Origin of the sequence: Amycolatopsis sp. FU40, assembly GCF_021903635.1 — a bacterium.
Lineage (GTDB): Bacteria > Actinomycetota > Actinomycetes > Mycobacteriales > Pseudonocardiaceae > Amycolatopsis > Amycolatopsis dendrobii.
On record NZ_CP091381.1, the window covers coordinates 9,033,021 to 9,087,670 of the forward strand.

The window sequence follows — 54,650 nt, forward strand, 5'->3', positions numbered from 1 at the left end:
CCACGAGGAGGTGAGAGGGCATGCGTGACAACAACTGGACGTGACCGAAGCCAGTCCCGCGGCGCACCCGTCCCGCGGATTACGGCGCGGGAGGTGGGGTGGCCCCGTCGAGGGGAGTTCGGCGGGGCCGCACCTCGCGGTCGGCTCGCACCGCCCGCGCCCATGCGGTCCCGGCCACCGCGGCGCACCCTGCCCCGGCTACGGCGGCGATCGCGACCACCGTCGTCGGCGCGAAGGCCAGCGCCAGCGCGCCCGCGGCCGCGATCGTCAGGCCCTGCGCCGCTCGCAACGCCGCGATCGCGACCCCGATCACCTGGCCGCGTTGTTCCGGCGGCGCGGCGAGGCTGTACTGCACCTGGGTGATCAAGTCGTGCGCGGAGAACATCCCGGACACTGTCCAGACCACGACGACCACCGGCAACGCGGGCGTCCAGCCGGTCGGCAGCAGCACGAGGCTGCTCGCCACCGCGAGCGGACCCAGCCACCGCACCTGCCGCGCTCGCGGCAACCGGCTGATCAGCAACGCGCCGAGCAGCGTCCCGACCGGGTTCGCCACCAGCAGCCAGCCGAGCACGCCCGTGCCGCCGAGTTGCGCGGCCACTGGCACCGCCAAACCCTCCGGCACGACGTAAAACCCGCAGCAGCACGCGATCGCCAGCAGCGACCGCAGTTTCCGGTCCCGCGCGACCAATCGGCACCCGGCCTTCAACGACGCCCACTGCGGCGCGTGTTCGGTCGCCTTCGAGACCGGGTACGGCCGCAAACCCCAGCGCAGCGCGGCTGCCGACACCGCGAACGTCACCGCGTCCGCCCACAGCGCGCCCGAAACCCCGAGCCACGCGACCACCGCGGCACCCGCGCCGAAGCCGATCACCAGCGCCGCCTGGTACGTCGAGGAGAGAATCGCTTGTCCGGTCGCCAGTTTCTCCTCGCCCAGCATGTCCGGAAGGACCGCTTGCCGAGCCGCCTGAAACGGGCCTGCCGCGAGTTGCACGATCACGAGCAGTCCCGCGGCGACCGGCCAAGGCATGCCGGGAATCGCCATCAACGCGACCAGCAGTGCGCGCACGACATCGGCGACCACGAGCACGGTGCGGCGCGGGAACCGGTCGGCGAGCCCGCCGAGTGCACCACCGAGCAGGTCCGGCAAATAGGTGAGCGCATACGTCCCAGCGGCCCAGCCCGCGGAGGCCGTTCGGTTGAACACCAACACAGTCAGCGCGACTCGTGCTAGTTGGTCACCTGCCACCGACAGCACGTGCGCGAGCCAAAGCGCACGAAATTCGCCTATCCGGAACATGCTCCGGAAAGACGGCGCTGTCGTGGTCATGTGCTCACCCTGTCGTGACTCGGCCACCCGGAGCAACCCGGGCCTGGCGCGGGTGGGTCGCGGATCCGGCTCCGGCCGTCCGTGGAAAACTGGGTGATCGCCGTCCGTGGATGATGTCGCACCGAAGGGTTTTCCGTTGACCGAGGAGAGCCGGCAGGTCGCCGGTCGCTACGAGCTCGTCGAACTGATCGGCAGCGGCGCGATGGGGATGGTCTGGCGCGGGGAGGACAAGATCCTCGGCCGCGTCGTCGCGGTGAAGGAACTCCTCATGCCCGTGAACCAGGGCGAGGACAAGGTCGAGGAAGCCCGCAACCGCGCCATGCGCGAGGCCCGCATCGCCGCCCGGCTGCAGCATCCGAACGCCATCTCGGTGTTCAACGTGGTCGAGCACGAGGACCGGCCATGGCTGATCATGGAGTACCTGCCCTCGCGCAGCCTCGCGGTGAAACTGCGCGAGGACGGCCCGCTGACCGTCGACGAGGCGATCCCGTTCGCGGTGCAGCTGGCCGGCGTGCTCGCCGCCGCGCACCGGGCGGGCATCGTGCACCGCGACGTCAAACCGGGCAACGTCCTGCTCGGCGACGACGGCAGCACGGTCAAGGTGACCGACTTCGGCATTTCGCGCGCGGTCGGCGACGTCACGCTCACCGCGACCGGCGAAATCTCCGGCACGCCCGCGTTCCTCGCGCCCGAGGTCGCCCGCGGCGAGGAGGCGACGTTCGCCTCCGACGTGTTCGCCCTCGGCGCGACGCTGTACATGGCGGTGGAGGGCGATCCGCCGTTCGGTACCGCGGACAACGCGATCGCCTTGCTGTACCGGGTTTCCAGCGGTTCGATCAACCCGCCGAAGCAGGCCGGGAAGCTGGAGCCGCTGCTGCTGAAGCTGCTGGAGCTCAAACCGGAGGACCGGCCGTCGATGGCCGAGGTCGTCACGGAACTGCGCGAACTCGACGGCGGCGTCACCCCGGTCGCGACCGTCCCGGAACCGCCGACGCTGCCGGAAGCCAAACCGCCGGTCGTGCCCACGACGGTCGCGGTTCCGGCCGCGGGTGCCCCCGCCGCGCCGCCCGCGGGCTCGGACCGAAGACGCCGCGGGATGATCTTCGCCGGGGCGGGCGCGCTGCTCGTCGTGATCGCCGTGATCGTCACCGTCGTCCTCACCCGCAACCACGGGGAGGAAAACCCGGCCGCGAACCCGCCGCCTGCTTCTGGAACTTCCGCACCTTCCAGCGCTCCGGCGACTTCATCCGCGTCGCAGCCTTCGCCGTCGACGCAGCCGTCCGCTCCGTCTTCGTCGAGTGCTCCTCCGTCTTCCAGTTCCGCGGCGAACTCTCCGGAGGCGATGGCTTCCGCGCTGCGCGCTTACTTCTCGTACCTGCCGGGCAATCTGGAAGCCGGCTGGGCGATGATCAGCGACAAGTTCCGCGCCGCGCACAAAAATCAGACTTTCGACGAGTACAAGGCGTGGTGGAGCCGGTTCAGTTCGGTGACCGCGAACGATGTGAAGGTCACCGGCGAGAACACGCTCACCGCGGTGATCACCTATCACCGCGCCGGCGGCAGCCCGACGACCGAGACGCACCGCTACACAATGTCGCAGCGCAACGGCACCTGGCAGATCGACGTGGAGAGCTAGCTCTCGAGCAGCAGCGCGATCGCGGCGGCGGTGTCGCGGTCCGGGCCGACTCGCACGGTGCGCAATCCGGCGGACCGTGCGGGTTCGACGTCCTCGCCGACGAGCCAGGCGTCGTCCAGGGTGGTTTCGCAGCGTTCGGCGGCGAGCGCGAACAGCTTCGGGTCCGATGTGGACAGTCCGTCCGGCCCGGCGAGCACCCAGCCGTCCACGAGCCCGGCGATTCCGGTGCACAGCAGCGTGGACAGCTGCGGTTCGCCCTCGCCGAGGACGCCGATCCGCCAGCCCGCCGCGCGCAGCCGGGGCAACCCGGACAGCACGCCGGGCGCGGCCGGGACGAGTGCGGGATGGCGTTCGCGGTAGGCGTCTTCGAGCTCGGGTTCTTGCAGGTCGAAGCGCTCGCGGAGGTTCTTGAAGAAAGCTGCCCGGTCGGCGCGCCCGCGGTCGTCGGCGGCGATGAGCCACGCGGCGTCCGCGTCGGCGAGCCGGTGCTCCGCGCAGAACTCCCACACCCAGCGGCGGAATCCCTCCGCGCGATCGACGAGCGTGGTGTCGAGGTCGAACAGGGCGAGCCGCACGGGGGAGAGATTAGCGTGTTCCGTTCGGGCTCCGGGAGATTTTTCTACTCCGTTCGAGTGAACAGATCGCGGTTTTTGTCGGTGTTCGATGCGAACATATGTTCGTGACGAGCGAAGGACCGATCCTCCACGCCGACCTCGACGCGTTCTACGCCTCGGTCGAGCAGCGCGACGATCCCCGGCTGCGCGGCAGGCCGGTGATCGTGGGCGGTGGCGTGGTGCTGGCCGCGAGCTACGAGGCCAAGGCGTTGGGCGTGCGCACCGCGATGGGCGGGGCGCAGGCCAGGCGGTTGTGCCCGCATGCCGTGGTGGTGCCGCCGCGGATGTCGGTCTACAGCGCGGCGAGCAAGGCGGTGTTCGAGGTGTTCCGGCGGACGACGCCGGCGGTGGAAGGAGTGTCTATCGACGAAGCTTTTTTGGACGTCGGCGGTCTGCGGCGAATCGCCGGACGTCCGTCGGAGATCGCGGCGGGCCTGCGCGCGGAGGTGCTGGCGCAGGTCGGGCTGCCGATCACGGTAGGGGTGGCGCGCACGAAGTTCCTCGCGAAGGTGGCGAGCGGCGTCGCGAAACCGGACGGTCTGCTGGTGGTGCCGCCGGAGCGAGAGCTGGAATTCCTGCACCCGCTGCCGGTGGAGCGGTTGTGGGGAGTGGGAAAGGTGACGTCGGCGAAGCTGCGGGAACGCGGCGTCCGCACCGTGCGCCAAGTCGCCGAACTGCCCGAGGCCGCGCTGATCTCCATGCTGGGCCCAGGTTCCGGACGCCACCTGCACGCCCTGGCGCACGGCCGCGACCCACGCACGGTGCAACCAGGGAAACGCCGCCGCTCGATCGGCTCGCAACGCGCCCTTGGCCGCCGCTCTCGCTCTCCCGCCGAGCTGGACGAGATCGTAGTGTCCATTGTGGACCGGCTGGCGCGCCGGTTGCGCGGCGCGTCGCGGGTCTGCCGGACGGTGGTGCTGCGCATGCGCTTCGCGGACTTCACCCGCGTCACGAGGTCGCACACGCTCGCCGACAGCACCGACCACACGGAAACCCTGCTGTGCACCGCCCGCGGTCTGCTGTCCGCGGCGCAACCGCTGGTGTACGACCGGGGTTTGACGTTGCTGGGCCTGTCGTTCTCAAACCTCGACAGCCATGGCGCGGTGCAGTTGGCACTGCCACTGGACCAACCGTCCAGCCCGGCGATGTCCGCGGAGGCGACTGCGCTGGACTCAGCAGTCGACGCCCTGCGCAACCGCTTCGGCGCGGCCGCGCTGACTCGGGCGGCTTTGCTGAGTCATGAGGCGGGGATGGAGATGCCTATGCTGCCGGATTGATCGGATGCGGTGGTCCCGCGGGCGCTTCACTGCGGTTCGGACGACTTTGCGCGTAAGTGCGGGAAGTCGTTGGCCAGCATCAGGGAACGAGATGCTGGTGGTGCCGGGCCGGTCGGGTGTGGTGGTTTCGTGAGGGCTGGTTCCTGGGCCGGGTGGGTGATCCTGGTGGGTTGGGCTGGTGGTGCCGGGCCGGTCGGGTGTGGTGGTTCCGTGAGGGCTGGTTCCCGGGCCGGGTGGGTGATCCCGGTGGGCCGGGCTGGTGATCCCGGTGGGTTGGGCTGATGGTGCCGGAGCGGTCGGGTGCGGTGGTTCCGTGCGGCCGGTGTTCGAGTCGGCGGGCTGATCCTGGTGCGTTGGGCATCCGCGAGGCGGTGCCGATTGGGCACCGTGGTCCGTGCGGGCTGGCTCCCGGGCTGGGTTGGGTGATCCGGGCGGGCGCTGAGGGTGCCGGGCCGTTTGGGTGCGGTGTTGCGCGAGGGCTGCTCCCGAGGCGGGTCGGGTGAGTCCGGCGGGTTGGATGCTGGGCGGAAGTCCGGCGGGTTGGATGCTGCGCGGAAGTCGGCGGGTTGGATGCTGCGCGGAAGTCCGGCCAGCCCGGGCCGAGGTGGGACGCTGCGGGTTCCGTCTCCCTGGTGCGGCTCTGGCCCAAGGCTCGTGACCCTCGCACCGCGCGCAGCAGCGGCCGGTGGAGATCGCGGCGGCTTGCTTCCTCGTTGAAACCGGAGCCGACGCTCTCGCCGGGAAGCGCCGGCCCAGGCGGGCGGAAACGCCGGGAGCTCAGCCGAGTGCGCGAGTCTCAGTCGCTGGCTTCTCCTGACTGGCCGCCCACGACGCCAAGAGGGCCAGACCGTCCGCGGTCGTGGTGCCGGCCGGGGCGGTGTAGACGTTCAGGATCAGACCGGGGTCGGTGGGCAGGTCCATTGACTCGACGTCCAGGTCGAGGCGGCCCACGACGGGATGGTGCAAGCGTTTGCGTCCGGAGCGGTGAAGCCGCACGTCCTGGGATGCCCATCGCTGCCGGAAAAGGTCGCTGCGTGTCGATAGTTCGCCGACGAGCGCGATCAGTTCCTCGTCGTGCGGATCGCGGCCTGCTTCCATGCGCAGTTTCGCGGCCACGTCGGAGGCGACCCGGTCGTAGTCGACGAAGAACGTTTGGGCTGCTTCGGGTTCCAGGTACACGAACCGTGCGGTGTTCGTTGGACGGCGCGGGTTGGCGAGCATGGGGGAATACAGTGCGCGGGCGAGGTGGTTCGTGGCCAGTACGTCGTAGTGGCCGTTGCAGATCCACGCTGGGGCGTCGGTGATGGCGGCGAGCACCTGCTGAAGCGCCGGGCGCACCGTCGCGGTGGGGCGTCGGCGGCGTGGGCTGCCGGGGGTCCTCGATTGCCGGGCGAGTTGGAACAGGTGATCCCGTTCGGCTTCGTCGAGGTGCAGGGCGGTGGCCACCGCGTTGAGTACGCCGTCGGAGGCGCCGGTGAGGCTGCCGCGTTCCATGCGCACGTAGTAGTCGACCGAGACTCCCGCCAGCAGGGCTACTTCTTCGCGGCGCAGGCCTTTGACCCGGCGGTTGCCGCCGTAGGCGGGGAGACCGGCTTGTTCGGGCGTGATCCGGGCACGGCGGGAGCTCAGGAACTCCTTGATCTCGGTGCGCAGATCGGTCATGGCCACCTCGTCACCGTAGCTGTTGTGCGCGGGCGGAGGGAGGTACTGCTAGTGCCCCGATGTGGCAGGGAAAAGGGTCTAGGTGCCTGACGCGGTCGTGGCGGTGCCGCCGTCGACCGGGATGACGGCGCCGGTCAGGTATGACCCGGCTCGGCTGGCGAGGAATACTGCGACGCCTGCCATGTCGTCGTCGCGGCCGAGTCGGCGGAGAGGGGCTTTCGCTGCGATCTGGTCGCCGATGGCATCGATCGTGGCTGCCATCATCTGCGACGGGAACACTCCTGGGGCTACCGCGTTCACCGTGATGTGCTGTGGGCCCAGTTCCCTGGCGAGCACCCTGGTGAGTTGATGGAGTGCCGCTTTGCTGCTGGCGTACGAGTAGTTGGGTGCCTCGGCGACGTGGATGGCGGCGATGCTGCCGATGTTGATGATGCGTGCGGGGTCGTCGGCGGTGCTTGCTTCGCGCAGTGCGGGGAGAAGCGCTTGGGTCAGCCAGAAGGGTGACTTGAGATTGAGGTCGAGCACGGCGTCCCAGCCCTCGGCCGGGAACGTCTCCAGCGGTTCGCGCCACATCGCCCCGGCGTTGTTGACGAGGATGTCCAAGCGGTTCGAGCCGGCCTTGACCAGATCGGCTAGCCGTTGGCATTCGTCGTACCTGGACAGGTCGGCGGGGACCGCTTGAACGTCGCCGAATTCGGACAGGAGACGTTCTGCCTCCGCGCACGCGTCTGGCTTGCGTGAGCTGACAATCACGCGGGCACCCGCCTGCAAAAGGCCGCGCGCGATCATCATTCCAATGCCTCTGGTGCCGCCAGTGACAAGTGCGTATTTCCCGCTCAGGTCGAAAAGGTCTGAGTGAGTGTTCGCCATTGGTCTTCGGTCCTTTTGTCGTGGAAGCCGTACGCGGCTGGGAGCCGACTCGAACAAGGTTGACAGGCTTCCTGGACCTCAGGGAGACCCTGGTGATACCGGTACTGGCAGATCCTCCCTTGCTACTTCAGATCGGCGAGCAGACCGTCCAGGGCTTGCGTGAGTGCGGCGGCATTGGCGGGATCGAACCACGTGGTGCGGATTCGTTCATTGTTTCCCTTCGGGGTTTCGTGGTCGGCGGCAAGCTGATCCAGGGAGCGGCTTTCGTCATTCAGTGCGCGGCCGACGTTCTGGAAGAGGCCGCGGACGTACCGTTCGGCGACGTCGGTGGTGATGCCGTGGTTGGCGGCCCATGAGGTAAGCGTCGCGAGGTAGGCGTAGTGAGCGGTGAGGGTCCCGGTCAGTGCGGAGAAGACGTTGAAGGCGTCCTCGTCGGCGACCGGCAACGAGCCGCCCAGTTGGTCGAAGAGCGCGTCCACCGCTGGGTGCGGAGGTGCGGTCACGGTGACGGAGCGCCGCTCGCGTACGGCGGGCAGTGGGATGGCGCGGACGATCGGGGCGTTGGTGTCGAGGGTGCGGCGCAAGGCGTCGATGGCGACGCCGGCCATCAAGCTGAGCACGGTCTTGTCGTCGGCCACCGTTAGGCCGTCGAGTGCATCGTGGTGGTCTTGGCGGCGTACGGCGATGATCACCAAGTCTGCCCGGTCCACGACCTCCTGGTTGTCGGCGCACACGTGGACGCCCTCGAAGCGTTCGGACAGTTCGGCGGCGACATGGGCTCCCCGCGGGGAGAGGAAGATTTCTGGCGACGCACTGCCATCGAGGCGTAGGCCTTCGACCAGGGCTTTGCCGATTTCGCCTACGCCGATGATGCCGATGTGCTGCATTGTGTTGTCCTCCATGGGTTACGCGGGTTCCTGTCCACGGTAAAGCGACCGCGAGAATGCTTGCCGGACAAATCCGGTTCCGACAGGGGTTCCTCCGTCAATTCGCCAGAGCCGCGTCGAGGAATGCGAGGATTTCCGCCTGGGCGGCTTTGGCCTGCGGCTCCAAGCCGGGCAGGGTGAGGAATGCGTGCTTCGCGCCCGGGTATTCGGTGAGCTGCACGGAGGTTCCGGCCTCGCGCAGCCGTTCGGCGTAGCGGCGGCCGTGGTCGGCGACGGCGTCCTGAGTGGGTACCACCACTAGTGCGGGGGCGAGGCCATGCAGGTTGGTGGCGTGCAGCGGCGAGACGGACCTGGCATCGGCTCCCGGTGGGACGGCGAGCCGTTGGAAGAGTTGCAGCAGAGGCAGTGCTCGGGACGGGCTGTAGGCGTATTCGGTGATGGACGGGTATTCGAACATCGTCTCGGTTACGTCGGCGACTGGGTTGACCAGCACTTGTGCCCTGAGCTTCAGGCCAGTCTTCTTGGCGCGGACGGCGGTCAGTGCGCTGATCAGCGCACCGCAGCTTTCGCCGAAGACGGCCACGCGCGTCGGGTCGATGCCCCACGCCGAGGCTTGCCGCACCACGTTTTCGAGCACGTCCCAGCCGTCGGCAGCGGCGTTCGCTAGGGCGCTGTCGGGGGCGAGGAGGCGGTGTTCGACGGAGACGACGACGGCTGGCAGCCGTGCGGCGAGGTGGCTGTTGGTCCAATCGCACTGCGCTGCTGTGCCTACGAAGCCGCCTCCGTGGACATGGATCACCAACGGCAGCACGGCTTCCGACCTCGGCCGGTAGACCCGGACTGGGAGCTCGCGGCCGGGCAGCGTGATCTCTCGCCACTCGAGCACGGCGTCAGGGGTCGGCTCTCCGATGATCGGGTACGCCGCGCTGGAGGCCCGGAAACGGTTCTCCGCCTCGCGGTAGGCGAGCAGTCCGGCGGGCGTGATCGTCGAGAAGTCCGGCTCCGGCGGCCTCGTCGGAGCAGCGGGTTCGCTCATGGTTCCTTCTTTCCCCAGTGACTTGTCCTCATTATGCACACACTGTGTGCATTGCCAAGTGCATAAGTTATGCTGGTCCGGACGGAAGGGGTGCGATGACTGGTCGCAGGCGATGGTCGACCGACGAAATCCTGGACACGGCGGAAGACCTGCTGCGCACGAGCGACGCCGAGTCGTTCAGCGTGCGCAAGCTCGCCGCGGCGCTCGGGACCGACCCGTCCAGCCTTTACCGGCACTTCCGCAACAAGACCGAACTGCTGCGTGCCGTCGCCGACCGGATCCTGCTGGCCGCCATGGACGGTTACCGTCCGGAAGGCGCCTGGAAGCAGCGCATCACCGCGTTGGCCCTGCGCCTGCACGAGGCCTTCGGCGAGCAGCCCCAGCTCGCCACGGTGTGGGGGCGCTACGCGTCCGGCGGCACCGGATCTCGTCTGGTCATGGAGGAATTGCTGCAGGCGCTGCGCGCGTCCGGTCTGCCGGACGAGCAAATTCCGGTGCGCTACCACCGCATCGTGCTCCTCGTCGCCGCGCTGATCGCCGCCGAGGCGGGCATCAGCAGCATCACCGCCGAGGAGTACGAGCAGGGACTGGAGCAGTTCCGCGTCGCGGTGCTCGGGGCCGATCCGGAACGCTTTCCTGCCTTGGCTTTCTTCGCCCGCGACGTCCGTCCGCTCGGAGCGGATCGACGCGCTGCGTTCGAAGAAATCCTCGCCGGCCACCTCGCGCAGATCGAGGCGCTGATACCCGCGGTCAGCCGCTGATAGCGCTGGCTTTGTCGCGGAGTGCGGAAAGACCTGCACTGATCAGAGGGTGTCCGCTGCTGCCCCGGCGCACGGCGGTCAGCAATTGGCGGGTAGGAATAAACTTTCCCAGCAACGGAATCCGCATAACCGCGTGCTCGGGCAGCGGCACGATCCTCGGCACCAGGCACACGCCGAGGCCTTCCGCGACGAGCGCTGAGACTGCGTACCATTCCTTGACTTCGTGCACTATCCGCGGCGTGAACCCGGCGGCGGCGCATGCTGCGGTCACCAATGGATAGGTGTCGTTGTTGTGTTTCTTGACGATCCACGGTTGATCGGCCGCCTCGGCGAGTTCGATTCCCTTGTGGCGGGCCAAGGGGTGGGTTGCGGCGACAAGCAGGTCTTGGCGGTCGGTCGTCAACGAAGCCTGTTCGAAGCGGGAATCGGTGACTGGCGGTGCCTCTGGGCCGGGCAGCACGAGGGCGATGTCGGCCTCGTCGGCGAGCAGAAGACGGTAGCAGTCGGCGCTTTCCTCTTCGGTGATTTGTATTTCTGCCAACGGATGCGTCTCGCGCAGGCTGGCGACAGCGGGGGCGGCGAGAGTCGCTAGCGCGGAGGAGACGCCGCACAGGCGCAGCGTTCCGCGGAGCTCGGCACCCTCTGCGGCGAGTTCCGCGCGAGCCGCTTCCCATTGCAGCCGCAGCGCGTCGGCGTGTCGGAGCACGATGCGTGCGGCGGGAGTCAACTGCACTCGACGGCCTTGCGGCGCGAGCAGTTCCACCTCCAAATCCCGCGCCAGCAAACGTAATTGCTGCGAAACGGCGGAGGGGGTCAGGTGCAGTGCGGCGGCGGTCGCGGTCACCGTGCCGTACTCGGCGAGGGTTCGCAGGACGTGCAACCGGTGGTCAATCATGTAGTCCAGGCTAAACGGTTTCGTGCGGAAAGATTCGTTAGACGTGCACGCTTTCAGCGGCGAACCTGGAGACATGAGGGATCTGCCTGCGCCCGCGCTGATGGTGGGGAGCGTGCTGAGCGTCCAATTCGGGCAGGCGTTCGGGAAACAGCTTTCCGAGGACGTCGGCGCGTCCGGCGTGGTGGCGTTGCGGCTCGGCCTGGCTGCCGCGGTCCTGCTGGTGCTGTACCGGCCCGCGGTTCCGCGCAGCTGGGCGGAAAGAAGGGTGGTCCTCGGCTTCGGCACCGCCATCGCGGGGATGAATTTGATCTATCCCGCGTTGACCTTCCTGCCGTTGGGGCTGGCGAGTGCATTGCAGCTGCTGGGGCCGATTTCGTTGGCGTTGTTCAGTTCGCACCGTCTCCGCGACGTGGCCTGTGCTGTCTTGGCCGGAGGCGGGGTGTGGCTGTTCTACGCCCCGCGCGACGTCAGCTTTCCGCTCGGCGGCGTGGCTCTCGCATTAGCGTCCGGCGCTTGCATGGCCGGTTACTTCCTGCTCAGCAAACGCGCCGGTGCCAAGAGCGCGGGAGGAGGCCCGCTTGCGCTGGCGTTGGCTTGGGCTGCCGTACTTTCGGTGCCCCTGGGCGTCATCGACCAGGGCACCCGGCTGGCGACGCCTCGGGTGTTGCTGGCCGGCGTAGTGGTGGCCGCGTTGTCGGCGGTGGTGCCGTATTCCTTGGAGCTGGCGGCTTTGCGACGGCTGCCTGCCCGGACGGTCGGGGTGCTGGCCAGCCTTGAGCCAGCGAGTGCGGGGCTGGCCGGGGTGCTGGTCCTCGGCGAGCATTTGCGCGCGCTGCAGTGGGTGGCGCTGGCGTGTGTGGGCCTCGCGAGCGCCGGGGCGGTGTTGGGGCGGAAGGACGCTACTCAGCGGAGCGGTTGACGAGTGCGGCGATGCCTTCGATCAGGCGGTCCAGCCCGAACGCGTACTCGTGGTCGAGGCTGTACGGAGCCTGGTGCGTTTGCCCGGCGGCGGCGCCGACTCGATCCGCGACCGGGAAGCGTCGCGGTTCGTAGACCTCCGCCAGCGCGGGTGCGGTCGCGGCCCACCATTGCTGGTCGGTCATCCCGGTTTGCCGCACGACGCGCGCGGCCTCGACCTTGCGCCGCGCCAGGCCTTCGACGTGGGTGGTCACCAGGGTGATCGTCGAGTCCATTTCGACGTCGGACAGGCCGACGCCGTCGATGACCGCCAGTTCCAGGTCGTACTTCGCGATCGCGTTCGGGCCAAGCGTCGGACGGCCGGTGAAGACTTGCAGCAGCCATGGATGCCGCAGGTGCATCGCCCAGTTGACGGCGGCGACGCGGCGGAGGCCGTCGCGCCAGTCGTCGGCGTCTATTTCGGACAGTTCGGCTACTGCCTCGCCGTACACCGCGTCGACCATCGCTTCGACCAGTTCCGCGCGCGACGAAACGTAGGTGTAGAGCGACATCGTCCCGACGCCCAGCGATTCGGCGACCCGGCGCATCGACAGTGTCGCCAGGTCCTGTTCGGTGTCCGCGACCTCGACCGCCGCGTCGACGATCCGGGCCGGGGTCAGCCCGTGCTTCGGGCCGCGCCGCGGCAGCTGGCGGGTGCCCCACAGCAGCGCGATCGTCGCGGCGGGGTCGCCGGGGTTGCCGTCAGTCGTCACGTGACCAGCATAGGAACTTAACTCCGTAGGCAATACGGAGTCTTATGCTAGTCTTCTTCGTATGGCATACGGAGTAGATGGCCTCCTGGCTCGCGGGGTGCGGAAGCGGTACGGCGCACGGGCCGCGCTGGACGGCTTCGACCTGCGGGTGGAGCCGGGGACGGTGTGCGGCCTGCTGGGGCCTAACGGCGCGGGAAAGACGACCGCGGTGCGGATCCTGACCACGTTGCTGCGTCCGGACGCGGGCGAGGTGCGGGTGGCCGGTTTCGACGCGGTCGCCGAGCCGGACGAGGTGCGGCGGCGGATCGGGCTGGTCGGGCAGAACGCCTCGGTCGACGAGATCCTGACCGGCAGGCAGAACCTCGAACTGTTCGGCAGGCTCGGCGGATTGCCCTCGCGGGCGGCCCGGGCCCGAGCGGCGGAACTGCTGGAACGGTTCGGGCTCGCCGAAGCCGCGGGCCGGTCCGTCTCCGGTTACTCCGGCGGCATGCGGCGCAAGCTTGACCTGGCCGCCGGGCTGCTGCTGAACCCGGCGGTGCTGTTCCTCGACGAGCCGACGACCGGACTCGACCCGGCCGCGCGCATCGACGTCTGGGCGGACGTCCGCGCGCTGGCCGGCACCGGGACCACGGTGCTGCTGACCACGCAGTACCTGGAGGAGGCGGATCAGCTCGCCGACCGGATCGCGGTCCTCGACGCGGGCCGGGTCGTCGCCGCGGGCACGCCGGACGAGCTGAAGGCGAAGGTCGGGCCGGACCGGGTCGAGACGGTCGTCCGGAAGCCGACGCTCGACGAGGTCTTCCTGCACCTGACCGGGCACGCGACCGCGGCGGCGGGGGAGGCTCGATGACCGTCCCTGCCGCAGCATCCGGAAACGTGTCCTGGCTGGTGCACACGGCTGTCCTGGCCCGGCGGATCCTGATGCACTGGAAGCAACGTCCGGTCTCGATCGCGGTCACGCTGCTGTTCCCGGTCCTGATCGTGGTGATGTTCGGTCAGCTTTTCGGCGGCGCGATGGCCATCCGGGACGGTGCCTACATCGATTTCCTCATCCCCGGCATGCTCGCGATGACCATGTTGTTCGGGCTGGAATCCACTGTCCTCGCAGTGACTTCCGACGCCGCGAAGGGCGTCACCGAGCGGATCCGCGCGATGCCGGTCAGCGGGCTGGCCGTGTTGACCGGACGCTGTCTCGCCGACTTGATCAGCGCGGTCGCCGGGCTGGTCGTGATGATGGGAGCGGGGCTGGCGCTGGGATGGCGTCCGCAGCAGGCGTCCGTGCTGGGCGCGGTCGGGTTGCTGCTGTGGCTGCGGTTCGCCTTTGTCTGGATCGGGATCTGGCTCGGACTGCTGCTGAAGACCCCGGAATCGGCGGTTTCGGTGCAGGTGCTGGTGTGGCCGGTCGGCTTCCTGTCCGGCGTTTTCGTTTCCCCCGACACCATGCCTGCCTGGCTGAGCGCGGTCGCGACCTGGAATCCGCTCACCGCAACGGCTTCCGCGGTGCGCGAGCTGGCGGGCAATCCGGCGTGGGCCGCGAACGGCTGGGCGGCGGAGCATTCCGTGCTGCTCGCGCTGGGCTGGCCCGCGGTGCTGACCGCGGTCTTCCTGCCGCTCGCCACCCGGCAGTACCGCTTGCTGGGACGGTAAAAAACAGCCGGGCGGCAAGGGAAATCCCCTGCCGCCCGGCCGCACCCCGAGAGGAAATTCAGGCACGTGCCTTCGCATGCGTCCGCCCGCGCAGGTCGAGTTCGATTTCCTCCAGCGTCCGGCCCTTGGTTTCCGGGACGAGCCACTTCGTGAGGAAGAACAGGACCACGTTGATGCCCGCGAACAGGAACATCGAGCCGCCGAGGCCGAGTGCGCCGGGATCGGAGATGATCGGGAACACGGCGCTGATGATGCCGGTCGCGGCCCACAGCACGACGCTGCTCACGCCCATGCCCGCGGCGCGGACCTTCAGCGGGAACACCTCGGCCATCATGACCCACACGACCGCGCCCCAGCCCAGTTCGTAGCCGACCAGGTACAGCACCATCGCGACGAGCATCAGAATGCCCTTGGTCGCGGTGTCGTGGACCTCCAGCACGATGAACCCGGCCGCCACCAGGGTGATCACCATCAGCACGTTGCCGATCAGCAGCAGCGGCTTGCGGCCCCACCGGTCGACCACGAACACGACCCACGCGGTGAACAGGAACTTGGTCACGCCGAGCAGCACGCCGGACAGCAGCGCCGCCTGGGTCGCGAAGCCGAGGCCGATCAGCATCGTCGGGAAGTACGCGTTCACCGCGTTCACGCCGCTGAACTGCTGGCCGATCGCGAGCAGCAGGGCCACCACGAGCATCGGGCGCACGGTCGGCGTCAGCAGGTCACGGAAGCGGGTCTTCGCCGATTCCGAGTCGAGCCGGATCACCTCGCGGATCGTGCCGATCTCCTCGTCGACGTTCACGCCGCCGCCGTGCGAACTGAGCAGGACCGCGCGGGCCTGCTCCTCCTGGCCGTTCGCGACGAGCCAGCGCGGCGTTTCGGGCAGGAACACCAGTCCCGCCAGCAGGATCACCGCGGGCACGATCGCGCCGGCGAACATCAGCCGCCAGTTGCCCGAGGTGCCGAGGCCGTAGCTGACCAGGAACGCGATCAGGATGCCGAGCACGATGAAGATCTGGTTCAGCGCGCCCATCGCCCCGCGCAGCCGGGCCGGGGCGAGTTCCGACAGGTACGTCGGGACTGTCGAGGACGACAGCCCGATTCCGATGCCGATCACCAGCCGGGAAATGATCAGCAACGCGAACGTCGGCGAAAAGGTGGCCGCGAGCGTGCCGATGATGACGACGACCGCGGCCGCCATGATCGTCCGGCGGCGGCCGAGCCTTTCGTTGAGCCGGGAGGAAAAACTGGCGCCGACGATCGCACCGATCGAAATGCTCGCGGTGATGACGCCTTTGTCCCAGCCGGACAGGCCCCAGAGTTTCCCGATGAACGGCAACACCCCGGAAATGACGCCGAGGTCGTAACCGAACAGGATGCCGCCGAGGGCACCGAAGAAATACAGCGTCGTTCTGCCGATGGGCCGCCGCGCCGCGGCTGTCTGTGTCATTGCCGAGCCGTCTCTTTCCGGGATGGCCGGCCGGTCCTGGTCCGCTGCCCGCGAGGTCAGCGCCGTCCTGGCCGGACGAATGGGGGTCGAGGGGACAAGGACTGCCGGACTGGTCCAGCACTGGGGAACGGCCGAACCCGCCGTCGCGCCGGCGCCTTTCCTCGCCGTGCGCCGGCCCCGCCCGCTCCGGTTCGAACTTCGCCGTACACAGTCACACGCTGGTCACCGGCGGGCAAGACGCGGGCTGATAACTATTCAGTCACGTGACTAGCGTTCACATATGTGGACAGGGTAGGCGGGCGTTTGTGCAGGTCAAAGCCTTGCCGACGAGATCTTGCCAAGAGTTTCCGCGAAGGTCGAACTGTCGGGAACCGGCTGCCGCGGACGTCCGTCGTACGGGTCGTCCGGACGCCGCGGTGGGGGGAGATGCGCATGGGAACGGGTTTCGAGGTCGCTCCGGGGGAGGTCGCGACCGCGGCCGGACGGGCGCACGAGGCGGCGGCGACCGTGCGGACGGTCGACCTCGCGGGCGCGCTCGCCGGGGTCGGGCTGTCCGGCGGCACGAGCGTGGCCGCGGCGGATCGCCTGTCCGGCGCCTGGGGCCGCGCCGTTCCGAAGTGGACAGCCGGCACCGAGGCCTACGCGGGCAACCTCGACCAGGCCGCGGCCGGCTATCGCGGCTCCGACCGGAACGCGACCGGCGAGATCGCGGCGGCGGGCCGATGATCACCTGGGGAGACGTCCGGCGCTGGAATCCCGCAGGCCTCGCCGCGGCGGTCGACGCGCTCGGCATCCGGGCCGCCCGGCTCACCGCGGCGAACGACGACGCCGACGCCATGACGAAGTTCGGTGCCTGGCAAGGCGACGCGGCGGTCGCCGCGACCGCCAAAGGCACCGCGCTCACAACGGAATTGCGGCAGCTGACCACTGACGTATCGGCGGTCCGGCGCGGGGTGCACGACGCGCAGCTGGCGGTCGAGCGGATCAGTGCGGCGGTGCGCGACGTCGACGATTTCGCCTCGCGCAACGGAATGCGGATCGACGACGGCGGCGGGGTCAGCGGGGAGCCCGAGCGGCAGGCCGAAGTCGCCGACCGCGTCGGCCAGATTCTCCGTGACGCCACCGAAGCCGACGCTGACCTCACTGTCGTGCTCGATCGCGCGGTGCAGGGCGAAAGCGGTGGGACGGGCGTCGTCGCGCTGGCGATGGCGACCAGCAGCCAGCCGAAACCGAACGGCACTCCGGCGGAGAACCGGGCGTGGTGGGACAGTCTGTCCGATTCCGCGCAATCCTCGATCCTGCGCGACAACCCGGACCTGATCCGCAACCTCGACGGCATCCCGGTGGTCGATCGCGACGCGGCGAATCGCGTTGTGCTGCAACAGGAAATCGACAAGCGCAAGGGCGACGACGCGCAACTGCGCGGCCTCACCGCGATCCGCGACCGGCTCGCGGCCACCGGAGACGGCAAACCGCCCGCCTTCCTGATCTCGCTCGACGTCAGCGGCGACGGCACCGCGGTGGTCGCGGCCGGAAACCCGGACACCGCGGCGAACGTCGCGACCTACGTGCCCGGCACCGGCAGCGAGCTGGCCAAGATCGGCGGCGACCTCGGCCGGTCGGACAAGATGTGGCAGTCGGCGACGATGGCGGGCTCGCCGTCGACGTCGGTGATCACCTGGGTCGGCTACGACGCGCCAGATGAACTCGTCAACGCTGCCAGCGAGAAATACGCCGACGGCGGCAAAGAGGCGTTGTCGAAATTCGAGGACGGCCTGCGGGCTTCGCACGAAGGCACGCCGTCGCACAACACCGTGCTCGGCCACAGCTACGGCACGACGGTGATCGGCCACGCGGCTCGCGACGGCGGGCTCAATGCCGACGACCTGATCTTCGCCGGCAGCCCGGGCGTCGGCGTCGAGCACGCGAACCAGTTGCACCTCGACGGCGTCCCGCAGGATCAGGTCGCCCAGCACGTGCACTCGACGGTCGCCGAACACGACCTCATCAAGATCACCAACATCGGCGTCGGCGGCCACGACCCGCTCGGCCCGAGCCCGGCGGGCGACGGATTCGGCGGCCAGGTCTTCGAATCCGCGCCGGGCGACAAGGGCCCGTGGTACGAGGGCGGCCTGTCCGGGGCCGCGCACAGCCAATACTGGGAGGACAACAACCCGTCGCTGCGCAGCTTCGGCCGGATCATCGCCGGGCTGCCGGCGTGACGGCGCGCCGCACCGCGCTGGCCTGCCTCGCCGCCCTTCCCCTCGTAGCCTGCTCCCCAGGAGGTGGAGCCATGACCCCCACGATCACCGAAACCGAAGCCCGCGACCAGGTCGAGGACTACGTGCGCGGCGCGTTTTCCGCGCTGCCCGCGCCCGCCGGACGGGAACTTTTCTCCCGCAACCGTTCCGAATGCACCGATCCGACCGACAACGGTCCGGCCGGACGGTACGAAATCTCCGCCACCTACGAGGTGACCGGCCTCGAACCGGGCACCTTCACGGCGCAGTTCGAGGCCGTCGTGAAGTGGTGGCAGGGGCACGGTTTCACGGTGCTGACCGACCGGCGGCCCACCGACCAGTACGTCTTCGCGCGCAACGAGCGGGACGGCTTCGACATGTCGTTGCAGGCCAACGAACTCGGAAAGCTCTATCTGGGTGCGACTTCGCCGTGCATCTGGCCGAAAAGCACTCCTGAGGCTGAGCCCGAGGCCGTCGTGGAGGAGGAGGTCGCGGAAGCCCCGGAGCCCGAGCGTCCTCGACCGCGCCGCGCGCCGGTGGACGACGAGGATTTCGGCCAGACGTCCTGGTCGGACGGAGGGACCGCGTTCTGATCGCCCGCGGGTAGAGTGGACTCGCAGGTCCAATCGGGAGGCAGGCGATGACGCTCACGCGCAAGGGCGAGGCCACGCGACAGCGGATCGTGGAGGGCGCGGCCGAGGTGATCCGCGAGCGCGGCGTGCTCGCGACGACGCTGGACGACGTCCGTGCGCAGACCGGGACCAGCAAAAGCCAGCTGTTCCACTATTTCCCGGACGGCAAGGAAGAACTGCTGCTGGCCGTCGCGCGCTGGGAGGCGGACCGGGTGCTGGAGGTGCAGCAGCCGTCGCTCGGCGCGCTGCGCACCTGGGACGACTTCCGGACCTGGCAGCAGGTGGTGCTCGGGCACTACACCGAGCAGGGCAGGCATTGCCCGCTGAACGTGGTGATGTCGCAGATCGGCCGCAACACGCCGGGCGCGCAGGCGGTGGTGACGCAGCTGATGCAGCGGTGGCTGTGCGAGTTGACCGCGGGGATCGAGAACCTGCGGGCGGCCGGGGAGATCCGGCCCGGATTGGATCCGAAGCAGGCCGCGTCCGCACTGCTGGCCGGGGTGCAAGGCGGGGTGTTGATGCTGTTGACGACCGGCGAACCGCAACACCTCGAAGCCGCGCTAGAGGTGGGTATCGCCGGTCTGCGCGCGGCCTAGCGAAAGCACGTGAGGGGAACCCTGACGGAATCAGACTCCCTCAGGGTTCCCTTCGCGGACAGCCGGGGTGGTTCAGGCGTTCTTGATCGCGGAGATCTCGAACTCGAGGGTGATCTTGTCCGAGACCAGCACGCCGCCGGTTTCGAGCGCGGCGTTGAAGGTGACGCCGTAGTCGCTGCGGTTGATCGTGGTCGAGCCCTCGAAGCCGACGCGGTCGTTGCCGAACGGGTCCTTCGCGGCGCCGCCGAACTCGAACGGGATGGTGACCTGCTTGGTGACGTCCTTGACGGTCAGGTCGCCGGTCACGTCGAAGGTGTCCTCGCCGGTCTGCTTGATCCCGGTGGAGGTGAAGGTGATGGTCGGGAACTGCTCGACGGACAGGAAGTCGTTGGTGCGCAGGTGGCCGTCGCGGTCGGCGTTGCGGGTGTCGACGCTCTTGGTCTGGATGGTGACGTTCGCGCTCGAGTTGGCCGGGTTCTCGCCGTCCAGGGTGAACGAGCCCTCGAACTCGTTGAAGGAGCCGCGGACCTTGGTGACCATGGCGTGGCGGGCGACGAAGCCGATCCGGCTGTGCGAACCGTCGATCGTGTAGGTGCCGGTCAGGTGGGCGTAGGTGGTCGCGCTGGTCATGAGTTCCGTTCCTTCGGGTCCTTGGTTGAGTGTTCAACTAGCACTGTAGCCCACAATAACTGATTGCGCGAGCAAGTGTCGGATATACTCCCCCTCTGTGGTGAACAGAACCCCGCTGACCAGTGAAGAAGAGGCAGTGTGGCGTCCGCTGATGCGGGTCGTCACAGTCCTGCCGCGGGCTCTCGACGACCAGTTCGCGCACGACAACGGTGTCTCGCTGACGGATTACACCGTGCTCGTGTCGCTCTCGGAAGCGCCCGAAGGCAGGCTGCGGCTCACCGATCTGGCGGAGTCCACGGCGCTGTCGCTGAGCCGGATCAGCCGGGTCGTGGAGGCGATGGTGCGCCGCGGCCTGGTCAAGAAGGTGAAATGCCCGCAGGACCGGCGGGCCGCGCACGCGACGCTCACCGAATTGGGTCGGGCGAAGTTAGCCGCCGCGTATCCCGGGCATCTCGAACGGGTGCGCACGTTCCTGTTCGACCACCTCTCGCCCGAGGAGGTCCGCGCCGCGGGCCCGATCCTCGCCCGGCTGGCCGCCGCGCTGGAGCCGCCGGACGGTCCGGGCTGCCCGGACGACCAGACCTGACTCCCGACGAAAGGCTTCCGATGCTCGACCAGGGTGAGTTCAAACGCGACACGAACTACATCTCCGACCGCATCACCGCCGACGGCCGCGACGGCTGGCCGGTGGAGCCGGGCCGCTACCGCCTGGTGATCGCGCGCGCGTGCCCGTGGGCGAACCGCGCGTCGATCGTGCGCAGGCTGCTCGGCCTCGAAGAGGCGCTGTCGATGGGCCTGTGCGGCCCCACGCACGACGAACGCAGCTGGACCTTCGACCTCGACCCCGGCGGCCGCGACCCGGTGCTCGGCATCGAACGGTTGCAGGAGGCGTTTTTCGCGCGGTACCCGGACTATCCGCGCGGGATTACCGTTCCCTCCATTGTGGATGTCCCGAGTGGACAGGTGGTGACCAACGACTTCAAGCAGATCACTGTCGACCTGTCGCTGGAATGGGGCGCCTATCACCGCGACGGCGCGCCCGAGCTGTATCCGGAACGGCTGCGCGACGAGATCGAGGACGTCGCGGAGAAGGTCTTCCGGGACGTGAACAACGGCGTGTACAAGGCGGGTTTCGCCACTTCGCAGGAGGCTTACGAGGAGGCGTACCGCGCGTTGTTCTCCCGGCTGGACTGGCTGTCCGAGCGGCTGGCAGGCCAGCGGTACCTGGTAGGCGACACGATCACCGAGGCAGACGTTCGGCTGTTCACCACGCTGGTCCGCTTCGACGCGGTGTACCACGGGCATTTCAAGTGCAACCGGCAGAAGCTGACGGAGATGCCGGTGCTGTGGGCGTATGCGCGGGATCTGTTCCAGACGCCCGGTTTCGGGGACACGATCGATTTCGGGCAGATCAAGGAGCATTACTACGTGGTGCACCGGAACGTGAATCCGACCGGGATCGTGCCGCTGGGGCCGGAGCTGGCCGGGTGGCTGACGCCGCACGGGCGGGAGGAGCTGGGCGGGCGTCCGTTCGGGGACGGGACGCCGCCTGGGCCGCCGCCGGCGGGGGAGCGGGTGCCTGAGCTGGGAAGGTGACGGCGTGAGGGGTGCCTCGCATGCTGCATCAGATGAACTGGTTTCTGCGGAGATGAGATTATCAGTTTGATTCCGTCCCGCACCTGATTCCGTCAAAGGGAAAACTGTCGAAAGAACTCAGCGGCGAGAACAGGGAAATAAGAAACAGTGACCTTGTTCACTTCTTGATGTGCATCATCGGCAGCTGGGGGCGACGATTAGGTTCTTGATTATTGCAGTTTTTTGCACTGTGGTCGTGGGTGTTTTGATTTGGCTGTCAGGAATGAATGTGGAATTTGGCCCAATGTGAACTGCTCGGAAGTAATCACTTTTTCATCGGGGGTGCGGGTGTTCGGGATTGGCCGCATCGGCGGCTGAACGATCAGGTTGCGTCTAATCCTCGCCGGCGTCCAGAAGGATCCGCAGCAGTTCGTCCGGCGCGTCCCGCATCAGGTCGTGCTTGCTGTCCAGCGCGTGGACATTCCACTGTGGATCGTCGACGAGCCGCCGGTAAGTCGGCTCGAATGGCGACCCGCCGTCCCACATCGTCGCGTACACGTAGTCCCGGCGGCGGAACCGGCTCAAGTCTCCGTCCAGCCGGATCGACTGCAGCAGCGTCGCCAGCGGGTGCGCCGACGCGCGCGGGTCGAAGAACGGCAGCGGCGGGACGGCGTATCCGGTCTCGCCGACGCTCAGGTACCACTCGCGCTGCCGGTCGTCGGTCAGGCTCCAGCAGGAGTCGCCGTTTTCCGGGACGAAAGCGTCGAGGTACACCAGCGCGTCGACCAGTTCCGGGACCCGGTCGGCGGCACCGGTGATGACCATCCCGCCGTAGCTGTGGCCGACCAGCACGGCGTGTTCGACCTGTTCGGCCCGCAGCGCGCGGACGAGGTCCTCGATGTGGGTGTCGAGGTTGACCCCGGAGTGCAGCAGGTGCTGCCGCTCGCTGAGCCCGGTGAGCGTCAGCGGGAGCACGCCGTGGCCGCGGTCGCGCAGTTGGCCGGTCAGCCGGTCGAAGCACCAGCCGCCGTGGCAGGCGCCGGGGACGAGGACGTAGGTGGTCATGGACGCAACGCTAGAAGCAGCGCGGCGATAGGTCCAAGAGCTAGTTGTTCCGTACTCCAGAAGCGTTGGTTATGCCCGGGCAGGGAGCGGCAGGTCGTGCGCTTTGCGGAAGTCGGTCAAGGCGGCCCAGGCGAGGTGCGGGTCCAGCGCGAGCCGCCGACGGGCGACGGCCAGTTCGTGCAGGCTCGGCGTGAGGCGGGACTGGGTGAGCGCGTCGGTGAATATGTCCAGGACGGTGGCGCAGAAGAGGACGAACGCGCTGCTGTGCAGGCGCAGCCGGTTGACCGCGTCGGCGAGGTCGGGGGTCGCGCCTTCGTGCAGTTCGGCGGCGAGTTCGGCGAGTTCCACCGCTTCGCGGGTGTCGGGGATGCGAAGCAGTTTGGGCCACAGTTCGGTCAGCTCCGGCGTCTGCGCGAGCCCGCGAGCTTGTCCGGTGAAGCCGCTGGCTTTGGCGGTTAGGTCGGCGCGGACCAGGATGCCGGTGACCATCGACAGCGACGGTTCGTAGTGCTCGATCGTCACGTCCACCATGTCGATCGTGGTGCGGCGCAGGTCGCGGGGCAGGCCGCCGGATAGGCAGTGGCCGAGGTAGCAGAACTGCTCCGGGACACCAGGCAGCCGTTGCGCGATCCACAGCCTGCTTTCGTCCAGTGTGAACGATTCCAGGCGCACCACTTCGGAAAACGCGCTGTCGAACGCGTCGCGGACGGCCAGTCCGCGTTGCTCGAAGCTGAGCACCGCGTCGTCGGACACCGCCACGAAGTACAGGCAGCCGGGCACGCCGAAGATGCCCTTGATGTCGTTCACCAGTTGCTGGGCCTTGTCCTGCTCGCCGATCTTGTCGAGTTCGTCGATGGCGACCACGACCCGGTCGGTGATTCCCTCCTCGCGCAAGGATTCGGCGGTCAGCTGCGCGAACGCGCGGAACTCGTCGACGACTTCCGGATGCGTCAGCTGCTGTTCGGCCCGTTGCGTGGTGCGCGTGCGGCCCAGTTCGCCGCCCGCCGGGACGGCGAGCTTGCCGGACCAGCCGGTGGTGTAGGTCAGGAGGTACTGGATCCGGTGTAACTGCCGCCGTGCTTCGGCTTCGAGCGCGCGCGGTCCGGCGGACGATTTGCGGCGGAAGACGAGCAGTACCGCGCCGGTCGCGGACGCGAGGATTTTCCACACCCAGCGGAGCGCGAGAGCGGTGACCACGGCCAACGCGATCCGGTTGCTCACGGGCTGGTTAGTCCACAGCGGACCCAGCAAGTCCGGGAATCGCACCTGGTTGATGGCCTGCCACAGTTCGACAGGAAACTGCGTGAACTTTCCGTTCCACAGCAGTCCGCCGATCGCCCAGCCGAGCGCGGCGGAGACGGCGAGGTCGGCCGATCCGCGCCAGAACCGGCGGGCCCACCAGCGCCAGCCGAGGTCTGGACCCAGCGTCTGCCGGACCCGCGCGAGGACGGCCTGGCACAGCAGTTTGTGCAGGTGCAGCACGAAATCACGGGCGTCGTAGGTGGCCGGGGCGGAGGCGACCACGACCAGCGGCGCGGGATTCTCGCTGCCGTGCAGCAGACCTCGCTGCATGGAACGGATCGCGGTGGTTTTGCCGGACCCGCGTTGCCCGCCGAGCGCGACCGCGCCGGAACCCGCGCGTTCGAGCACGCGCCGGATCCGTTTCGCCGCCGCGGTCGGCACGATCCGGCTGCTGTCCTCCTCGCCGAGGTCGTGCTGCTGGTCGAAAACGAGCGTCGTGCCGAAGTGCAGCCGCCGGTGCGCGGAGATGACGTCGCGGACCTCGGGCAGCACGATCTCGCGCGCGGCGAACGAACGTCGCGGGCCGAGGCCGAATTGCTCCTCGTGGAACTGCATGGCGTCCGGGTTCATCCACTCGCGCAACGAAGTGACCTTGCGGACCGCGAGCGCGCCGGTGGCGAACAGGACGCACGGCATCATCATCCCGGCGAAAATCCGGAAGAACAGCGGAAGCTGACTCCACGCGGCGCTCATCAGGCTGAGGTAGGCGAGCCCGAGCAGCACCGCGACGAACAGCCAGACCACCTCGCGCGGCGACACCGCCCGGTTGCGCGGACGGAAACCGCGGTCGCCCTCGGCCATGACCTGGTCCTGCAGCGTCCGGATCTTCGCGAGCAGTGTTTCGTTCGCGAAAAGCTCCTCGCGCACGACTTCGGTGCGCAGCGATTCGCGGGCGAGCAGGCGGGTGACTTCGGGCGAGCTGAGGGTCTCGTCGATGAGGGAGGCCAGCGCGGCCTGCGCGGTCCACGAATCGAAATCTTCGAGGTCTTCCGCCTCGATGGAGTGTGGGTCGCTCCGCTCGCCGGTCACCGGCGGATGATGCCATACGCGGGGCTTCGGACAGGGCGGTTTCGGCACCGGTTAGCGCGAAGCGAGCAGCCGCAGCGCATCCCGGGAAGCCGCGTCGCGCGGGGTGCAAGCCTCCAGCCGATGATCAGGGCTGTCCGGCTGGAGCCAAACCTGATAGTCGACATCCACGCGGCCCAGCGTCGGATGGCGCAGGTCCATCGGCACTGTGGTCCGCAAGACAGGACCGGCGTGAACTGCTGCCGCCGGCGCGGACATTCGCCGACTGGAAGGCCGCCGCTGTCGAGGCTGGGCTGCAGGTCAACGACAAGGACCGATGGCGAATCAAAGTCGGCCAAGACGGTGATCTGGAGGCTTTCAGCCACACGAACGTCGTCAGAGCCGTCTTCGGAACGGCCGGTGCTGACTTCTACGGATTGTGGAGCGGCGTCGCACACCAAGCGGCATGGGCACTCGCCGAGTGGAGTGCCTTCGAGACGGCGAAGGAAGCTCAAGTGACCGGACTGCACGTCGCGATGAGTATTGCGGCGGTGCTCTGCGCGGGGCTGGGAGTGCTCGCGCTGCGATGGCTCCCGAGGGATTCGTCAGCTGAGGACGTCGTAAGCGAGAGCGACCGGGTCGTCGACCGTGCCTGACGGCTGGGCCTGTACGGCGGCTGCGGCGGCGGTCGCGTCGGGAAGGGCCAGGTGCGGGCCACCGCGGACGTGGTCGGCGGCGGCCAGCAGGTCGGCGGCGGCGACCGGGCGGTCCAGACGCACAGCGTGGTCGGCGATGCCCACGAGGACGATCGACAGATACAGCACCTCGCCGGACGCATCGGCCAAGGCCAGTGCTTCACGGCGGCGGTTCCGGGCCGTGGGCAGGTCGCCGAGCTGCGCGTCCAGGTAGGCGTGCGAATGGTGGATCATCGCGCGGAACAACGGATGCGGCTCGGATTCGCTCAGCAACGCTTCGGCACGGTTCAGCTCCACGCGGGCTTCCGCCAGATCTCCGCGCCAGCGGGCCAGATCCGCTTTGGTGTGGGCCAGAAACGCGAGCGAATCCGGGAACGGCACGGTCCGCGCGTCACGTTCGGCGGCGGCTGCCGCGGCCTTCGCGGCTGCCGTGTCGCCGAGTTGCCAGAACAGGTGCGCTTGCCGTCCTCGCGCGAAGAGAACGTCTTCGGCCGAACCGATTTCCGAGACGACCTGGATGGATTCCTCATAGCACGAAACGGCTTCCTCCAGTTCGCCGCGACGGCTGACGACCTCGGCGAGGCTGTTCAGCGCCAGCGACAGGCCCCAGCGTTCCCCGCTCTGCCGGAACAGCCGGACGGCCTCGCGGGTGTCGGCTTCCTGCGCGGCCGAGTCGTGCCGGAGGTTCAGCTGTGCCCGCGCGCGGTGCAGCCGGGCATGGGCGCGCAGCCACGGGTCCTCATCGGACAGCAACTTGTCCAATGTGGACTTCATGGCGCTGGTGTCCCCGCTTTGCGTGAACACCGGGATGATGGAGCGCAGCAAGGAATTCTGGCTGTCGCGGCTGAGTTCGAGCGCTTTGCGGCCGAGTTCGTCGGCGGAGGTTTCGGAGGACATTCCGATGGTCAGCAACAACGCGGCCATCGCGTACCCCATCGCGCGCAGTTCGCGATCCACCTCGCCGGGCAACGCGAGCGCCGCCTCGATTACTTCCTGTGCCTCGGTTTTGTGCCCGGTCAGCATCCAGAACCACGCGCACGACGTCGCCAGCCGCAGTGCCGTCGTGGCTTCGCCCGCGGCGATGGCACCGCGCACGGCGGACATCAGATTGCCGTGCTCGGCGGCGAAACGCGCCAGCCACTCGATCTGCTCGGCGCGGCGCAGGTATTTGTCGCCGGTCTCGGCGAAGGAGGCGAACCACTCGGCGTGCGCTTGGCGCAGTTCCTCGCGCTCGTCGGCCACGGTGAGCTGTTCCAGCCCGTACGCCTTGATCGTCTCGAGCATCCGGTAGCGCGGCTCGGCGTCCTCGGAGACGGCCAGTAGCGATTTGTCGACTAATGCGCTGAGCAGCTCGGGTGTACCACCGCAGACCGCTTCGGCGGCATCCGCGGTCGCGCCGCCGGAGAACACCGACAACCGGCGCAGCAGCCGCCGTTCTTCCGGTTCCAGCAGATCCCAGCTCCAGTCGACGACCGCGCGCAGCGTGCGGTGCCGCGGCAGCGCGGTCCGGCTGCCCGCAGTGAGCAGGCGGAACCGATCGTCGAGCCGGGCGGCCAATTGCGACACGCTCATCGACCGCAACCGCGCCGCGGCGAGTTCGACCGCGAGCGGCATTCCGTCGAGCGCCCGGCAGATCCGCACCACTTCGTCCACAGTGGACTCGTCAACGGCGAACCCCGGCCGCACCGCCGCGGCACGATCGGCCAGCAGCCGGACCGAAGCACACGACATCGCTTCGACGGACGTCGCGCCCTCCGCGGGCAGCGTCAGCGGTTCGACTGGCCAAAGCGCCTCGCCGGTCAGCGCCAACGGCTCCCGGCTGGTCGCGAGAATGCGCAGTCGCGGGCATTCGCCGAGCAGGTGGTCGGCCAGTTCCGCGGCGGCTTCGATGACGTGCTCGCAATTGTCGAGCACCAGCAACGCGTCCCGATTGCGCAACGCTCTGGTCGCCCGCTCGCGCGGGGTGCCGCTGGCGCGGGATCCGGTGTACATCTGCTCGCGCAGGCCCAAGGCGTCGAGCACGGCCTGCGCAACGTCCGCGCCGTTGGTGACCGAGGCCAGTTCGGCGAACCACACGCCGCCGCGTCCGGTCAGCAGATGCCGTCCGGTTTCCGTGGCCAGCCGCGTCTTTCCGGCCCCGCCGGGCCCGGTCAGCGTGGTGAGCCGGTACTCGCCGACCAGCTTGGCTACGCGCGTGACCTCAGTGTTCCGGCCGACGAAACTCGTCAACCCGGCCCGTAGGTTCGTGCGCGCGACATCCTCGTCGGAGACCGTCTCGCGGAGAATTTTGGTGTGTGCGGCGGACAGTTCGGCGGCCGGGTCGGCGCCGAGTTCGTCCGCCAGTGCCATCCGGATCCGCGTGAACACCTGAAGCGCTTCGGCCGGTCGTCCGGCGGCTTGCAGCGAGAGCATCAACGACGCGGCCAGCCGTTCCCGCAGCGGATGTTCGGACAGCAGCTTCGACAGCTCTTCGGTGAGATCCGCGCCGTGCCCCAGCCGGATCGCGGCTTCGGCGTACTCCTCGGTGGCCGAAAGCCGTAGCTCGTTCAGCCGCGCTATGTGGCCTTGGAAGAACTGCGCGTCTGAGACGTCACCGAGCGCCGGGCCGCGCCACAGATTGAGTGCCTCGCGAAGCAGCACGACACGCTTCTCGTCAGATGCTGTCCGCGAGGCGGTGACCAGCTCCTCGAACCGGGCCGCATCGACGGTCGCCTCGGGCAGCCGGTAGCCGGACGGGGTGGAGTCGAGCCGCGTGCCGATCCGGCGCAGCCGCGAGACGAGCGCCTGCAACGCGTTGGCCGTGGCCGGCGGACGCGTCCCCCAGACGGCGTCGACCAGCTGCCCGGCCGAGACGACCCGGCCGGGCTCGAGCGCGAGGGCGCTCAGCAGCGTCCGCAATCGGGCTCCGGTGATCTCGACCGCGGCACCGTCGTCGTTCCGGACCTCCAGCGGGCCCAGCAAGCCGATCCGCACCTGGTCGATGATGCCGTGCCGGCGGCCGTCCCGTCCTCCGGGATCTCCCCGATATCCAGGAGACGGGGCCAGAATAATGCAGTCGACACCAAGTTTGCAGTCTGCTTCACTTTTCGGCGTGGGACTTCGAGAGCGGAAGAGGCAGGAGACGGTGCGGCGCATCGCGGATACCGCGCTGCGGATGTTCGTCGACCGCGGATTCGAGGCGGTGACCATCGCCGAGGTGGCCGAGGCCGCCGACGTCGCGGTCAACACGGTCTACAACCATTTCCGGGTCAAGGAAGACCTGGTGCTGCCGCCGTCGGAGGCCTCGGCGGGACGGCTGGCCGGGATCGTGCGGGCGCGCGGGACGGGAGTGTCCGCGGCGCACGCGGTGCTGGACCACCTGCGCGGCGAGATCCGGCAGCGCTCGCGCTCGATCGGGCTCAGCCCTGGGTTCGGCCGGGTGTTGCCGATGATGCTGGCCGCGCCCACGCTCGCCGCCCGGCTGCAGGACCTCGGTCAGCAGATGGTCGCCGAACTCGCCGACCTGCTGATCGCGGAAACCGGTGCGGCGCAGGGAGATCCAGTGCCCGGACTGGTCGCCGCGCAGATCGGCTGGGTGCACAGCCTGCTGTACGGCGAGATCGGCAAACGCACCGTCGACGGCGAGGCGTCCGACGACATCGCGGAGGCGGCGCTGACGCTCCTCGACGCGGTGGAAGGCCTGCTCAGCGAGCAAGTACTGACTTATGCGATCCGGAAGGACACCTGACATGGACGCGTTCCGCGTGATCATCCGCGGCAAATTCGCCGCTCTCGACGAGAGCGCTCGCGCGTTGCTGGAGACCAAGACCGACGTCGCCTTTACCGAAGAAGGCACCTTCACGCACGACGTCAACGCGACGGCGTTCACCTTCCGCTGCCAGGTCCCGGCCGGTCCGGACGACGACGAACGCGCGGCCAAAGACGGCGCGGCCGCCGCATTGGCCGCGCATGGCCTGCCGTACCGGGACCTGAACTACGCGGTCACCGACCTGCGGACGATCAAGATCCGGCGCAAGAACCGCTAGCGACCTCCGCCAGTGCGGTCGCCGCGCGCCAGCAGTCGTGGAAGGTGGAGTACATCGGCACTGGCGCTAGGCGGATGACGTCGGGGCGGCGGGCGTCGGCGACAACACCGTGCTGGGTCCGCAACGCGGCGCTGACCGTGTCGGCGTCCAAACCGTGCAGGCGAACGGAAAGCTGCGCACCCCGACGGTCCGGGTCCCGGGGCGTGAGCACCTCCAGCGGACGTCCCGCGCAGACCTCGCCGAGCAGCGTTTCCAGGTACCCGGTCAGCCGAATGCTCTTGGCGCGCAAGGCAGCCATGCCCACCGCGTCGAACATCGCCAGCGAGGCTCGCACCGGGGCCATCGCGAGGATCGGCGGGTTCGACAGCTGCCACGAGTCGGCGGTGTCGACCGGAGTGACGGTCGGCTGCATGCGGAACCGCACGTCCGGGTCGGTGCTCCACCAGCCCGCCAGTTTCGGCAGCGAACGATCCGCGAGATGCCGCTCGTGCACGAACGCGCCGGCGATCGCGCCCGGTCCGCTGTTGAGATATTTGTAGGTGCACCAAGCAGCCCAGTCGACGTTCCAGTCGTGCAGCCGCAGCGGCACGTTGCCCGCCGCGTGCGCGAGATCCCAGCCCACGATCGCTCCGGCGGCGTGCCCGGCGCGGGTGATCGCCGGGATGTCGAGCAGTTCCCCGCTGTAGTAGTTGACCCCGCCCAGCAGGACGAGCGCGACCCTATGCCCGTGCTCGGCAAGCCAGCCGACGACGTCCTCGCTGCGCAACGTCGATTCCCCGGGACGCGGCGAAAGCCGGACGACGGCTTCGTCCGGGTCGTAGCCGTGGAACGCGACCTGGCTGCGCACCGCATAGCTGTCGGACGGGAACGCGGTGTCCTCGATGACGATCGCGTGCCGGTCCGCGGTCGGCCGGTAGAAGCTGACCATCATCAGGTGCAGATTGACCGTCAGCGAGTTCATCATCACGACCTCGGCCGGTCGCGCGCCGACGAGCCGCGCGGCTGGATCGCGTAGCTGCTGGTGGTAGGAAACCCACGGACGCGCTGCTTCGAGGTGGCCTTCGACGCCCAGCCGGGCCCAGTCGGCGAGTTCCGCGTCCAGCGCGGCGCGGGTCGTGGCCGGTTGGAGGCCGAGGGAGTTCCCGGCGAAGTAGGCCGTCTCGGCGTAGCCGCCGCCCGTCGCGGGCGGGACGTGGAACTGCGCGCGCAACGTCGGCAACGGGTCCTGGGCGTCGAGATCGCGGGCGGCCGCTTCGGCGAGGGCCACGGTCATGAGAACTCCACAAAGTCGGAAGCGTGGGCTCCTCATCGTTCTTGCCGGACGCCATGCCCGTCCAATGCTTGATTCGCTCGTTCCCATGCCCGCCTGGCTATCCCGGCGGTATTCCCGAACGGCTATGCCAGGGCGGGTATTCGGTATTTCCGAAGCGTCGCGGATTGGGTCACGCTGTGCCGATCGACAACGGCCAGCAGAAGGCAGTGATCACGATGCCGACCGAAGCAGACGCGAACCTCAAGCGAAGCATCTCCCTTTTCCAAGCCGTCGGAGTCTCGTTCCACCAGGTAGTCGGCGGCGGGGTCGTCGCGTTGATGGGCACCGCCATCGCGCTGACCGGGGCAGGCGCGCCGATCGCCTTCGCCGTCGCGGCACTCGCGGTGATCGTTTACTCGCTGCCGATCGCGTCGCTCGGCAGCGCGATGCCGGTCACCGGCGGCCGCTACACCTACGCCGCGCGGCTGATCTCGCCCGCTGCCGGGTTCGCGTCGATGTGGCTTTCGGCCGTGTCGGTCATCCAGCTCAGCCTGATGGCGCTGGCCGGGGCGAACTACGTCAGCGCGCTCGTGCCGGGAGTTCCGGTGCGGCCGCTGGCGATCGCCCTGATCACGGTGTTCTTCCTGACGAACCTGGCGGGCGCGACGTTCTCCAGCCGGGTCGGCATCGTGCTCGCCGTCGTCATGCTCGCCGCCTTCCTGCTGTACGGGATCGCGGGCGCCGGGCAAGTGCGATGGAGCGAATTCGGGAACCTGACCCCGCACGGCATCGGCGGTTTGCTCAACGCGGCGGCCATGCTCACGTTCGCCACCACCGGTGCCTTCCTCATCGCCGACATCGGCGGCGAGATGAAGCGGCCGGGACGCGACATCCCGCTGTCCGTCGTCGGCGGCACTCTCGTCGCGGCGGTGATTTACGTGGTCGTGGCGATCCCGTCGGTAGGCGTGCTCGGGGCGGCGGCGTCCGCGGGCAAGCCGATGTCGGACGTCGCCCGCCACATCCTTTCGCCAGGCGGTTTCGCGTTCTTCATCCTCGGCGGCGCGATGGCGTCGGTGATCGGCCACATCAATTCGCTCCTGCTGGCCGCGACGAAACCCGTGCTGGCCGCGACCGGCGACGGCTGGCTGCCCGCCGGGCTCGGCGCGGTGAACCGCCGGTTCGGCACCCCGCACTGGCTGCTGGCGATCCTTTACCTGATCGGCGTGGTCCCGGTGCTCGCCGGCTTCAGCGTCGCGAACATCGCGGCCATGACGTCGATCGTCACCGGGCCGTTGCTCACCCTGCTGATCATCGCGTCGTGGCGGGTGCGCCGGCAGCGTCCGGAACTGCACGCCGCGGCCCCGTTCCGGATGCGCCGGACTTCGCACGCCGTGTTGTCCGTGCTCGGCGTCGCGATCCTCGCGGTGCAGACTTGGTTGCTGCTCAAACAGATCACGCTGCCGGCGTTGCTCGCGCTGGCAGCCTGGAGCGGGCTGGGTCTCGTCGTGTGGCTGACGCGCCGTTCTGCTTCCCTCAACCTCGAAAGCGAGTACGCATGACCACGCAGCTCATCCTCCTCGGCACCGCGGGCGGTCCCGCACCGAAACGCACCCGGAGCGCTCCGGCGCAGGCGATCGTCGTCAACGGAGCCACTTACCTGATCGACTGCGGCAACGGCGTGGCCCGGCAGCTGGTGCACGCGGGCATCCCGCTCGACTCGCTGCGCGCGGTCGGCATCACGCATCACCATTCCGACCACAACGCCGACTACGGCAACCTCTACCTGCTGGCCTGGGCCGCCAACCTGGAACGGCAGGTCCCCGCGTTCGGGCCGCCGCCGCTGGCGGACATGACCCGGCATTTCCTGGCGATGAACCGATTCGACATCGACACGCGGGTCGGCGACGAGGGTCTGCGTCCGCTGGACGAACTGCTCGATCCGCACGAGGTCACGGCGGACGGCGTGGTCTTCGAGGACGAGAACGTCCGAATCACCGCGGCCCGCGTAGACCATCCGCCGATCGCGGACGCCTTCGCCTACCGCGTGGACACCGCGGACCGGTCCATCGTGATTTCCGGCGACACCGCGCCGTGCGAGAACCTGGTGCGGCTCGCTGCCGGTGCGGATGTGCTGGTGCACGAGGTCATGTACGTGCCCGCGGTCGATGCCATGGTGAGCCGGTACAACGGCACGACGTTGCGGGACCATCTGCTGGCGAGCCACACGAGTGTCGAGCGGGTCGGTGCGTTGGCCAAGGAAGCCGGGGTGGGGACTCTCGTGCTGTCGCATTTCGTTCCGACCGACGCGGACATCGCCGACGAGGTCTGGCGTGAGCACGCCGCTGCCGGGTTCGACGGCGAGGTGGTCGTCGGGAAGGACCTGCTGCGCCTCTGACTGGTTCCGCCCGAAGTCGCGTCGTTCCCCGGGTTCCGCGCGCTTCGTACCTACAGTGGCCAGGTGACTACGCCTGCCGAGGACCAGCGCGACCACGTGATGGCGCGCGCGTCCGCGCTCCGCCGTGAGCTTCGCGCGGGTCTGGCGCAGCTGCCGGACCAGGCGGAAGACGAACGCACGCAGACGCTCGACGCCCTGGTCGAGCGGGCGGAGGCGCTGCTGAGCACCGAGAAGGAGGTCGACGCCGCGGTCGAGCAGGTGCGGCTCGCCCGGCTGGAGGCGAAGCGCGGGAAGGTGCAGCGGACGACGCTGTACCTGGCGGTCGCGCCGGTCGCGGTCGGGATGGTGAGCGGGGCGATGATGCTGTTCGGCGCGCTCAACGCGGTCTGGCTGCTGCTCGCGTTGCCGCTGCTGGGCGCGGGACTGCGGATCGCGTTCGGGCCGCTCGGGCCGACGCCGCTGATGGTCAACCGGCGGCAGCGGGCCGCGTACAGCGGGGCCCTGGCGGCGATCTTCACCGCGGTCGCGCTCATCGGGGCCGGGCCGACCGCCCAGCCGATCATGGTCGTCCTGGCCGCGCTCACCACGGTGGCGACCCTGGCGTTCCTGGTGCAGGAGGCGCGGTGACCTACTCCGAGTACTACCGCGACACCGAGTACTACCCGGCCGAGGAGGAGCCAGAGTCCGATCCGGAACTGCTCGCCCTCACCGACACCGTCGGCGGCATGCGGGAAACCGTCGACGATCTGGAAAACCGCACCGTCCGCGAGCTTTCCGAACTGCGCGAGACGGTCGAGTCGTTCACCGAAACCCATTCCCGGCACGAAACCCGCTTGGACCACACGGCCCGGCAGCTCGAACGGCTCCGGCAGCGGCTGCTGGTGCTCGAACGCGCGGTCCGGGTGTCGGAGAAGGTCCCGGTGGTCGACCTGGACAATGTCGGCCCGCGGCTGCGGCAGCTGGCCGCGGAGGCAGAGCGGCGGCACAGTCTGGCCGCACAGTTGCTCACGCCGACCCAGCGCCGACCGTACGAAGAGGACGTCGCACGGCTGCCGCAGGCGCGCGAGGCGTTGGGGCAGAGCGAAGAAGCGTTGATCGCCGTGCTGGAGGTGCTGGCGAAAGCCGAGCGTGGCACGCCGGAACGGGACGACGCGGAGTCGCGACTGTCCGAAGTGGTCGCTCGGCGGCGGGGAGTGCTGGATCGTCAGTTGCCCGCCGCGCAGCAGGATGCCGAAGCGGCGCAACAGGTTCTGGCCGCGGACGAGGTAACGCGGAGCCGGGTCCTGCCGCAAATCGAGAAGTGCGAACGGGATTGGGAAGAACTGCATTCCCGGCTGCGCGAGCGGATCACCGACGCGATCGGGTCGAGCGCGTTGCTGCCGGTGTGGTTCACGCACGCGTTCGGAGTCGCGCCGCCGTCCGGTGCGGCAGGCGACAAATGGATCCGGGCAGCGACATCCGCGCTGGCCTACCGGGTGACCCACGGCGTGGTCGATCCCGCGCTGCCGCTGGGGGAGCCGCCGCCGTCGGACACCGACTGGACCGAACCGAAGTGGTCCTGGCGGGCCCGGCTGGAACACGACATCGAGGAACTCGACCTCGGGATGGATTAGCGGGGTTCCTCCGGTGTGTCGTCTGATGCGGGGACGAGTTCTCGCTGCATCCAGGTGACGTCGCGCCAGGCTCCGTGTTTCCAGCCGATCCGCCGCCAAGTCCCGATGAGTTCGAAGCCCATCGCCTTGTGCAGTCCGACGCTGGGTTCGTTCGGCTGCGTCATCCCGGCGACGGCCATGCGGAAGCCGCGTTCCGCGAGCCGGGCGAAAAGGGCTTCGTACAAGGCTTTTCCGCCGCCCGCGCGTCGACGATCCTGCGCCAGGTAGACGCTGACCTCGCACGACCAACGATAAGCCGCACGCTCCTTGTACGGGCTGCCGTACGCGTATCCCGCCACTGAGCCGTCGATTTCCAGCACCAGCCACGCGTGCGACTTCGTCGCCTTCGCGATCCGGGCGGCCATTTCCGTCGGCGTCGGCGGTTCGGTCTCAAAGCTGATCGTGGTGTCCCGGACGTACGGCGCGTAGATCGCCGCGCACGCCTCGGCGTCCCGTTCTTCGGCAGGTCGGATCAACATGTCCCCGATAGTAGACACGATCCGCTGCTATAGTCGACCACTGTGACCGATCCCCTCTCCGCCTCGCTCGCCGCGGCGGTGCGTGAAGCCCGGCAGGACCGTGCGCTGTCCGCGGGCGTGCTCGCTGAACGTTCCGGAGTTTCCCGCGCCATGATCGGGAAAATCGAGCGCGGTGAAGCGCAGCCGACGGCCGTGCTGTTGAGCCGGCTCGCCACCGCGCTCGGGCTCACGCTGTCCGAACTCATCGCCCGCGCGGAGGGCGACGACCGCCGCCTCGCGCGTCGTGAAGACCAGCCGACCTGGCAGGACCCGGTCACCGGCTATGTGCGCCGCGCTGTTTCGCCTCCCGGGCACGGGGCTACTGAGCTGGTCGAAGTCGACCTGCCGCCCGGTGCGAAAGCCGGATTCCCGGCCAGTTCCTACGCCTTCGCCGACCATCAGGTCTGGGTGCTGTCCGGCCAATTGCGGTTCCACGAAGGCGAAGTCGTGCACGAACTCGCCGAGGGCGACTGTCTTCAGCTGGGCCGCCCGGTCGACTGCGCGTACGAGAACCCTGGAAACCAGCCGTGCCGTTATCTGGTGGTGCTCACCAAGGTGTGACTCAGTTCACGCCTGATTTGTCTGATTGCTGGGGCCTCCCGCCCGGACATGATGCGACCGCACAGCATCCGGGAGGAGAAGCAAAGTGGGTTCGTGGCGCGAATTGGGAGCGCATTTCAGCACCGCGGTCGTGCTGGCCGGCGGTGTGCTCGTCGGCGCGGTCAACATCTATGTGGCGGCCAGCCTTTTGCCGACCGCGGTCGCCGGCATCGGCGGGGAGCGGCTCTACGCGTGGAACATGACGGCGTTCCTGGTCGCGCAGGTCGTCGCGACGATGTTCGTCAGCCGGGCGCTCGCCCGCCTCGGCAACGCGACGGCGTACTACCTCGGATTCGGCGTTTTCGCGACGGGCTCGGTGGTGTGCGCGGTGAGCCCGGCGATGCCGGTGCTGCTGGCCGGCCGCGGAGTGCAGGGCTTGGGCGCGGGATTGCTCACCGGGCTGGGTTTCGCGGTGATTCACTCGGCGCTGCCGCGGCAGTTGTGGGCACGGGGGAGCGCGTTGATCTCGGCGATGTTCGGCGTCGGCAACCTCGTCGGCCCGGCGCTCGGCGGGTTGTTCGCGCAATTCGGTTCGTGGCGGGCGGCGTTCGTCGTGCTGGCTGGTGCAGCGGTCGTGATCGCGGCGCAGGTGCCGCGGGCGCTTCCGCGCAGCGAGCGAAGCCCCTCCGCTCCCGTTCCGTCCTTCGCGTTGACAGCCGTGGTGGGTGCGGTCGGGGCGGTGAGCATCGCCGGGATCTTGACCAGCATCCTAGCGATGGCAGCGTTCATCGTGCTGGGATTCGGTTTCGTCGTGGCGTTTCTGCTCGTTGAGAAGCGTGCCGCGGTCCGAGTCCTGCCCGCTGAAGCCTACGAGTCCGGCTCGCCGCTGCGCTGGATCTACCTGACCATCATGTGCCTCGCCGCCGGAGTCTCGGTCGAGGCGTTCCTGCCGCTGTTCAGTCAGCATCTCGGCGGATTACCGCCTGCGGCAGCGGGTTTCTTCTCCGCCGCACTGTCCTTCGGCTGGTCCGCCGGGCAGATCGTCAGCTCGTCCGCCCGTCGCGTCCGGCTGCTCTGCCTGGCCGGACCGACTCTGCTGGCTGCTGCCTTCGTCGTACTTGCCTTGCTGCAGAGGGAAAACGCCTCGGTACTGGCGTGGCTGGCGGTCCTTCTCGCCGGTGGTACCGGGATCGGCATCGCCATGCCGCACCTGTCGGTAGCCGCGATGGCCAGCGGTCAGCAAGCGGCTGCCGCAATCGCGACAGTGCTCACGATGGCGACTGCGTTCGGTGCCTCGATAGCCGGGCTGTTGGTGAACTTGGGCGCACCGTCGATGGTGACGTCCGCGCGCTACCTGCTGATCGGCTTCGCCGTCGTGGCCGCGGCGGGGGTTTTCACGACAGCTGCGGCAGGCGTTGGTGCACGTCCAGCAGTTGCGCGAACGGATCTCCCGCCTTCGCCACACGATCGAGCACCGTCCGGATCGTCCATCGATCCGGAGTGAGGTCGGGGTCGTCGAGTTCGTCCCACTCCAGCGGGACAGACACCGGCGCCCCCGGCTTCGGCCGCACGCTGTACGGCGCGACGAGGGTTTTGTTCAGCACGTTCTGCGTGTAGTCGAGCCGTGCCAGCCCGCCGCGGCGATCCTTCTGCCACGCCCAGCTCACCAGGTCCGGCACGATCTTGCCGATCGACTTCGACACGGTTTCCGCCCACGCCCGGGTCTGCGCGTACGTGTACCGCGGCTCAACCGGCACCCAAATCTGGATCCCGCGCTGCCCGGTCGTCTTCGGCCGCCCGATGAGCCCGAAGTGATCGAGTGCGGTGCGGTGCAACCGGGCGAGCGCGAGCACGTCGTCGAACGAGGTTTCCGAACCGGGGTCGATGTCGAACAGCAACCAGGTCGGGTGCTCGACATCGGACGTGCGCGACGTCCACGCGTGCAGTTCCAACGCGGCGAAATTGGCCAGCCAAGCCAGATCCGCCACGCCGGAGGGCACGAGGTACTGCTGCACGTCGCCGGGGTCGGCTCCTTCGTAATGCCAGCGGTGCAGCCACTCCGGCGCGTGGTCGGGGACTTCCTTGTGCCAGAACCCGGGTTTGCCGACGCCGCCCGGGAACCGGTTGGTGTTGAGCGCGCGGCCGGCGAGGTAGGGAAGCATCGTCGGCGCGATCCGGGTGTAGTACTCGATCAGTTCCCGTTTGGTGATCGGCGCTTCGCCGTCGCGGCCGGGGATCAGCGTCTTGTCGAGATTGGTGACCTTCACCTGCCGCCCGGCGACCGTCCACGTGCCCTGCTTGCCCAGTTCGCTCAGTGCTTCGAGCTCGTCCTCCGACGCCGGCTCGAACACTGGATGCAACGGCACTTCCGCCTCGGTCGCAGGCAGATCGCCGCGCCACAACGCCGGGGGAGCGGCCGCGATCTCGTCATTGGTGAGCCCGCTTTTCACCGACTTCGGATGCTCCTCCGCGTCCCAGCCGGCGGTGGCGTGGTCGTCCTGCTTGTGCAGCAGAAACCATTGCTTCCCGTCCTCGTCCTTCTTGGGACGGATCAGCACGAAGCGCCCGGCCAGCTTCTCGCCGTACAGGTCGAAGTGCAGGTTCCCGTCCGCGAGCGCCTGCTCGGGATCGTCGGTGTCGACCGGTTCCCAGCTTCCGCGATCCCAGACGATGACGTCGCCGCCGCCGTACTCGCCGCGCGGGATGACACCCTCGAAATCGGCGTACTCCAGCGGATGGTCCTCGACGTGCACGGCCATCCGCCGCGCCTTCGGATCGAGCGTCGGCCCCTTCGGCACCGCCCAGCTGACCAGCACGCCACCCAGCTCAAGCCGGAAATCGTAATGCTTCCGCCGCGCTCGATGCCGCTGCACGACGAACCGGTAGCCAGGTTCCTTCGGGGCATTCGCACCGGCTGGCTCGTCGGTCTTCGCGAAGTTGCGCATGGCGCGGTACTTCGCCAGCCGCTCGGCGGCACCGTCCATTCGCTGCCCCTCCCGTCAGCAGGTCGGCGGAGGCTCCTCGGTACAAGAGCTGCTGTCGACCGTTCCGGAAGCCGCTTGCAACAGCAAGTTGTAGAGCTGCTCGCGCTGGTCCGGATCGAGCGCCGCGAAGACCTCGTCCTCCACCGCCGCGAGCGCCGCCTCGGCCCGGGCCAGCTCTTTCGCACCCCGCTCGGTCAGCACGACGACGTGCCGCCTGCGGTCCTCCGGCGACCGGCGCCGCTCGATCAGCTGGTCGCTTTCGAGGTCGTTGAGCAGGCCGACGACGTTGGTGCTGTCCATCTCGAGGATCTGCGCGAGGGACTGCTGGGTGCTGGAACCGCGGGTCTGGAGGACGGTCAGGGCGATCAAATGCCGAGGCCGCAGCCCGAACGGAGCGAGCACGCTCTCCGCGCGCAGCCGGATCCGGCGCGCGAAGTGCTCGAGCAGCGCACCAGACCTGCGCGGAGCCTGGGCGACGAGCGGCAGCGGAACCATGTGTCCAGTCTACGAGACAGTCCGGGTAGCTGCCGTGCTATAAATGGTTTGTCTTACACAAACTATCTACGGACGGTCATCGACATGGCACACCTGCTGCACCTCGACTCCAGCATCAACGGCGACCGCTCGGTGAGCCGAAAACTCAGCGCGAGGGCTGCTCGGGCTTGGCGCGCAGCCCATCCAGACGGGACGGTGACCTACCGAGATCTGGGCGCGAACCCCATCCCGCACCTGGACCCGCTGGCCTGGGAAGCCCGCATCACCCCCGCGTCCGAACACACCGCGGACCACCGCGAAGCCGCCCGAATCGGCGAAGAGCTGGCGGCGGAAGTACTGGCCGCGGACACCGTGCTGCTGGGCCTGCCGCTCTACAACTACGGTGCCCCGAGTTCGGTGAAGGCCTGGGTGGACCGCCTGATCGCAGCCGCCGGCGACGACCCGTCCGTCCTGGGCGGCGGCCGAGAACTCCTGGTCCTGGCAAGCCGAGGCGGCGGCTACGGCGAAGGCACTCCTCGCCACGGCTGGGACCATGCGGAAGGCTGGCTGCCCCACGGCCTTTCCTTGACCGGCCTGGAACCGCGCTTCATCACCGCGGAATTCACCATGGCAGGCGTCAACCCGGCACTGGCGGAATTCCGCTCGCACGCCGAAGAAAGCCTTGCCGCCGCGGAACGAGAAATCGACGCCCTCTGGACCCCCGCCACCGCCACCCGCTGACAGCCAAGGCCTTCACGAACCTTCCGGAGGCGGCAGCATTACGTGAGGGGAACCCTGAGGAACCCAGGGTTCCCCGATACGAAGCCAATGAGGTTCCCCCGGTGGCCCGGACACTCTGATCCTTGGCTTTGGCCTGGGGAAGGATGTTGTTGTGTCTGGTTCGTCGAGGTATCCGGAGGAGTTCCGGCGGGATGCGGTCGCGTTGGCGCGGTCGTCGGCTCGTCCGTTGGCGCAGGTGGCTCGTGAGCTGGGGGTGAATCACGAGACCTTGCGGACGTGGGTGCGGGCGGCCGACCGCGCCGAGAGCGCGGCCGCGTCGGGCGGGGACGCGGCGGAGCGGGAGCTGCGGGCGTTGCGCAAGCGGGTCGCGGAGCTGGAGAAGGAAAAGGAGATCCTGCGCAAAGCGGCCGCCTATTTCGCGCAGGAGATGGGTCGTTGACCCGCAGCTGCCGGTTCATCTCCGCCCACCGCGCCGCCTACGGCGTCGCCCGGCTGTGCCGTGTCCTCGGGGTCCGCCGCCCGGGGTTCTACGAATGGCTCGCCGCCGCCCCGGCGCGGGAGGAGCGGGCGCGGGCCGAGGAGCGGCTGGCCGGGGAGATCGCCGGGATCCACGCCGCCCACCAAGGCGCTTACGGCAGCCCGCGGGTCACCGCCGAACTGCGCCGCCGCGGCGAGACGGTCAACCACAAGAAGGTGGAGCGGGTCATGCGCGAACGGCGGCTCGCCGGGAACACCCGCCGCCGGCGGCACTCGCTGACCAGGCCGGACACGACCGCGGCCGCGCCGGACCTGATCGGCCGCGACTTCACCGCCGACGCCCCCGGCCGGCGGCTGGTCGGGGACATCACCTACCTGCCCACCGAAGAGGGCTGGCTGTATTTGGCGACCGTGCTCGACCTGCACACCCGCGAAATCGTCGGGCACGCCCTCGCCCCGCACATGCGCGCCGGCCTGGTCTGCGACGCGATCGCCCTCGCCGCGGACCGCGGCCTGACCGGCCCGGGCGCGGTGTTCCACTCCGACCGCGGCACCCAATACGCCTCCACCGAATTCCGCGCCGCCCTGACCGCGCACGGCATCCGGGCCTCCATGGGCAGGACCGGGTCCTGCTACGACAACGCCGCCGCCGAATCCTTCTTCGCCACCCTCAAAACCGAAATCGGCACCCGCTCCTGGCCCACCCGACACCAAGCCAGGCAAGCGGTTTTCGCCTACCTCGCCTACTACAACCACCACCGCCTGCACTCCACCCTCGACTACCGAACACCCCACGAAACCCGTCTCAGCTATCGTCACCACCACGCCCACGCGGCATAAAACCCGGTGTCCGATCCCCGGGGGAAACCTCACAAAATGCGGTCTGAGGGTGGTTGTCAAGGCATCTTTCCAGCCTTGACAACCACCCTCAGACCGTCATCGCAATCAAGCTTCGGGGTGCCCCACGCACGCCCGGGCCAATGCCGCCGCCAGGCGACGAGCCCCAGCGGTCAAACAACATCCCCCCGCCGAATCCGATAAACCTGCAACCTCAACTCGTAATACTTAGTAGTCTCCCCCACCCACGACATCCCAATCCGCTCCGCGGTAGCGATAGCCCGCGAATTACTGGGCCGGGCGACCGCGAACAACTCATCGGTCCCGTCCTGGGAAAACGCCCACTCCACCAGCGCCCGCGCGGCCTCGGTCGCGTACCCGTGCCCCCACTCCTCAGGCCGCAACTGCCAGCTCAACTCCAAATCCTCCCGGTAGGGAGGCAGCAACCGAATCCCCAGCCCGCCAACGACCCGCCCGTCAGACCGCAGCTCCACCGCCCACCGGCCCCGAGGCGGAATCAGATTGGGCTGCGCCTCCTGCCAGGCCTGCAACACCGACCGCATCGCGGCTTCGTCGGCGACCCGGTCCATCGCGGGAGTCAGCCAATGAGTCACATCGGAAGAGCCGTAGATCTGATACGCGGCTTCGGCGTCGTCAGCCGTCCAGTCCCGGATCACGAGACGGTCGGTGGTCAGCGGCAGGGTCATGTACGAACGGTACGCCCGTTCCACCCGGTCGGGGCAAGTGATCCAGGACGCACCGAAGAACTCTTGCCCCGCCGGGAACTCCGTCCGCGCGGGGTAAACTGCGCGGGTGGAGATCTGGGTGAACCCGCGTTGTTCCAAGTGCCGTTCGGCGGTGTCGCTGCTCGACGAGGCGGGCGCGGAGTACACCGTGCGCCGCTATCTGGAGGATCCGCCGACCGAGGCGGAACTCGTCGCGGTGCTCGACCGGCTCGGCCTCGACCCGTGGGACATCACCCGCACCGGCGAGAAAATCGCCGGTGAACTCGAACTGAAATCCTGGGGCCGGGCCCCGGAAGACCGTCCACGGTGGATCGCCGCGCTCGCCGAGCACCCGGAGCTGATCCAGCGTCCGATCATCACCGCCGACGACGGCACCGCGGTCGTCGCCCGCGACGAGAACACCGTCCGGTCGGTGCTCAGCTGACCGCGACCGCGATCAGCGCCGCCGCCAGCAGCACCACGTACGCGACGGCATGCACCTTGTCCGGCAACCGGTCGGCGACCCGCCGGACGAGCGCGATCGTCGGCAGTGAACCGGCCAGCAGTGCCGCGCCCGCGATCGGGTCGAGATACCCTGACGGCCCGCCGCCCGCTGTCGCGTAGACCGCCGTCGCCACTACCGCGACCGGCACGCTGAGCGGGTTCGCCATCGCGGCCGCGTCCGCCATCGGAAGCCCCTTGCGGCGCAGCAACGGCACCGTCATCACGCTGCCGCCCACCCCGAGAAAACTCGCCACCGCACCGATTCCGACCCCGCCCGCGGTAGTCGTGAACGTGCTCAACGGCTTGGGTTCCCCTTGCGGCTTAAGGAATCCGCCGCGCGCCAGGCTGTCCACAATGGTCACTGCCAGGTAGGCGATGAACAGGACGCGCAACAGTCCGTCCCCCGCGTAAGTCGCCGCTACCGAACCTATGACGGCACCGACCGCGACGAACGCGGCGAGCGGCCAGATGTAGTCGCGACGGAGACGTCCGGCCCTGGCTTGCACGACGGTCGCGCTGACCGCGTTCACCACCATCACCGCAGTGGACGTTGCGACGGCGACATGCATCGCGTCGCCGCGGCTCGTGACCGCCGCGACCACTGGCACAGTGACGAATCCGCCGCCGAAACCGAACAGCACGGTCGTGACGCCGCTGAGGCAGCCGAAGAGCAGAAGAATCAGGATCGAGGTCAACACTGGTTTCAAGGTAGGTCGTGACGGGTGCGGCGCGCATCCGAAGATTCGCCAGCTTCTTTCGAGCTTCGGACACCTACTCTGTAGCCATGCGCAACGTTCCGTTGTCCGAGGTCGACGCCCTGCCGAGGGCCGTGCTCGCGATCAGCACGGACTACCCGCCGGACCACTTCCTGCCGCCGCATCGCCACCGCCGCGCGCAGTTCCTCTACGGAGCCACCGGTGCTATGCGGGTCGGAACGGCCGACGGAACTTGGACCGTCCCGACGCGGCGCGCGGTGCTGATCCCGCCGGAGACCGATCACAGCGTCGTGATGATGAACGTGACCACGCGCAGTCTGTATCTGGAACCGTCCGCTGTGCCGTGGTTCCCGCGCCGCTGCCAGACCGTCGACGTCTCGCCCCTGCTGCGGGAATTGCTCCGGGAAGCCGTGGACGTCGCCCCGGAATACCCTCGCCGCGGCCGCGACGCCACGCTGATTTCCCTTCTGCTGCACGAAATCTCTCGCTGCGTGCCGTTGCCGCTCGAACTCCCGTGGCCGAGGCACGAGGGCTTGCGAGCACTGTGTCAGTCCTTTTCGGACGCTCCCGATGTACACGATCCGCCGTCTCGCTGGGCGGAGGAGTTGCACGTCAGCGAACGCACGCTGCACCGGCTGTTCCGCGCCGAAACGGGCCTGAGCTTCGCGCGCTGGCGGGAGCGAGCCTGTGTGCTGCGCGCTCTCCCGCTGCTCGCCGCGGATCTCCCGGTCGCCGACGTCGCGGTCACCCTCGGATACGAAAGCCCCGCCGCCTTCACCACGATGTTCAGCCGCCTGCTCGGCGCCCCGCCGCGGGCGTACCGAGAGCCGTGACCCAGATCTCATCACGCGCAACTTGATTGCGTACAACTTAGTTGTACTGTTGGTCCCGTTCGGAACTTTCTCTGAGGAGGACCTCATGACTGCCACTGTCGTTCTGGTGCACGGTGCGTTCGCGGATTCGTCCAGCTGGAACGGGGAGATCGAGCGGTTGCGAGCCGCCGGGCACCGGGTGATCGCCGCGGCGAACCCGCTGCGCGGTGTCGCCGAGGACGCCGCCTACGTGCGGTCTCTGCTGGACAGCATCGAGGGCCCGATCGTCCTGGCCGGCCACTCCTACGGCGGCTCGGTGATCTCGGCCGCCGCGAAGGGGCACCGCCGGGTGCAGGCGCTGGTCTACATCGCCGGCTTCCTCCCGGACGAGGGCGAAAGCGCGGGCGAACTGGCCGGCAAGTTCCCCGGCGGGACCCTGGGCGAGACATTGGAGCAGGTCGCCCTGCCGAACGGCGTCGACCTCTACGTCCGGCAAGACCTGTTCCACCAGCAGTTCGCGGCGGACGTCCCGGCCGCGCAGGCCAGCCAGATGGCAGCAGGCCAACGCCCGATCGCCGCGGCGGCCCTTGACGAGGCCTCGCCCGCACCGGCGTGGAAGGACTTGCCGGTGTACAGCCTGATCCCGACCGCGGACAAGAACATTCCCGCCGCGGCGCAGCGCTTCATGGCGGAACGCGCGAATGCGGAGGCCGTCGAGGTGGAGGGCGCTTCGCACGCGGTACTGGTTTCGCAGCCGGAGGCGGTGGCGAACCTGATCCTGCGCGCTGCACGGTGACTGTGCCGAGGTGAGTCCGGTCCGCGCTGCGCCTGGGTGCGTGGCGCGGGCAGGGTGTGTGGCTGGGTGCGCCGCGCGATCCGCGGAATGGCGCGGGACCGCCGGGTGGAGGTGTTCTCCTCCGGCGGCGGGCTCGGTGCGGTCGGGTCACGCGACAGCTCGGCGGTCCCGGTTTCCGGGCGCGACTTCCGTGATCGGCCTGGTCAGCGGGTCTGTTGTGCGGTGCTCGGGGCGCCGATCGGTCCCGTTGTGCGGACTTGTCATGGCCGAGCCGGAATTTCGCCGTTCACCGCGTCGGTGCGGCAGTTACCATCGGCGGCCATGAGTACCTCAGGGGGTCCACAGGAGCAGCCGGGCACGCCGCAGGAGCCGGGTGCGGTCCCGCCGGGATGGCAGGCGCCTCCGCCGGGCGCCGGGTCCGGGTATCCGCAGCAGCCCGCAGCTCAGCCGGGCTATCCGCAGCAGCCGGGGCAGTCTCCGCAGTACGGGCAGCAGTACCCGGGCCAGCCCGCGCCGGGTTCGTATCCGGGGCAAGCCGGGCAGCCGCAGCCGGGGCAGTACCCCGGGCAGCCTGGACAGGCGCAGTACCCGGGGCAACCGCAATCCGGTCAGTTCCAGCCGGGCCAGTCCTACCCAGGCCAGCAGTACCCGGGCCAGGCCGCCTACCCGGGCCAATCGGGTTATCCAGCACAACAACCGGGCTACCCGCCCCAGCAGCCGGGAGCCGGTTACGCCGCACCCCAGCCCGGCCAGGGCTTCCTGCCCCAGAACCAGCCGCTCACCACCGCGGGGCTCGGCGCGATTCCGGTAGCTCTCGGCGGCATCCTCGAGGTCGTCGCCCTCTTCGTCCCCTGGGTCACCTTCACCCTTGGCTCCCAAACCGCCTCGGTCACCTTCATCGACGCCTTCAGCAAGATGACGTCCGGCATGGACAGCTTCGCCGCGATGTACGTACGGTTCCTCGCCTTCCTCTTGATCGCCGCGACATTGCTGTCGACCCTCCCGTGGACGCTCGGCGCGCTGCGCACGAAGAAGTCCGCGTACTGGTTCAGCGGGATTCGCCGCAAGGAACTCACCCCGCCGAACTTCTGGTGGTACCGCACCGTCTTCGCGGGCCGGGCCACCGTCATGCTGCTCTTCCACATCGCGGGCATCGTCGCGATGTTCTACGAGGACCTGTCGAAGATCGGCCTCGGCGCGTATCTGCTCATCCTCGGCGCCGTGCTCGTGGTCGCGGGCGCGGCGATCGGGCCGAAGCTCACGGCTGCCCGCTGACGGCGCGGATGACCGGGTTCTGACAAATGTCATCGCGCACCGGTGCGCGGTGACACTACGGCTCGCTTGCCCGTCCGCACCACCATGGGACGGGCAAGCGGCGCCGGATCCTCCGGGCCGATTCACGGTCTGGAAAGGACAGTCATGGACTCCCGTTCCGCAACGGTTTCCGAACACCCCCGGATCAAGACAGTCCGCGTCCTCACCGGGGCTTACCTGGCGCTGAGCGTGCTCACCCTCGGCGCCATCTTCCTGCTCCGCGACGACCCGTCGATGGTCACCGACGTCGTCTGGGTCCGGGCCACGATCGTGGCGGCCAGCGCGCTGCTCACGTTCCTGTTCGCGAGAAGCGCGGCTCGCGGGTCGAAACGAGGGCTGCTGCGGCTCCGGATCGTTTCGGCGGTGATGACGGTCGCGATCATCGTCATCGTGTCGATTCCGGGCTTTCTGCCGCTGTGGGTCCGGCTTGAGCAGGGCGTCTGCGGGGCACTGCTGCTGGCGGTGGTCGTCCTGGTCAACGGACGGCACGTGCGTTCGCTGTTCTCCGAGTAGCGTGCCGGACGTGGACCGCGGCCCCGATTCCGACGCGCAACGCTGGGTACTGGGCTGGCGCCGGCTCGTGCTGGACGCCGGCCTCCTGGTGTACCCGCTGATCGTCCTCGTCCAGGTAGCGGGCCAGTCCGCGGCGGTGGTGGCGCTGCTGGCGTTCTGCGCGTGCTACATCGGCGCGGCCGTCGCCGCTTACCAGTTCCGGAGCAGGCTTTTCTGGATCCTGACTGGGGCGTTGACGGTGCTGTTCGCCGTCGTGCTGCCGATCGCTCGGGCGAACGCGTTTTACCTGCTGGCCGTGGTGGTTTCGCTCGCGGTTCCGCGGTTGCCGCGCTGGGGTGCGGTCATCGTGCCGGTCGCCGCGGCGGCGACGGTGGTGATGCCGTGGGCGGTGTGGGGTGCGGACCCGGGCTGGGCGCAGGCTGCGGCGTTGGTGTTCACCGTGCTGGTGGTTGTCGCTTTCGCGGAGGCGTTGCGGGCGAACCGGGCGCTGGTGCAGGCGCGGGCGGAGGTGCAGCGGTTGGCTGCCGACGCTGAAAGGTCGCGGATTTCGCGGGATTTGCACGATCTCTTGGGGCACTCGCTTACTGCGATCACGGTGAAGAGCAATCTCGCCCGGCGGCTCGCGGACAAGGGGGATGAGCGGGTCGCCGAGGAGATCGGTGAGGTTGAACAGTTGTCCCGGCAGGCGTTGGCGGATGTGCGGGCGGCGGTTTCCGGGTATCGGGACGTGACGCTCGCCGGGGAGCTTGCGCGGGGCCGGGAATTGTTGCGGGCCGCGGGGATCAGGGCGGATTTTCCCTCTGCGGTGGATGGGCCGTATCAGGAATTGTTCGGGTGGGTGGTTCGGGAGGGGTTGACTAATGTGGTTCGGCACTCTCGGGCCAGTGCTTGCGTGGTGATTGTTTCCGGTTCTTCCGTGGAAATCCGGGACGACGGGGTCGGTTCTGCGATTGGTACGGGGAATGGGCTGTCCGGGCTGCGCGACCGGGTCGCTGCGGCTGGTGGGGCAATGGAGGCGGGGCCGGTTCGGCCTCGGGGGTGGCGGTTGCGGGTGAGTGTGGCGTGACTATTCGGTTGTTGCTCGCGGATGATCAGGCGTTGGTGCGGCAGGCGTTGGGGACCTTGCTTGATCTTGAGGACGACTTCGAGGTGGTCGCGCAGGTGGGGCGGGGGGACGAAGTGGTGGCGGCGGCGCTTGAGCATCGGCCGGATGTTGCGTTGCTGGATATCGAGATGCCCGGGTTGGACGGGTTGGCTGCGGCCGCGGTCTTGGCGGAGCAAGTGCCTGGGTGCCGGGTGGTTGTTTTGACGACGTTCGGGCGGGCTGGGTATTTGCGGCGGGCTATGGAGGCTGGGGCGGTCGGGTTTGTGGTTAAGGACGCGCCTGCTGAGGCGTTGGGGGATGCTATTCGGCGGGTGATGACGGGGGAGCGAGTGGTGGATCCGGCCTTGGCGGTGGCTACTTTGGCTGCTGGGGAATCGCCGTTGACCGCGCGGGAGCGGGATGTGTTGATCGCGGCTCGGGGCGGGGGATCGGTGGCGGAGATCGCCGGGAGTCTGTATTTGTCCGAGGGGACGGTTCGGAATTATTTGTCCGGGGCTATTGCGAAGACCGGGGCCCGGAACCGGATGGGGGCGGTTCGGGTTGCTGAGGAGCGGGGGTGGTTGTGACTGCTCGTCGCCCTGGCGGGCGACATCGGGCCTTTGGTGGCGTGGGGCACCCCGTTAGCTCATTGTGCTGACGGTTCGGGGGTGCTTGTCAAGGCGGGAAAGATGCCTTGACAAGCACCCCCGAACCGCAGGGCGGCTTTGTATCGGGGTTGGGGGAGGGCTGGGTGCCTCGATGGGTGGGTGCAGTGGCTGCGGTTTGTTGCGCGGCTTGGGTGTGTTGGTGCAGTGGCTGCGGTTTGTTGCGCGGCTTGGGTGTGTGGGTGCATGAGGGGGGCGGGGTGCGGTTAGCGCCCCAATGTGGCATTGGGTGCGTGGGATGCACCCAATGTGGCGTTCGGTGCGTGTGGCGCACCCAATGCCACATTGGGGCGCAACCGGGCGGGTGTTGGGCGGCGGTCTGTGAAGGGCACCTTGAGGGAATCGAGGGCCGTGAAGGGGCCCCTCACGGCTGGTGGAGGGGCATGAGGGGAACCCCGAGGGAATCAGAGTTCCTCGGGGTTCCCTCACGGCGTCGAAAAGCGGCGAGGTCCGAAGTGGACGGGCTAGTCGTTCTTTTCCGCGTTCAAGCGGGCGGCTTCGCGGCGGACTTCGGCTTGGGTTTCGCGTTCGCGTTGCAGCCAGGCGGGGTTGTCTGCTTTCAGGGCCTCGATCTGGTCCGTCGTCAGGGCTTCGGTGACACCGCCCCTGGCCAGGCCGCCGATGGAGACTCCCAGTTTCGCCGCCACCACGGGACGCGGGTGCGGGCCGTTGCGGCGCAGGTCGCGGAGCCATTCCGGCGGGTCGGTCTGCAGGGCGTTCAGCTCGTCGCGCGAGACGGCGCCCGCGCGGAACTCTGCGGGGGTCGCTTCGAGGTAGACGCCCAGCTTCTTCGCTGCCGTCGCCGGCTTCATGGTCTGGGGGGTCTTCTGCGCCGTCATGCCCACCAGCGTAACCGGCGACCCCGCGCCGGTAGCCTTGCCACGTGACAGGAGCCGACCAGGCCTCGGCGTTCCGGCTCGCCTACGTTCCGGGTGCGACCCCCGCGAAGTGGGTCCGGATCTGGGGCGAACGCAATCCCGAAGTGCCGCTTGACCTGGTCGCGGTCGAGGCCGCCGAGGCCGCCGACGTCGTTCGCGAGGGTGGGGTGGACGCGGCTCTGCTGCGGCTGTCCGAGAACCGCGACGGGTTGCACGCGATCCCGCTCTACACCGAGACCACGGTGGTCGTCGTGCCCAAGGATCACCTGGTCGCGGCGGCCGACGAAGTGTCCATTGCGGACCTCGCGGACGAACTCGTGCTGCATCCGCTCGACGACGCGCTCGGCTGGGAGCAACTGCCGGGCAAGCCTGCGCTGGAGCGGCCGGCGACGACTGGCGACGCGATCGAGCTGGTGGCGGCGGGCGTCGGTGTGCTGATGGTGCCGCAGTCGCTTGCCCGGTTGCACCATCGGCGTGACCTCACCTATCGGCCGGTCGAGGACGCACCGCAGTCGCGCGTCGCGTTGTCCTGGCCGGAAGGCGAGACCAGCGATCTCGTGGAGCAGTTCATCGGGATCGTTCGCGGGCGCACGGTGAACAGCACTCGCGGACAGCAGGAAACGCAGGCGAAGACGGGCAAGGCGGCGCCGGCGAAGAAGAAGCAGCGCGAACCGGACCGTCGCCGGAGCGTGCCCAAGTCTGGCGGGCGCGGTAAGCCTCGCCGTCGTCGTTGACGTTCAGGGAGTTGCCGTGGATCTCGGGTTGAAAGGCAAGTGCGCGGTCGTCACGGGGGCCAACCGCGGGATCGGGCTGGCGGTTGCGGAGGTGCTCGCGGCGGAGGGGGCGGACCTCGCGCTCGTCGCCCGGGACGTCGAAGCGCTTGCCGCCGCGGCGGAAAGCCTCGGCAGGCATGGCACGAAGGTCGTCGCGGTTCCGACGGACACCACCGACGACGCAGCGGTCGCGGCGATGGCGGAGCGGGTCAAGGCGGAGTTCGGGGCGGCGGACGTGCTGGTCAACTGCGCGGCACCGGCGTCCAGCGGGGTTCGGACGCCGCTCGACGAACTGCGCGACGAAGACCTGCGCCTCGAGATCGAGACCAAAGTGCTCGGCTACCTGCGGTGCGCCCGGGCGCTCGCGCCGGGGATGCGGGAGCGCGGCTGGGGCCGGATCGTGAACGTCAGCGGGCTCAACGCGCGGCTGGCCAGTTCGACGTTCGGGTCGATTCGCAACGTCGCGGTCGCGGCGATGACCAAGAATCTCGCCGACGAACTGGGGCCGCAGGGAATCGCCGTGACGGTCGTGCATCCGGGGTACACCGTGACCGAGCGGACGCCGGAGAAGTTCGCCGAGATCGCCGCGGCGCGGGGAATTTCCGTGGCGGAGCTGGAAAACAGCATCGCGGCGGGAGTGAGCATCGGGCGGTTGGTGACGGCGGCCGAGGTAGCGGACGTGGTGGCGTTCCTGGCGTCCCCGCGCAGCGTGGCGATCAACGGAGACGCCATCGCGGCCGGCGGTGGCGTTCCCGGGCAGATTTACTACTGAACGGCCTGCAGCTCGCGCGCTCGGCTAGGATAGCCCAGACGGCCCTTGGTCGCGGCGGCCACGATCAGCGCGGCCGCAGTGAACGCGGCGAACAGCAGGTGCTCGGCGAGTTTCGGGTCCGTATTGGGGAACAGTTCGGCCCACGCGACCGACAGGTAGTTGTTGATCCCGGCGTGCAGCAGCAGTGCGATCGGCAGGCTTTCTCCACTGCGGTTGAACACCCAGGTCATCACGAAGCTGATCGCGATGGCGGTCCCGACGAACTCCAGCACCGACCAGACCGTCACGTCCGGCCAATGGCCCCATTCGGTGAAGAACAACGGCAAATGCCAGACGCCCCACAATGGACCGAGGATCAGCGTGCCGCGCAACGGGCCGTACTTCGGCTGCAAATGCGGCAGGGCGAAATCACGCCAGCCAGGTTCTTCGGCGAGGCCGGTGGTGATCACCTGGAGCACGAAACCCAAGACCCACACCAGGATCAGCGACGCGGCAGGGGCCCGGAACGCGCCGGCGAACGGCAGGCTGGAGAGCGTCAGCACGACGGGGACAGCGAAGAGCGCGAGTGCGTACCAGCGCCAGTTCACCCGCCATCGCAGCAATCGGCCGACCCACGCGCGCAGTCCGGGGCGGCCCTCGGCGAGTGCGGTGACGAGGAACGCGGAGAAGATCGGGCCGAGGTACGCGCCGGGGAGCATGCCGAGGATTTGCGTGGTGCCGAGTACCGGCGGGAATCCGAAGTGGACGATGCCGAGGCCGTTGTCCGAGAGTACGTAAGGGAGCCACGCGAGCCAGCTCAGTGCGACGGCGAGCGAGAAAAAGGTGGTGATCGGGCGGCGTGCGACGAAGGCGCGCAGTGCGTGCGGGGCGTTCATGGTGGTCCTTTGTGGACTAATCAGTGACGGGTGCGGTAGTTCGCGATGAGTGCGATGCCCGCGGCGAGGGTGACGACGCCGAAAACGGTGCTCAGCACCAGGTTGACGCCGAGGGCCGAGGTGACGGCGTTGGCTGCGGCGCTGAGCACCAGCACGCCCCACAGCAGTGGCCGGGTGGTGTCCCGGGGAGGTGATTTCGTCATGCCGGGAACGCTACGAACCGGGGCTCGCCAGGACGATCCCGTGCGCGGGAGGATCTAGGTACAGCAGGCTGTACTCCTTCGCTCCGCGGCGGTGCCGCGGCGGATTTCTGGGCTAGGGTTCGGCTGCGTAGGAGGTGCGATGGCAACCGCAGGCGAACCGACGCCGCGTCCGTGGACCGTGCGCGTCCGGGCTGCTCTCGACGCGCTGGAACATCTCGTCGGCGGGATCGGCACGTCGGTGCTGGCGCTGCTGGTGCTGCTCGGCGTGGCAGTGGTCGCGGTGCTGAGCCTGGTGGGCGTCGGTCTGCTGCTGGCGCGGCCGATGCTGCACGTCCTGCACGCGGTCGCGGACCGGGAACGGATCCGGCTCACCGCGATGAAACCGGACGTCATCAGCCCCGGCCCCGGCCCCGAACGGCTCGGTGCGGCCCTGCGCGACCGGACGGTGCAACGCGAACTGCTGTGGGTCGCGGTGCACGGCATGGCGGGTTTCCTGCTCGGTTTCATCGCGCTGACGATCGTGCTCAACACCGCGCGCGACGGGCTTTTTCCGCTTTATTGGTACCTGCTGCCGCCGGACGACGCGACGGCGTCACTCGGCTGGCCGGTGCACAGCCTGGCGGAGGCGCTCCCGGTGTCGCTGCTCGGCGTCGCGTGGGCGTTTCTCTCGGTCGCGCTGCTGCCCGCGATGGCTCGGCTGCAAGCGTTGCCCGGCCGACGGCTGCTGCCCGCGGGATCGGACGCCGACGTCACGCTCCAGATCGCCCACCTCACCGCCACCCGCGCCGCCGCGCTCGACGCGCATTCCACCGAACTGCGTCGCATCGAGCGGGCGCTGCACGACGGCACGCAAAACCGGCTGGTCGCGGTGAACGTCCTGGTCGGCGCGGCCCGCCGGGCAGCCGCCCGAGGTTCGGCGGACGTCGACGAAATCCTCGGCCGTGCACAGGACGCAACCGAGACCGCGCTCGCCGAATTGCGTGCGGTGGTGCGCAGTATCCTGCCGCCCGTGCTGGCCGACCGGAGCCTCGCCGACGCGCTGACCGCGCTTGCCGCGGACTGTCCGGTGCCGTGCACCATCGACGCCGATCTCCCCGGCCGGTACGCCGTTTCGGTGGAGGCGTCGATGTATTTCGTGGTCGCCGAGGCGCTCACGAACGTCGCCAAGCACAGCGGTGCCAACAGTGTCGAGGTGGTTTTGCGCCGGGAGAACGAGGTGCTCCACCTGCGCATCACCGACGACGGTCGCGGCGGTGCGGCGGAAACCGGCGGCTCGGGGCTCGGCGGGATGCGCCGCCGGATCGAGGCGCTCGACGGAACCTTCGCGCTGGCGAGCCCCGCCGGCGGACCGACCATTCTGACTGTGAGCCTGCCATGCGGATTGTGATCGCCGAGGACGACCCGTTGCTGCGCGAAGGACTCGCGCTGCTGTTGCGCGCCGAGGGCCTCGACGTCGTCGCGACCACTGACAACCCGACGGATTTCCTTGCTGCCGTAGACAAACACGAACCGGATACCGCGGTCGTGGACGTCCGGATGCCACCGACACACACTGACGAAGGCATCGTCGCAGCAGTCGAAGCCCGGCGGCGGCGTCCGGAGCTGGCGGTGCTGGTGCTGTCGGCGTATGTCGAGCAGGCTTTCGCGACTGACCTGCTGGGCGGCGGCAGCGCGCGGCTCGGGTACCTGCTGAAAGAACGCGTCGGGCGGGTCACTGAGTTCATGGAGGCGCTGAACCGGGTGGCCGAAGGCGGGACGGCGATCGATCCGGAAGTGGTGGCGCAGTTGCTGACCCGGACGCGTGCGGATTCCGGCCTGGAACGGCTCAGTCCGCGCGAACGGGATGTGCTGGCGCTGATGGCGGAGGGATTGGGGAATGGCGCCATTGCCGAACGGCTCGTGGTGACCGACGGTGCGGTGCACAAACATATTCGCAGCATTTTCGCGAAACTGGATTTAGCGCCGGACGACCGCGCGGATCGGCGGGTTACCGCGGTGCTGCGTTATTTGGAAGAAGCGCGCCGTTGATCCTTTTCGTTCTTCCGGACGAATCGGTGGAGAGTTGGCGATACGCGGTCCGAGGCAGGCGGATACGGCACCGGGCGAACTGACCGGTGTGATGCGGCGGGTCTTCTGGCGAGGACGAAATGGGCAGCGTTCACCGGCGTTCGGCCGCGCGCAGTTCACCCGGACGAGTGCAGTATTCACCGCACAACCCGGTGACCCCGAATCGGCCTAAGCCGCCCTGGCGCGGGCGCGCGAAGACCGCACCGGAGCTGACCGGTGCTGTGTTCTCCCGCCGGGCGAGCGCTACTTGCCCGAGCCGGGCTTCTCGTCCGCCGCGCCCTTGGGAACGTCCTCTTCGGACCAGTCGACCCCGGCCTCGGCGACCACGCCGTCGAAAATCGGGGTGGCCACGGCCTGTTCGGCGCTCACGACGCGCTCACCACGTCGATGATCGCGTCGGCCGCGATCCACTGCGGATCCGCGTCTCTCGCCTGGCCGTCGACCTGGACCGGGACCCAGGTGACCGCGGTGGCGTCGTCGGTGACCGGGGCTCCGGTGACCACCCCGCGCCGGCACAGCTGGCGCCTGCCGGTGCGCTGGCCGACCAGGTAGGTGACCCGGTGACCGGTGGACAGTTCGGGCC

The 54,650-nt window shown here is 68.8% G+C and carries 58 protein-coding genes (1 of these 58 only partly in view); 33 read left to right on the forward strand and 25 right to left on the reverse strand.

Annotated features, from left to right (window positions below):
• Window positions 1-79 precede the first annotated feature (79 nt).
• Window positions 80-1,330 (reverse strand): MFS transporter, encoded by a 1,251-nt coding sequence (locus L3Q65_RS42855; RefSeq protein ID WP_182892541.1) that lies wholly within the window; start codon window positions 1,328-1,330, stop codon window positions 80-82.
• 136 nt (window positions 1,331-1,466) lie between these two features.
• Between L3Q65_RS42855 and L3Q65_RS42860 the strand changes: the two genes are divergently transcribed.
• Window positions 1,467-2,966: a serine/threonine-protein kinase gene (locus L3Q65_RS42860; protein ID WP_182892540.1), complete on the forward strand. Its 1,500-nt coding sequence runs from the start codon at window positions 1,467-1,469 to the stop codon at window positions 2,964-2,966.
• Here L3Q65_RS42860 and L3Q65_RS42865 read toward each other — a convergent pair.
• Window positions 2,963-3,541, reverse strand: a complete 579-nt coding sequence (locus L3Q65_RS42865; protein ID WP_237598167.1) for an HAD family hydrolase — start codon at window positions 3,539-3,541, stop codon at window positions 2,963-2,965. The genes L3Q65_RS42860 and L3Q65_RS42865 overlap by 4 nt on opposite strands.
• Window positions 3,542-3,639: 98 nt before the next feature.
• Between L3Q65_RS42865 and dinB the strand changes: the two genes are divergently transcribed.
• Entirely contained in the window at window positions 3,640-4,857 is a 1,218-nt protein-coding gene (gene dinB, locus L3Q65_RS42870) for a DNA polymerase IV (protein WP_182892538.1), read from the forward strand.
• A 777-nt stretch (window positions 4,858-5,634) separates the two neighbouring features.
• Here dinB and L3Q65_RS42875 read toward each other — a convergent pair.
• The 4 genes from L3Q65_RS42875 to L3Q65_RS42890 all read right to left on the reverse strand — a co-directional run bounded on the left by L3Q65_RS42875 (window position 5,635) and on the right by L3Q65_RS42890 (window position 9,312).
• On the reverse strand, window positions 5,635-6,525 hold the full coding sequence (locus L3Q65_RS42875; protein WP_182892537.1) for a helix-turn-helix transcriptional regulator: 891 nt from the start codon (window positions 6,523-6,525) through the stop codon (window positions 5,635-5,637).
• 72 nt (window positions 6,526-6,597) lie between these two features.
• Window positions 6,598-7,389, reverse strand: a complete 792-nt coding sequence (locus L3Q65_RS42880; RefSeq protein WP_182892536.1) for an SDR family oxidoreductase — start codon at window positions 7,387-7,389, stop codon at window positions 6,598-6,600.
• 122 nt (window positions 7,390-7,511) lie between these two features.
• Window positions 7,512-8,276 (reverse strand): NAD(P)-binding domain-containing protein, encoded by a 765-nt coding sequence (locus L3Q65_RS42885; protein ID WP_182892535.1) that lies wholly within the window; start codon window positions 8,274-8,276, stop codon window positions 7,512-7,514.
• 97 nt (window positions 8,277-8,373) lie between these two features.
• Window positions 8,374-9,312: an alpha/beta hydrolase gene (locus L3Q65_RS42890; protein ID WP_237598168.1), complete on the reverse strand. Its 939-nt coding sequence runs from the start codon at window positions 9,310-9,312 to the stop codon at window positions 8,374-8,376.
• A 95-nt stretch (window positions 9,313-9,407) separates the two neighbouring features.
• On the opposite strand from L3Q65_RS42890, the gene L3Q65_RS42895 reads away from it, so the two are divergent.
• Complete coding sequence (locus L3Q65_RS42895) at window positions 9,408-10,073, forward strand: TetR/AcrR family transcriptional regulator (protein WP_237598169.1); 666 nt, start codon at window positions 9,408-9,410, stop codon at window positions 10,071-10,073.
• Here L3Q65_RS42895 and L3Q65_RS42900 read toward each other — a convergent pair.
• Window positions 10,063-10,968, reverse strand: a complete 906-nt coding sequence (locus L3Q65_RS42900) for a LysR family transcriptional regulator (protein WP_237598170.1) — start codon at window positions 10,966-10,968, stop codon at window positions 10,063-10,065. The genes L3Q65_RS42895 and L3Q65_RS42900 overlap by 11 nt on opposite strands.
• 73 nt (window positions 10,969-11,041) lie before the next feature.
• Between L3Q65_RS42900 and L3Q65_RS42905 the strand changes: the two genes are divergently transcribed.
• Complete coding sequence (locus L3Q65_RS42905) at window positions 11,042-11,887, forward strand: DMT family transporter (protein ID WP_237598171.1); 846 nt, start codon at window positions 11,042-11,044, stop codon at window positions 11,885-11,887.
• Here L3Q65_RS42905 and L3Q65_RS42910 read toward each other — a convergent pair.
• The gene (locus L3Q65_RS42910; protein WP_237598172.1) at window positions 11,868-12,638 is read right to left on the reverse strand and encodes a TetR/AcrR family transcriptional regulator; all 771 of its coding nucleotides are present in this window, start codon (window positions 12,636-12,638) and stop codon (window positions 11,868-11,870) included. The genes L3Q65_RS42905 and L3Q65_RS42910 overlap by 20 nt on opposite strands.
• A 61-nt stretch (window positions 12,639-12,699) precedes the next feature.
• Between L3Q65_RS42910 and L3Q65_RS42915 the strand changes: the two genes are divergently transcribed.
• Both L3Q65_RS42915 and L3Q65_RS42920 read left to right on the forward strand, forming a co-directional pair.
• Entirely contained in the window at window positions 12,700-13,488 is a 789-nt protein-coding gene (locus L3Q65_RS42915; RefSeq protein ID WP_182892531.1) for an ABC transporter ATP-binding protein, read from the forward strand.
• Entirely contained in the window at window positions 13,485-14,285 is an 801-nt protein-coding gene (locus L3Q65_RS42920) for an ABC transporter permease (protein ID WP_237598173.1), read from the forward strand. The genes L3Q65_RS42915 and L3Q65_RS42920 overlap by 4 nt, the downstream gene beginning before the upstream one ends.
• A gap of 58 nt (window positions 14,286-14,343) precedes the next feature.
• Here the strand turns inward: L3Q65_RS42920 and L3Q65_RS42925 are convergent, their stop codons facing one another.
• Entirely contained in the window at window positions 14,344-15,735 is a 1,392-nt protein-coding gene (locus L3Q65_RS42925; RefSeq protein WP_237598174.1) for a sugar porter family MFS transporter, read from the reverse strand.
• Window positions 15,736-16,167: 432 nt separating this feature from the next.
• Between L3Q65_RS42925 and L3Q65_RS42930 the strand changes: the two genes are divergently transcribed.
• The 4 genes from L3Q65_RS42930 to L3Q65_RS42945 all read left to right on the forward strand — a co-directional run bounded on the left by L3Q65_RS42930 (window position 16,168) and on the right by L3Q65_RS42945 (window position 19,203).
• Window positions 16,168-16,461 carry a hypothetical protein gene (locus L3Q65_RS42930; protein WP_182892528.1) on the forward strand — a complete coding sequence of 98 codons (294 nt, stop codon included), beginning with the start codon at window positions 16,168-16,170 and terminating at the stop codon, window positions 16,459-16,461.
• The gene (locus L3Q65_RS42935) at window positions 16,458-17,957 is read left to right on the forward strand and encodes an alpha/beta hydrolase (RefSeq protein WP_237598175.1); all 1,500 of its coding nucleotides are present in this window, start codon (window positions 16,458-16,460) and stop codon (window positions 17,955-17,957) included. The genes L3Q65_RS42930 and L3Q65_RS42935 overlap by 4 nt, the downstream gene beginning before the upstream one ends.
• Before the next feature lie 71 nt (window positions 17,958-18,028).
• Window positions 18,029-18,568 (forward strand): hypothetical protein, encoded by a 540-nt coding sequence (locus L3Q65_RS42940; protein WP_237598176.1) that lies wholly within the window; start codon window positions 18,029-18,031, stop codon window positions 18,566-18,568.
• Between the two features lie 47 nt (window positions 18,569-18,615).
• Window positions 18,616-19,203, forward strand: coding sequence for a TetR/AcrR family transcriptional regulator (locus L3Q65_RS42945; protein WP_237598177.1), 588 nt, complete (start codon window positions 18,616-18,618; stop codon window positions 19,201-19,203).
• Window positions 19,204-19,275: 72 nt separating this feature from the next.
• Here the strand turns inward: L3Q65_RS42945 and L3Q65_RS42950 are convergent, their stop codons facing one another.
• Window positions 19,276-19,833, reverse strand: a complete 558-nt coding sequence (locus L3Q65_RS42950) for a YceI family protein (RefSeq protein ID WP_182892524.1) — start codon at window positions 19,831-19,833, stop codon at window positions 19,276-19,278.
• Between the two features lie 97 nt (window positions 19,834-19,930).
• Here L3Q65_RS42950 and L3Q65_RS42955 point away from each other — a divergent pair, with 97 nt between their 5' ends.
• Complete coding sequence (locus L3Q65_RS42955; protein ID WP_182892523.1) at window positions 19,931-20,419, forward strand: MarR family winged helix-turn-helix transcriptional regulator; 489 nt, start codon at window positions 19,931-19,933, stop codon at window positions 20,417-20,419.
• A gap of 20 nt (window positions 20,420-20,439) precedes the next feature.
• Window positions 20,440-21,429: a glutathione S-transferase family protein gene (locus L3Q65_RS42960; RefSeq protein ID WP_237598178.1), complete on the forward strand. Its 990-nt coding sequence runs from the start codon at window positions 20,440-20,442 to the stop codon at window positions 21,427-21,429.
• Between the two features lie 372 nt (window positions 21,430-21,801).
• Here L3Q65_RS42960 and L3Q65_RS42965 read toward each other — a convergent pair whose 3' ends face one another.
• The 4 genes from L3Q65_RS42965 to L3Q65_RS42980 form a co-directional block, all read right to left on the reverse strand.
• Window positions 21,802-22,473, reverse strand: coding sequence for an alpha/beta fold hydrolase (locus tag L3Q65_RS42965; RefSeq protein WP_182892521.1), 672 nt, complete (start codon window positions 22,471-22,473; stop codon window positions 21,802-21,804).
• A gap of 69 nt (window positions 22,474-22,542) precedes the next feature.
• Entirely contained in the window at window positions 22,543-24,804 is a 2,262-nt protein-coding gene (locus L3Q65_RS42970) for a hypothetical protein (protein ID WP_237598179.1), read from the reverse strand.
• Between the two features lie 51 nt (window positions 24,805-24,855).
• A complete protein-coding gene (locus tag L3Q65_RS42975; protein ID WP_237598180.1) occupies window positions 24,856-25,020 on the reverse strand; it encodes a hypothetical protein in 165 nt (54 codons plus the stop codon).
• Between the two features lie 365 nt (window positions 25,021-25,385).
• On the reverse strand, window positions 25,386-28,448 hold the full coding sequence (locus L3Q65_RS42980; RefSeq protein ID WP_237598181.1) for a BTAD domain-containing putative transcriptional regulator: 3,063 nt from the start codon (window positions 28,446-28,448) through the stop codon (window positions 25,386-25,388).
• A gap of 151 nt (window positions 28,449-28,599) precedes the next feature.
• Here L3Q65_RS42980 and L3Q65_RS42985 point away from each other — a divergent pair, with 151 nt between their 5' ends.
• Both L3Q65_RS42985 and L3Q65_RS42990 read left to right on the forward strand, forming a co-directional pair.
• On the forward strand, window positions 28,600-29,202 hold the full coding sequence (locus tag L3Q65_RS42985) for a TetR/AcrR family transcriptional regulator (protein ID WP_237598182.1): 603 nt from the start codon (window positions 28,600-28,602) through the stop codon (window positions 29,200-29,202).
• Window position 29,203: 1 nt separating this feature from the next.
• Window positions 29,204-29,500: a DUF6204 family protein gene (locus L3Q65_RS42990; RefSeq protein ID WP_220507478.1), complete on the forward strand. Its 297-nt coding sequence runs from the start codon at window positions 29,204-29,206 to the stop codon at window positions 29,498-29,500.
• Here L3Q65_RS42990 and kynU read toward each other — a convergent pair.
• Complete coding sequence (gene kynU / locus L3Q65_RS42995; RefSeq protein ID WP_237598183.1) at window positions 29,475-30,773, reverse strand: kynureninase; 1,299 nt, start codon at window positions 30,771-30,773, stop codon at window positions 29,475-29,477. The two genes, L3Q65_RS42990 and kynU, sit on opposite strands and share 26 nt — an antisense overlap.
• 176 nt (window positions 30,774-30,949) lie before the next feature.
• On the opposite strand from kynU, the gene L3Q65_RS43000 reads away from it, so the two are divergent.
• From L3Q65_RS43000 to L3Q65_RS43015, 4 genes are all read left to right on the forward strand, one after another.
• Window positions 30,950-32,311 (forward strand): APC family permease, encoded by a 1,362-nt coding sequence (locus tag L3Q65_RS43000; RefSeq protein ID WP_182892514.1) that lies wholly within the window; start codon window positions 30,950-30,952, stop codon window positions 32,309-32,311.
• The gene (locus tag L3Q65_RS43005) at window positions 32,308-33,147 is read left to right on the forward strand and encodes an MBL fold metallo-hydrolase (protein ID WP_182892513.1); all 840 of its coding nucleotides are present in this window, start codon (window positions 32,308-32,310) and stop codon (window positions 33,145-33,147) included. Before L3Q65_RS43000 ends, L3Q65_RS43005 begins: the two co-directional genes overlap by 4 nt.
• Window positions 33,148-33,210: 63 nt before the next feature.
• Window positions 33,211-33,774, forward strand: coding sequence for a hypothetical protein (locus tag L3Q65_RS43010; RefSeq protein ID WP_237598184.1), 564 nt, complete (start codon window positions 33,211-33,213; stop codon window positions 33,772-33,774).
• On the forward strand, window positions 33,771-34,760 hold the full coding sequence (locus L3Q65_RS43015) for a hypothetical protein (protein ID WP_237598185.1): 990 nt from the start codon (window positions 33,771-33,773) through the stop codon (window positions 34,758-34,760). Before L3Q65_RS43010 ends, L3Q65_RS43015 begins: the two co-directional genes overlap by 4 nt.
• On the opposite strand, the gene L3Q65_RS43020 is transcribed toward L3Q65_RS43015, so the two are convergent.
• Window positions 34,757-35,278 carry a GNAT family N-acetyltransferase gene (locus tag L3Q65_RS43020; protein ID WP_182892510.1) on the reverse strand — a complete coding sequence of 174 codons (522 nt, stop codon included), beginning with the start codon at window positions 35,276-35,278 and terminating at the stop codon, window positions 34,757-34,759. The two genes, L3Q65_RS43015 and L3Q65_RS43020, sit on opposite strands and share 4 nt — an antisense overlap.
• Before the next feature lie 42 nt (window positions 35,279-35,320).
• Between L3Q65_RS43020 and L3Q65_RS43025 the strand changes: the two genes are divergently transcribed.
• Together L3Q65_RS43025 and L3Q65_RS43030 are read left to right on the forward strand one after the other, a co-directional pair.
• Window positions 35,321-35,878 (forward strand): helix-turn-helix domain-containing protein, encoded by a 558-nt coding sequence (locus tag L3Q65_RS43025; RefSeq protein WP_182892509.1) that lies wholly within the window; start codon window positions 35,321-35,323, stop codon window positions 35,876-35,878.
• Window positions 35,879-35,963: 85 nt separating this feature from the next.
• On the forward strand, window positions 35,964-37,361 hold the full coding sequence (locus L3Q65_RS43030) for an MFS transporter (protein WP_237598186.1): 1,398 nt from the start codon (window positions 35,964-35,966) through the stop codon (window positions 37,359-37,361).
• On the opposite strand, the gene L3Q65_RS43035 is transcribed toward L3Q65_RS43030, so the two are convergent.
• Complete coding sequence (locus L3Q65_RS43035) at window positions 37,252-38,841, reverse strand: DNA polymerase domain-containing protein (protein WP_237598187.1); 1,590 nt, start codon at window positions 38,839-38,841, stop codon at window positions 37,252-37,254. The two genes, L3Q65_RS43030 and L3Q65_RS43035, sit on opposite strands and share 110 nt — an antisense overlap.
• A gap of 15 nt (window positions 38,842-38,856) precedes the next feature.
• Window positions 38,857-39,336, reverse strand: coding sequence for a MarR family winged helix-turn-helix transcriptional regulator (locus L3Q65_RS43040; protein ID WP_182892506.1), 480 nt, complete (start codon window positions 39,334-39,336; stop codon window positions 38,857-38,859).
• 84 nt (window positions 39,337-39,420) lie between these two features.
• Here L3Q65_RS43040 and L3Q65_RS43045 point away from each other — a divergent pair, with 84 nt between their 5' ends.
• Window positions 39,421-40,056, forward strand: coding sequence for an FMN-dependent NADH-azoreductase (locus L3Q65_RS43045; RefSeq protein WP_182892505.1), 636 nt, complete (start codon window positions 39,421-39,423; stop codon window positions 40,054-40,056).
• Window positions 40,057-40,207: 151 nt separating this feature from the next.
• A protein-coding gene (locus L3Q65_RS43055; RefSeq protein WP_370648121.1) for an IS3 family transposase occupies window positions 40,208-41,373 on the forward strand; the annotation gives its coding sequence in 2 pieces (ribosomal slippage) (window positions 40,208-40,474 and window positions 40,477-41,373; 1,164 coding nt in all).
• 170 nt (window positions 41,374-41,543) lie between these two features.
• Here the strand turns inward: L3Q65_RS43055 and L3Q65_RS43060 are convergent.
• On the reverse strand, window positions 41,544-42,077 hold the full coding sequence (locus tag L3Q65_RS43060) for a GNAT family N-acetyltransferase (protein WP_182892504.1): 534 nt from the start codon (window positions 42,075-42,077) through the stop codon (window positions 41,544-41,546).
• A 106-nt stretch (window positions 42,078-42,183) separates the two neighbouring features.
• Between L3Q65_RS43060 and L3Q65_RS43065 the strand changes: the two genes are divergently transcribed.
• Window positions 42,184-42,540: an ArsC/Spx/MgsR family protein gene (locus L3Q65_RS43065; protein ID WP_182892503.1), complete on the forward strand. Its 357-nt coding sequence runs from the start codon at window positions 42,184-42,186 to the stop codon at window positions 42,538-42,540.
• On the opposite strand, the gene L3Q65_RS43070 is transcribed toward L3Q65_RS43065, so the two are convergent.
• Window positions 42,533-43,297, reverse strand: coding sequence for a sulfite exporter TauE/SafE family protein (locus L3Q65_RS43070; RefSeq protein WP_237598188.1), 765 nt, complete (start codon window positions 43,295-43,297; stop codon window positions 42,533-42,535). The genes L3Q65_RS43065 and L3Q65_RS43070 overlap by 8 nt on opposite strands.
• 86 nt (window positions 43,298-43,383) lie before the next feature.
• On the opposite strand from L3Q65_RS43070, the gene L3Q65_RS43075 reads away from it, so the two are divergent.
• The 6 genes from L3Q65_RS43075 to L3Q65_RS43100 all read left to right on the forward strand — a co-directional run bounded on the left by L3Q65_RS43075 (window position 43,384) and on the right by L3Q65_RS43100 (window position 48,421).
• A complete protein-coding gene (locus L3Q65_RS43075) occupies window positions 43,384-44,148 on the forward strand; it encodes a helix-turn-helix transcriptional regulator (protein WP_182892501.1) in 765 nt (254 codons plus the stop codon).
• Window positions 44,149-44,233: 85 nt separating this feature from the next.
• Window positions 44,234-44,923 (forward strand): alpha/beta fold hydrolase, encoded by a 690-nt coding sequence (locus L3Q65_RS43080; protein WP_182892500.1) that lies wholly within the window; start codon window positions 44,234-44,236, stop codon window positions 44,921-44,923.
• A 321-nt stretch (window positions 44,924-45,244) separates the two neighbouring features.
• Complete coding sequence (locus L3Q65_RS43085) at window positions 45,245-46,198, forward strand: hypothetical protein (protein ID WP_182892499.1); 954 nt, start codon at window positions 45,245-45,247, stop codon at window positions 46,196-46,198.
• A gap of 144 nt (window positions 46,199-46,342) precedes the next feature.
• The gene (locus L3Q65_RS43090; protein ID WP_182892498.1) at window positions 46,343-46,750 is read left to right on the forward strand and encodes a hypothetical protein; all 408 of its coding nucleotides are present in this window, start codon (window positions 46,343-46,345) and stop codon (window positions 46,748-46,750) included.
• Window positions 46,751-46,760: 10 nt separating this feature from the next.
• On the forward strand, window positions 46,761-47,816 hold the full coding sequence (locus L3Q65_RS43095) for a sensor histidine kinase (protein WP_237598189.1): 1,056 nt from the start codon (window positions 46,761-46,763) through the stop codon (window positions 47,814-47,816).
• Window positions 47,813-48,421 carry a response regulator transcription factor gene (locus tag L3Q65_RS43100; protein WP_182892496.1) on the forward strand — a complete coding sequence of 203 codons (609 nt, stop codon included), beginning with the start codon at window positions 47,813-47,815 and terminating at the stop codon, window positions 48,419-48,421. The genes L3Q65_RS43095 and L3Q65_RS43100 overlap by 4 nt, the downstream gene beginning before the upstream one ends.
• Before the next feature lie 542 nt (window positions 48,422-48,963).
• Here L3Q65_RS43100 and L3Q65_RS43105 read toward each other — a convergent pair.
• On the reverse strand, window positions 48,964-49,338 hold the full coding sequence (locus L3Q65_RS43105) for a DUF5997 family protein (protein ID WP_182892495.1): 375 nt from the start codon (window positions 49,336-49,338) through the stop codon (window positions 48,964-48,966).
• A 44-nt stretch (window positions 49,339-49,382) separates the two neighbouring features.
• Here L3Q65_RS43105 and L3Q65_RS43110 point away from each other — a divergent pair, with 44 nt between their 5' ends.
• Window positions 49,383-50,111 (forward strand): LysR family substrate-binding domain-containing protein, encoded by a 729-nt coding sequence (locus L3Q65_RS43110; protein ID WP_182892494.1) that lies wholly within the window; start codon window positions 49,383-49,385, stop codon window positions 50,109-50,111.
• Window positions 50,112-50,127: 16 nt separating this feature from the next.
• Window positions 50,128-50,922 carry an SDR family NAD(P)-dependent oxidoreductase gene (locus L3Q65_RS43115; RefSeq protein WP_237598190.1) on the forward strand — a complete coding sequence of 265 codons (795 nt, stop codon included), beginning with the start codon at window positions 50,128-50,130 and terminating at the stop codon, window positions 50,920-50,922.
• On the opposite strand, the gene L3Q65_RS43120 is transcribed toward L3Q65_RS43115, so the two are convergent.
• Together L3Q65_RS43120 and L3Q65_RS43125 are read right to left on the reverse strand one after the other, a co-directional pair.
• On the reverse strand, window positions 50,916-51,797 hold the full coding sequence (locus L3Q65_RS43120; RefSeq protein WP_237598191.1) for a CPBP family intramembrane glutamic endopeptidase: 882 nt from the start codon (window positions 51,795-51,797) through the stop codon (window positions 50,916-50,918). The two genes, L3Q65_RS43115 and L3Q65_RS43120, sit on opposite strands and share 7 nt — an antisense overlap.
• Before the next feature lie 20 nt (window positions 51,798-51,817).
• Entirely contained in the window at window positions 51,818-52,000 is a 183-nt protein-coding gene (locus L3Q65_RS43125; protein ID WP_237598192.1) for a hypothetical protein, read from the reverse strand.
• 139 nt (window positions 52,001-52,139) lie between these two features.
• Here L3Q65_RS43125 and L3Q65_RS43130 point away from each other — a divergent pair, with 139 nt between their 5' ends.
• Together L3Q65_RS43130 and L3Q65_RS43135 are read left to right on the forward strand one after the other, a co-directional pair.
• A complete protein-coding gene (locus tag L3Q65_RS43130; RefSeq protein WP_237598193.1) occupies window positions 52,140-53,387 on the forward strand; it encodes a sensor domain-containing protein in 1,248 nt (415 codons plus the stop codon).
• Window positions 53,375-54,028: a response regulator transcription factor gene (locus L3Q65_RS43135; protein WP_182892489.1), complete on the forward strand. Its 654-nt coding sequence runs from the start codon at window positions 53,375-53,377 to the stop codon at window positions 54,026-54,028. Before L3Q65_RS43130 ends, L3Q65_RS43135 begins: the two co-directional genes overlap by 13 nt.
• A gap of 282 nt (window positions 54,029-54,310) precedes the next feature.
• Here L3Q65_RS43135 and L3Q65_RS47455 read toward each other — a convergent pair whose 3' ends face one another.
• Both L3Q65_RS47455 and L3Q65_RS43140 read right to left on the reverse strand, forming a co-directional pair.
• Window positions 54,311-54,436, reverse strand: coding sequence for a hypothetical protein (locus tag L3Q65_RS47455; RefSeq protein ID WP_255751336.1), 126 nt, complete (start codon window positions 54,434-54,436; stop codon window positions 54,311-54,313).
• A protein-coding gene (locus tag L3Q65_RS43140; protein WP_220507476.1) for a hypothetical protein crosses the window boundary here: on the reverse strand, window positions 54,433-54,650 show its 3' portion. Its footprint extends 19 nt past the window's final position; only the last 218 of its 237 coding nucleotides appear in the window; the start codon falls outside the window, past its right edge; its stop codon occupies window positions 54,433-54,435. Before L3Q65_RS43140 ends, L3Q65_RS47455 begins: the two co-directional genes overlap by 4 nt.

Excerpts from the sequence above, each read along its gene's own strand:
- L3Q65_RS43075 (WP_182892501.1), top strand. The coding sequence starts at position 43,384 with ATGCGCAACGTTCCGTTGTCCGAGGTCGACGCCCTGCCGAGGGCCGTG.
- L3Q65_RS42890 (WP_237598168.1), bottom strand. The coding sequence starts at position 9,312 with ATGAGCGAACCCGCTGCTCCGACGAGGCCGCCGGAGCCGGACTTCTCG.
- dinB (WP_182892538.1), top strand. The coding sequence starts at position 3,640 with ATGTTCGTGACGAGCGAAGGACCGATCCTCCACGCCGACCTCGACGCG.
- L3Q65_RS42925 (WP_237598174.1), bottom strand. The coding sequence starts at position 15,735 with ATGACACAGACAGCCGCGGCGCGGCGGCCCATCGGCAGAACGACGCTG.
- L3Q65_RS43105 (WP_182892495.1), bottom strand. The coding sequence starts at position 49,338 with ATGACGGCGCAGAAGACCCCCCAGACCATGAAGCCGGCGACGGCAGCG.
- L3Q65_RS42855 (WP_182892541.1), bottom strand. The coding sequence starts at position 1,330 with ATGACCACGACAGCGCCGTCTTTCCGGAGCATGTTCCGGATAGGCGAA.
- L3Q65_RS42900 (WP_237598170.1), bottom strand. The coding sequence starts at position 10,968 with ATGATTGACCACCGGTTGCACGTCCTGCGAACCCTCGCCGAGTACGGC.
- L3Q65_RS42945 (WP_237598177.1), top strand. The coding sequence starts at position 18,616 with ATGACGCTCACGCGCAAGGGCGAGGCCACGCGACAGCGGATCGTGGAG.
- L3Q65_RS42935 (WP_237598175.1), top strand. The coding sequence starts at position 16,458 with ATGATCACCTGGGGAGACGTCCGGCGCTGGAATCCCGCAGGCCTCGCC.
- L3Q65_RS43130 (WP_237598193.1), top strand. The coding sequence starts at position 52,140 with ATGGCAACCGCAGGCGAACCGACGCCGCGTCCGTGGACCGTGCGCGTC.
- L3Q65_RS42960 (WP_237598178.1), top strand. The coding sequence starts at position 20,440 with ATGCTCGACCAGGGTGAGTTCAAACGCGACACGAACTACATCTCCGAC.
- L3Q65_RS42965 (WP_182892521.1), bottom strand. The coding sequence starts at position 22,473 with ATGACCACCTACGTCCTCGTCCCCGGCGCCTGCCACGGCGGCTGGTGC.
- L3Q65_RS43085 (WP_182892499.1), top strand. The coding sequence starts at position 45,245 with ATGAGTACCTCAGGGGGTCCACAGGAGCAGCCGGGCACGCCGCAGGAG.
- L3Q65_RS43090 (WP_182892498.1), top strand. The coding sequence starts at position 46,343 with ATGGACTCCCGTTCCGCAACGGTTTCCGAACACCCCCGGATCAAGACA.
- L3Q65_RS42895 (WP_237598169.1), top strand. The coding sequence starts at position 9,408 with ATGACTGGTCGCAGGCGATGGTCGACCGACGAAATCCTGGACACGGCG.
- L3Q65_RS43125 (WP_237598192.1), bottom strand. The coding sequence starts at position 52,000 with ATGACGAAATCACCTCCCCGGGACACCACCCGGCCACTGCTGTGGGGC.
- L3Q65_RS43005 (WP_182892513.1), top strand. The coding sequence starts at position 32,308 with ATGACCACGCAGCTCATCCTCCTCGGCACCGCGGGCGGTCCCGCACCG.
- L3Q65_RS42880 (WP_182892536.1), bottom strand. The coding sequence starts at position 7,389 with ATGGCGAACACTCACTCAGACCTTTTCGACCTGAGCGGGAAATACGCA.
- L3Q65_RS43135 (WP_182892489.1), top strand. The coding sequence starts at position 53,375 with ATGCGGATTGTGATCGCCGAGGACGACCCGTTGCTGCGCGAAGGACTC.
- L3Q65_RS42885 (WP_182892535.1), bottom strand. The coding sequence starts at position 8,276 with ATGCAGCACATCGGCATCATCGGCGTAGGCGAAATCGGCAAAGCCCTG.
- L3Q65_RS42990 (WP_220507478.1), top strand. The coding sequence starts at position 29,204 with ATGGACGCGTTCCGCGTGATCATCCGCGGCAAATTCGCCGCTCTCGAC.
- L3Q65_RS42920 (WP_237598173.1), top strand. The coding sequence starts at position 13,485 with ATGACCGTCCCTGCCGCAGCATCCGGAAACGTGTCCTGGCTGGTGCAC.
- L3Q65_RS43080 (WP_182892500.1), top strand. The coding sequence starts at position 44,234 with ATGACTGCCACTGTCGTTCTGGTGCACGGTGCGTTCGCGGATTCGTCC.
- L3Q65_RS43045 (WP_182892505.1), top strand. The coding sequence starts at position 39,421 with ATGGCACACCTGCTGCACCTCGACTCCAGCATCAACGGCGACCGCTCG.
- L3Q65_RS43120 (WP_237598191.1), bottom strand. The coding sequence starts at position 51,797 with ATGAACGCCCCGCACGCACTGCGCGCCTTCGTCGCACGCCGCCCGATC.
- L3Q65_RS43040 (WP_182892506.1), bottom strand. The coding sequence starts at position 39,336 with ATGGTTCCGCTGCCGCTCGTCGCCCAGGCTCCGCGCAGGTCTGGTGCG.
- kynU (WP_237598183.1), bottom strand. The coding sequence starts at position 30,773 with ATGACCGTGGCCCTCGCCGAAGCGGCCGCCCGCGATCTCGACGCCCAG.
- L3Q65_RS43035 (WP_237598187.1), bottom strand. The coding sequence starts at position 38,841 with ATGGACGGTGCCGCCGAGCGGCTGGCGAAGTACCGCGCCATGCGCAAC.
- L3Q65_RS43020 (WP_182892510.1), bottom strand. The coding sequence starts at position 35,278 with ATGTTGATCCGACCTGCCGAAGAACGGGACGCCGAGGCGTGCGCGGCG.
- L3Q65_RS42905 (WP_237598171.1), top strand. The coding sequence starts at position 11,042 with ATGAGGGATCTGCCTGCGCCCGCGCTGATGGTGGGGAGCGTGCTGAGC.
- L3Q65_RS43060 (WP_182892504.1), bottom strand. The coding sequence starts at position 42,077 with ATGACCCTGCCGCTGACCACCGACCGTCTCGTGATCCGGGACTGGACG.
- L3Q65_RS42950 (WP_182892524.1), bottom strand. The coding sequence starts at position 19,833 with ATGACCAGCGCGACCACCTACGCCCACCTGACCGGCACCTACACGATC.
- L3Q65_RS42940 (WP_237598176.1), top strand. The coding sequence starts at position 18,029 with ATGACCCCCACGATCACCGAAACCGAAGCCCGCGACCAGGTCGAGGAC.
- L3Q65_RS42930 (WP_182892528.1), top strand. The coding sequence starts at position 16,168 with ATGGGAACGGGTTTCGAGGTCGCTCCGGGGGAGGTCGCGACCGCGGCC.
- L3Q65_RS42915 (WP_182892531.1), top strand. The coding sequence starts at position 12,700 with ATGGCATACGGAGTAGATGGCCTCCTGGCTCGCGGGGTGCGGAAGCGG.